This window comes from Nocardiopsis alba DSM 43377 (assembly GCF_000341225.1).
Classification (GTDB): Bacteria; Actinomycetota; Actinomycetes; order Streptosporangiales; family Streptosporangiaceae; genus Nocardiopsis; species Nocardiopsis alba.
In genome coordinates, this window is sequence record NZ_ANAC01000003.1 from 1 (window position 1) to 55,800 (window position 55,800).

Genomic DNA, 55,800 nt, shown 5'->3' on the forward strand with positions numbered 1-55,800 from the left:
GCCCATGACGGTCAGTGGTCGGCGGCCTTCTCCGCCCCCGCGCCGGTGAGGGCGCGGACCTGGAGCATCGCGAACTTCTCGTAGTCGCGCTCCTTGGACATGTAGGTGCCGACCACGGCGCAGAGCAGACCCAGCGGCACCGACACCAGGGCCGGGTTGGGCAGCGGGAACCACGCGAAGTCGACGTTGGGCATGAGCGCGCTCTCGGAGCCGGAGACCACCGGCGAGAAGAACACCAGACCGACCGCGCCGATCAGGCCGCCGTAGATACCGGCCAGGGCCCCGGTGGTGTTGAACCGCTTCCAGAACAGGCTGAGCAGCAGCGGAGGCAGGTTGGCGGACGCCGCGATGGCGAACGCCAGGGAGACCAGGAAGGCCACGTTGAGGTTCTGCGCGAACACCGCCAGCACGATCGCCACCAGGCCCACGAACCACGTGACGATCCGGGCGACCTTGACCTCCTCGGCGCCGGTGGCCTTGCCCCCGCGGATCACGGAGTTGTAGAAGTCGTGAGCCAGGGAGGAGGACGAGGCGATGGTCAGACCGGCCACCGTCGTGAGGATGGTCGCGAAGGCCACGGAGGCGATGACCGCCAGCATGATCGAGGCGAACAGCGAACCGCCGATGTTGGAGCCCACCGCCTCGGCGAGCATCGGCGCGGCCGTGTTGCCGGCCGGGTTCTGTTCGGAGATCGTCTCGTGTCCCACCAGGGCCGCGGCCCCGAAACCGAGGACGAGGGTCATCAGGTAGAAGACGCCGATGAGGCCGATACCCCAGTTGACGGACTTACGCGCGGTGGTCGAGTCCGGGACCGTGTAGAAGCGGATCAGGATGTGCGGCAGACCCGCGGTGCCCAGCACCAGGGCCATGCCGAGGCTGATCAGGTCCAGCTTGTTCCACATGGTCTGGAGGGCGTCGCCCGGGACCTCCTGGCCGTACACCTGGCCAGGCTGGAGGAACGCCTCGCCCTTGCCGCTGTTGGAGGCCGCGGCGTCCATGAGGGCGCCGAAGTTGAAGCCGTAGATCGACAGGGTCAGCATGACCAGGAAGGCGACCGCGACCATGAGGAAGGCGGCCTGGACGATCTGGACCCAGGTGGTGCCCTTCATACCGCCGAAGGTCACGTAGATGACCATGAGCAGGCCGACCACGACGATCCCCATGATCTTCGCGACGTCCCCGGACATGCCCAGGTAGGTCTGGTCTCCCTGGATCCCCAGCAGCAGGGCGATCAGGGCGCCCGCGCCGACCATCTGCGCGATCAGATAGAAGATCGACACGGTCAGGGTGGAGACCGCCGCCGCGGTACGGACGGGGCGCTGTCGCATCCGGTAGGACAGCACGTCGCCCATGGTGTAGCGGCCGGAGTTGCGCAGCAGTTCGGCGACCAGCAGGAGGGCGATCAGCCAGGCGACGAGGAAGCCGATGGAGTAGAGGAAGCCGTCGTAGCCGAAGAGGGCGATGGTGCCCGCGATACCGAGGAAGGACGCCGCCGACATGTAGTCGCCGGCGATGGCGAAGCCGTTCTGGGGGGCGCTGAACCCGCGGCCTCCGGAGTGGAAGTCCGTGGCGGTGTGGGTGCGCTTGTTGGCCCAGGCGGTGATGGCCAGGGTGCCGACGATGGTGATGAGGAACAGGACCATGGTGATGGTCCTGCTGGCCCCGGTCACCGCGCCCTCTTGGGCGAGGAGGAGTCCGCTGGAGAGGATCACCTGTTCTCCTCCGACTTCTTCTCGGCGAGCCCCATGAGCTCGTCACGCAGTTCGTAGGAGAGCGGGTCGAACCTCTTGCGGGCGTACCAGGAGTAGAGGATCGCGATCCCGAAGGTGGTGACGAACTGGAGCAGCCCGAGCAGGAGAGCCATGTTGACCCCGCCGGCCACCTCGATCGCCATGAAGTCGCGGGCGAACCCCGAGAGCACGACGTAGAGCGCGTACCAGAGCAGGAACGCCACGGTCATCGGGAAGACGAAGACGAAGAGGGTGCGACGGAGTCGGTGGAAACGCGGGTCGGCGTGCATCGCGACGAACGCCTCGGTCGGGATGGGCTCGGCCGAGTGGGCCTCGTCCTCCCGTGGTGTCGGTGTCGGATCCTTCGCCGACGATGACGATTGTGTGGCCATGCTGCTCGTTACCTCCGGGGGATGGGCAGGGGTCGTGTGCGCCGACGGGTGCCGGTTCCCGATATGTGACCTGGGTTACCCGGCACTGTAAGGAGGGGCACTCGCCCTGAGCAGGGGGCTCGCGCGGGCGAGCGCCGAACGCGGACGCGGAGCGTCGAGCGGTCGTCCACCGTGCGACCAACGGTCACCTGAAGCGCCGAACGGTCGCCGGGCGGTCGCGTCCGACGTCGGACACGACGCCCGACGATGGTGACCGACCCCTCCACCCACCCCGGAATCCCCCCGTGAAGGGGGCCGTTGTACCGTTCGAGCACCTGTGGACCCCGGACGAGGGCGCCGTACCCGGTCATGACAAGACGGCGCGCACCGATCCCTGCGTTCGTGGAGGTAACAGGTCATGGCCTGGCTCGTACTCGTGATCTCGGGTCTTCTCGAGACCGCCTGGGCGGCGGCGCTCAACGCCTCTCAGGGCTTCACCCGTCTGTGGCCGTCGGTGACCTTCGTGGTCACCCTGGCGCTGAGCATGGCCGGTCTGGCCTACGCGCTGCGCACCATCCCCCTGGGCACCGGCTACGCCGTGTGGGTGTCGATCGGTGTGGTCGGCACCGCTCTGATCGGCTCCTTCTTCCTCGGGGAGGGCTTCAGCCTTCCCAAGGCGCTGTGCCTGATCGCGATCGTGGCCGGTGTGATCGGCCTCAAGCTGCTCCACTGAACCCCGGGAAAGACCCCGCCCCGGAACGTCCGAGACGTTCCGGGGCGGTTCCATGTCCGGCCTCAGGCTCCGGCCAGGAGCTCCTCGACCACGCGGCCCACGCCGTCCTCGAAGCTGGACGGGGCCACCCGCAGTCCCAGCTCCGGGGCGAGCAGCCCCGGGTGTCCGCTCTCCATCGCGTAACCGGATCCGGCCCAGGTGAGGGCGGAGAGGTCGTTGGGCATGTCGCCGAAGGCCACCACCTCCTCGCGGGCCACCCCCCACTCCTCGCACAACAGGGCGAGGGTGCCGCCCTTGTTCACCCCGGCCGCGCTCACCTCCAACAGTCCGGCCCCACCGGAGTAGGTCACCTCGGCCAGAGGGCCGACGGCGCTCAGGGCCGCCTCGTACATCAGGTTCACCGGGGTGCCCGCCGAACGGACGAGGAGTTTGGCGACCGGGGAGGCCGCCTCCAGCAGGGCGTCGGTGTCGTCGAGCACCCCCGAGACCCCGTCGGGCGACATCCACCATTCGAGCGCGTAGTCGGCGTCGTGGTAGAAGCCCGTTCCGGTCTCCACCCCGAAACCGAGGTCGGCGTCGGGCAGGGAGGCGCGGATCTTGGTGACGAGGGTCTCGGAGAGGGAGGGGTCGATCGCTCGGAGCAGGGGGTCCCGGCCGGGGATCCGGGCGTGGGCGCCGTTGCCGCAGACCACCGCGGCGCAGTCGAACAGGGCGGCGATGTGCTCGGTGTCCCGAGGCGGTCGGGCGGTCACGATCACCACCCGGACGCCCGCCTCGATGGCGGAGTTCAGGGCCCGTCGGTTGCGTTCGGAGACCTCTCCCGTGCGTCCGAGGAGGGTTCCGTCGAGGTCGGTGGCGATGACACGAGGAAGGACCATGGACGCATTATGGCGGTCGAGAAGGACGGTTTCGAGGGGATACCGATGCTTCTGACGTCCGCCCGTCAGGAGGGCCACCGGGCGGGGATCCGCTCGATCACGCCTCCCCGGAACACCTCGTACAGGTCCAACGACTCCAGATGGACGTAGCCGATGTGGCAGTCACAGCTCGTGAGAGGGCAGGCCGAGGGCCCCAGGCGCGCGCGGAAGGAGCCGTCGTACAGGTTGCCCAGCGGCACGTCCACGAAGTGACACCGTCGTACGTTCCCCTCGCCGTCCACGGACAGCACGGTGTCACCCGTACGACAGGGAAGACCCCGGGCGGGGTGAGGGAGGCGACTGTAGTGGAAGTGCGGATCGATCGCCTGCCAGAGGGCCGCCTCGGCGTCGGTGTAAGAGCGCCCCTCGGCGGCGTTCACCCACAGGTACACCTCCTCGGGCAGATCGGCGCGCATCCGCCGGACCGCGTCCAGGTGTTCGGGCAGACCCACCGTTCCCACGCTGAAGCGCACGCCCATGGCGGTCAGTTCGCGGGCCTTGGCGAGGAAACGCTCGTGCGCCACCTCGCCGGGGTGGTAGGTGGCCCACAGCGCCGCCTTCGTCCGGTCGCAGTCGGCGAGCCAGCCCGTCCGTCCGCTCAGATTGGTCTGGATCGCCACCCGCTCCACGTGCGCCATACCGCTCAGCCGGGTGATGGCCCGCCGGTACCAGGAGCGGACCAGCCCCTCGCCCCACGGGGTGAAGAGCACCGAGATCCGGGATCCGGGGTCGGCCTCGGCCCGGGCCGCCACCCAGTCGGTGAAGCGTTCCAGGGCGGCCCGGTCCACGCGCAGGGTCTCGGGGGAGTCCCGACGCTTGGCGAAGGGACAGTAGGGGCAGTCGTAGTCGCAACTGGCCAACGGGCCCCGGTAGAGAAGGGTGAGGTGCTCCGGGAGAGGGGCGTGCGAACCCGGCCCCGCCCGGGGGGACGGGTCGGGCAGGTCGACGAGACGGTTCGAGGTCATCGGGTCACCCGGCCTCGTACTCGTCCATGAGCCGGTTCACCCGCGCGGAGAACAGGTCCGGTCCGATCGCGTCGGAGTGGGCCAGGCCCTCCTCGGTGAGACGGAGCGTTCCGGAGTCGACGGAGTCCTCCCCGGGGACCAGCCATCCCCGGGCGTTCAGGGCGGCGAACTCGGTGGGCAGGTCGGCGGCCGGGTGGGAGCCGAACCGCTCCGTGTAGGCGGCCACGTCCAACCCCTCCACCCGCAACAGCGACTGGAGCACGTGGCGGCGGCGACGTTCCTCCTCGTCCAGGTGGAACCCCACCTCGGCCCGGGTGAAGTCCTCGGTGTCCCGGCCGACGTAGTCCTCGATGATCGACCGCACCTTCCCGATCCCCACCGCGTAGTCGAAGGAGTAGTGGGTGCCGCGGGTGTAGGAGCGGGCACCACAGCCCAGACCCACCATGCCGTCGGTCTGACAGGAATGGTCGGGGAGGGCCGTCGTCGGTGCGTCCGCCCGACGGAACATCCGCATGGACACCTGCTCGTATCCGCGCTCGCGCAGATGGTCCCGGCCCTGGCGGTACAGGGACAGACGGTGGTCGTCCCAGGCGCGGGCGCGACGACCCAGACCGGTGAGCGGGCGCACGTAGAGCGGGTAGAGGTAGACCTCCTCCGGTCGCCACGACAGCGCCGTGTCCAGCGAGTACCTCCAGGTGTCCGGGGTCTGCCGCTCGATGCCGTAGATGAGGTCCACGTTGAGGTCGGCGCGGGTGTGCTCGCGGATGGCGGCCAGGGCGAGGTCCACCTCCGCGCGCTTCTGCGGACGGCCGGCGGCGTGCGCCTCGGGGTCGAGGAAGCTCTGCACCCCCATGCTGATCCGGGTGACGCCGAGCGACTCCAGGACCCGGAGCCGATCCGGGGTCGCGGTGGCCGGTGAGGTCTCCACGGACATCGGGATCCGCTTCAGGTCCACCCCGAAGGCCGATTCGATGATGGCGTAGGTCCGCGCCAGCTCGTCGGCGGTCAGGTAGGTGGGGGTGCCGCCGCCCAGGGCCGCGCGGGCGAAGGAGGCGCCCTCCGGCAGGCCTGAGGCGACGGCCTCGGCCTGCCGCTCCATGGCGTCGAGGTAGGCGGTGACCTGTTCGGCCGGCGGGGTGGAACGGGTGAACAGGTTGCAGAAGCCGCAGCGCATCTCGCAGAAGGGGATGTGCGCGTACAGCGACAGCGCGCCGACCTCCTCGTCCCGCCACAGGTCGGCCAGGCGCGGCCGTTCCTCGAACGGGCGATAGGCCGTCTTGTGCGGATAGGCGTACACGTACGAGCGGTACGGGGAGTCCGGGCGCACGGGCTCGGTCATCGGGACGACGCTCACGCGTTCTCCTCCTCGTGGACGTGGCCGTGCGGCAGGACGGCGTGCGTGTAGGGGACCGTCCACACGACCTCGTGGCCGATCCGGTGGCCCGTGTGCCCGTCCTCGCCGTAGGCGGTGCCGTGGTCCGAGCACACGATCGCGAAACAGGGGCGGCGGGCGGCCATCGCGGTGAGCAGCGGGGGCAGGTGGCGGTCCACGTACTCCAGGGCGGCGGCGTGGCTCTCCCTGGTGTCACCGGCCTCGCGGGTCGCCCCGGGCAGATGGAACCAGTTGGGCTGGTGCAGGGCGGACACGTTGAGCAGGAGGAAGAGGGGGCGCTCGGCGGGGATCGCCGTGGTGATCGAGACGGCCCGCTCCACCTGGTGCTCGAAGGAACGGGGGTCGGTGACCCCGAAGGACTCCTCCCAATGGCTCTCGGCGAACATGTCGGGCAGCACCGACCCCAGGGCCGAACGGCGGTTGAAGAAGCCGGTACCGCCCACACAGGCCGTGTGATAGCCCTCGGCGGCCAGGCCCGAGGCCAGGTCCGGGGTGTCGAACGTCCAGGTGCCCGGGGCGGTCGAGACGCTGCCGGGGAAGGCGGCGGCGAACAGGCGGGGGTGCGGGCCGGGCGAGGAGGGGGTGGGCAGGAACCCGGCGAGCATGGCCAGGTGGGAGGCGTAGGTGAAGCTCGCGGGGGAGTGCCGCTCCTCCCAACCGCCCTCGGGGAGCAGGCGGGCCAGGTTCGGGATACGGCCGGCGTCGGCGAGCTCGACCGCCACGTCGTACCTCAGGGTGTCCAGGGTGAGCAGCAGGATGTCGTGCGTGCCCACCACGGTGTTCATGTCCGGTGTGGCTCCGGGCCGGACGGCCCCGGTCGTGCTGGTGTTCAACGAGGTTCCAGTGTGGGTGAGGACGGATATCGGGATTCGGGGGACGGGGTTCGGCGGGGCGGTACGGGGAAACGACCGGTCGCCAGGGCGTGCAGCTGTTCCGCGTGGGTGCTCCGCCCCTCGTGCAGGACCCCGGGGAGAAGGTCGCCGAAGGCGTTGACCTCGCAGATCGTGAACCGACGACGGTCGGGTGAGATCAACAGGTCCACCCCGGCGTGCAGAGTGGAATCGAAGACCGCGGCGGCCCGTTCGGCGACGGACATCGCCTCGCCCCAGGAACCGGGGCCCATGCTCGAGCGCAGCGTCTCCAGGTCCCCTCGGGCGTTGCCCAGGTGCAGGTTGGTCAACGGAGAACGGGACGAGCGCACCACCACGTGGGTGGCACGACCCGCCACGACCAGGACCCGGAGGTCCACCACGCGACCATCGAGGGAGGCCTTGGGCGACCAGCGTTCCACGTGCGGGCCCTCGGCGACCAGCGCGTCCACCACCGCCGCGACCTCGGCCTCGTCGGTGTAGGTGCGCAGGCGCAGGGAGTTGTACAGCTCCGCCCGACCGTCCTCGGAACGGCGCAGAGCGGCGGAGGTGACGGCCCTGACCCGGCCCCCCGAGGCCGTCGACAACGCGATCACCCCGGACGCGGACGAGCCGTGCGCCGGTTTGACGAACACCCGGGGCATCCGGTGCTCGGCCATGAGGGAGCGCAGGTGCCCGTATCCGGTGATCGGTCCGGGCAGGGCCGGCGGCACCGGGATTCCCGCCGCCTCCAGCCGGGCGTGGCAGCGGCGCTTGTCGCACATGTCCACCAGGTCGGCCGGGTCCTGGAGCAGGTGGGCGTCGGGGGTGGACGCCACCACCGTGGACAGCCGTTCCAGGGCGCGCACGAACCCCCGGTGCTGCTCGGCCGCCCCCTCCACCCGGTAAAGGTCCGGATCGTGGGGGAGCCCGCGCAACAGTCGCGCGGTGGCGGAGTCCTCGCCGGCCGAGTCGACCCGCACCAGGGCGCCCTCGGGCAGGCGCACGGTCGCGGAGGGGTCGGCCAGCTCGTGCCAGGGGAGCACGGCCGGTTCCGGTAGACCGAGTCCCCGGGCCGCCTCGGCGAACAGGGCGCGCCGCCGATTGCCCGGCACGCACACCACCACCAGGGGACGGTCGATCGACGGTAGGGGCACGGTCACTCGCCCACGGACGGGTAGTAGGTGAAGAGGTCGTCCTCGTCGCCGCGGACCTCCCGCCGATCGGAGAGGTCGACCCGTACGCCCGTCTCGGCGAACGCGGCGCGCACCCGCTCGGTCTCCTCCTCCGACAGGTAGTGGTGGTGCAGATCCAGGCTCTCCAGATGGGCCAGGAGCGGGACCGAGGCGATCAGGTGCTCGACGTCCTTCCCGCGCAGGGAGCCCAGGGAGAGGTCCACGGAGGTGAGCCGGGCCAGGAGCGGCGACGCGGTCAGACGGCGCGCCCAGTCACCGGTGTCCTGCGCGTTGCGCAGGCCCAGGTGGCGCAGGCCGGGGAAGGCCTCTCCGGACAGGATCGGCGCCAGGTCCTCGGGAACGACGTCGTATCCGTAGTGCTCCACGCCCAGCCACAGCTCCAGCCGTTCCAACGGGAGCGGGGACGACGAGACGATCTCGCGCACGACCCGTCCGGGCAGACCACCGCTCTGCACGGTCAGGGAGCGCAGAGAGGGGTGCCCGGGGGCGTGCAACGCCAGTACGTCGGGGTCGACGTAGGTGTCGCCCACCCCGCGGACGGCCAGTTCCTCCAGAGCCGGATAGGCGACCAGGAGCGGGGCCAGATCGGACTGCTGGAGCCACGAGATCTCGCTCAACTCGAAGGTGATGTCGCCGAGGAACAGGGAACGCAGCGCCGGGAACGCGGCGGCGTGCTCGACGAGGGCGTCGCGCGCACCGACGGAGGAGAGATCCTTGCCGCCCTGAACCCCCCAGTCGCCGATCACCAGGGCGGTGACCTTCGATGTGTCCACCTCCTGGACGAACCGGTCCACCGTGCCGAGGAACCCCTCCTCGCCGTACATGGAATGCAGCCGCCAGACGACCGAGGACGGCGTGGGCCGGTCCTCCTCGTCCTCGAGGAAGTCGACCACGGGAAGTCCCGCGTACTCGGTGAGGCACTCGCCGATCATGGAGACTCCTTCGTCGGGGAGGGGAGAAGGGGACGGTCGGAACGCGGCGCGCTCACTCGCCCACGGCCGGGTAGTAGAGGTCCTCGCCGGAGAAATGGGAGGGCTCGCGCTCCTCGCTCAGATCGACCTCCACCCCGGAGGCGGTCAGCGCCTCGCGGAGCCGGTCGCGCGCCTCCTCCGAAAGGTAGTGGTGGTGCAGGTCGATCCGGCGCAGAGCGTGGAAGGCGGGCGTCTCCATCAGGATCCGCGCCCCCTCCTCCCGGAGGGTGCCCAAGGACAGATCCAGGGACTCCAGACGGGCCAGGATCGGGGCCGAGGCCAGGACCCTCACCCAGTCGTCGGTGTCCTCCGCGTTGCGCAGGCCCAGGTGGCGCAGGCCGGGGAAGGCCTCGCCGGACAGGAGCGGGGCCAGGTCCTCGGGGACGGCGTCGTAGCCGTAGGTGTCCACCCCCAACCACAACTCCAGGTGCTCCAGTCGAGGCAGGTCGGAGGAGCAGAGCTCCCGGCACGTCCGCCCGCGCAGGCCGCCCGACTCGACGATGAGACGTCGCAGTCCCTCGTGACGGGGGACGTGCAGCCGCAACACGGTGTCCTCGGTCGGCTCCTCGTCCGAAGCCCGGTACTGGGAATCGCCGGTACCGCGCGTGACCAGGGTGTCCAGTTCGGGATAGGCGGCCAGGAGCGGCGCCACGTCCGTGTGGTTCAGCCAGGACACCTCGCTCTCCTCGAAGGTCACGTCGCCGAGGAAGATCGAGCGCAGGTTCGGGAACGCGTCCCGGTGCCGGATCAGCAGGTCACGGGCCTCCAGGTAGCCGGGCTCGTCCTCCACCGAACCGGTCATGCCCACGACCAGGGCGGTGATGGGCGTGGTGTCCACCGCCTCGAGAAAACGCAGGAAACACGGACCGAACTCCTCCTCCGGTTCGTAGGACTCGACGCGCAGCCGCCAGGCCCACGCGGCCGGATCCTTCGCCGCCTCGATCCACCGATCCCGGTGCTCCTCGTGGGTCAGGCCGGAATCCCCTCGCGGCAGGGAGTACTCGTCGAGCCCTTCGGCGGGGAAGTCCACCACCGGCAGGCCGGCGAACTCGGTCAGGTTCTGGTTGATGGTCATGCGCTCTCCTGGGTGTGCCGCGGATGTTCCATGTCTAGCGCCTCGCGGGGACAAACCCGGCACACCGTGCCGTCGCGGCCACCACCTCCTTCTCCGAGGTCGTGGGAGTGGGAGAACCGCGCGGGGCCCCGGCGCTTCGACAGGACAACGCCGCCACCCGGTGTGAGAGTTATGTCATGGCTACACACAGTGAACTGCGCGACTTCTGGGAGCATCGCCTCGAAGGGGACTGGACCGAGAGCGGCGTGGGCTACCGCGCTCTGGGCAGGCCCTTCAACAGCTGGATGTACAAGGTGCGCGAGGAGGTCTTCCTCCGCGAGATCGGTCGTCTCGGGCTCGGCGGGTCCAGTGTCCTCGACGTGGGCAGCGGCACCGGCTTCTACGTGGGGCTGTGGGACCGACTCGGCGCCGGCGAGGTGACCGGCTGCGACATGACCGACGCCGCCGTGGAACGCCTACGGGGCCGCTTCCCCCGCCACCGTTTCGTCCGGCAGGACGCCTCGGAACTGGACGCCTTCGGCCGGGCCGACTTCGACGTCGCCTCCTGCATGGACGTGCTCTTCCACATCACCGACGACGACCGCTACGCCTCCGCCTTCGTCCAGCTCGGCCGGGTCGTGCGCCCGGGCGGCACCCTCATCATCTCGGAGAACTGCCTCCAACGCCCCGAACAGCGCGGCGAGCACCAGGTCAACCGGACCCTGGAGACGATCACCGCGGTGGCGGACAAGGCCGGGTTCGACATCGTCCATCGCGTACCGATGCTCATGTTGATGAACGCCCAAGTGGACGCCTCCCTGCCCTGGCGCAAGGTCTGGGGGGCCTTCCTGCGCGCGGTCACGCTCACCGGGCCGACCGGATGGCTGGCCGGAGCGGCGCTCTACCAGGTGGACCGCCGGCTGGTCCGCGGGCGTACGGAGAGCCCCACCACCGAGCTGCTCGTCCTCGAACGTCGCGAGGACGACTGACCTCGAAAGAGAGATCGGCGATACGGGCGATTCGCGGCCGGTGTCCTGCTGTGCGCAGGTATACGGTGGGACGGAACCTGTGTCGGGTCGCCGTCATGGGCGGTCCGCGGCGGACGTCCTGTTCCGGGAGGCGACCGTATGCTGAGACGCTCGACCGTCATGACCTGGGTCCGGCGAGGACTGCTGGGCCTGCTCGCCACCCAGGTCGCCGTGGTCGCCACCCTCATCGGGATCGATCACTGGCGCAAGAAGGTGCGCCCCCACCGGGCCGGTTTCCCCCGCACCGAACCCGCGTCGATACCGGTCGGCGACAACACCGCCACGGTCTACACCTACGGCACGGACCTCTTCGAGGACATGCTCGACGCCATTCGAGGGGCGAGGCGCCGCATCCTCTTCGAGTCCTACATCGTCAAGTCCGACGCCGTGGGCCAGGAGTTCAAGGCCGCCCTGATCGAGGCCGCCGAACGCGGTGTGGAGGTGTACGTCGTCTACGACGGCTTCGCCAACCTCGTGGTCCCCCGACGCTTCTTCGACTTCCCGCCCTCGGTGCGGGTCCTGCGCTACCCCGCCTTCCGCGTCGGCGTGCTGTTCCTGAACGTGCGCAAATCCGGCCGTGACCACCGCAAGATCCTCACCGTGGACGGTGAGGTGGGGTTCGTCGGAGGCTTCAACATCGGTTCCACCTACGCCATCGAATGGCGCGATACCCACCTCAAGGTGGCCGGGCCCGCGGTGTGGGAGTTGGAGAACGCCTTCATCGATTTCTGGAACACCAACAAGGGCGCCCGCGAACCCGAACTGGAGGGGCTCGGCCAGGCCGAGTGGGACTCCCGCATCCGGGTCCACCGCAACGTGCCCGAACTCCTCATCTATCCGATCCGGGCGATGTTCCTGGAGGCGGTGGATCGGGCCAAAACGCGGGTGATCTTCACCCAGGCCTACTTCATCCCCGATCGGGAGCTGGCCAAGGTCCTCATCGAGGCCGCCGAACGGGGGGTGGACGTCAACGTCCTCGTCCCGGAGAACTCCAACCACGTCGTCGCCGACTGGATGGCCCGGGGCCGCTACGCCGAGCTGCTCCGGGGCGGAGTGCGGCTGTGGCTCTACCAGAACGCCATGGTGCACGCCAAGACCGCCACCGTGGACGGCCGCTGGAGCACCATCGGCACCGCCAACGTCGACCGGCTCAGCCTGACCGGCAACTACGAGATCAACGTGGAACTCTTCGACGAGGACGTCGCCGCGCACCTGGAGCGGGTCTTCACCACCGACCTCACCAACGCCCGGGAGCTGACCGAGGAGGAATGGCGGAGCCGCCCCTTCATGGCCAAGTTCAGCGAGATCGTCCTCATGCCCTGGCGCAACCTCCTCTGACCCCCGAGAACCGGGGGAAGAGGGCTAGGGTGGGTCCCCCGCGCCCCCCGTCGTCCCTGATCACACGACCCGACACGGAGTGCCCTCATGGCGTTCGACCTCGACTTCGACGACCCTTCGCTCAAAGCGGCGCTCACCCTGCACGAGGGACAGGAACGTCAGGGGCCGGGCTCGCGGGCCACCACCGAACTGCTCCTCTCCCTGGCCGCGCCCCTGCCGGAGCGGCCCCGCGTACTGGACCTGGGCAGCGGCACCGGCGCGGCGACCCTGATCCTGGCCGGGATCGAAGGGGCGCACGTGACCGCCGTGGACGTCTATCCGCCCTTCCTCGAACAGCTGAGGACGGCCGCGGAGGCCGCCGGGGTCGCCGACCGCGTCCACGCGCGACACGGCTCGATGGATGCCCTGGACGACCTGCCCGACGGTTCCCTCGACCTGATCTGGAGTGAGGGCGCCGCCTACAACATCGGCTTCGGCTCTGCCCTGGCCTCCTGGCGTCGGCTGCTCTCACCCGAGGGCGTCCTGGTGGTCACCGAATGCGGGTGGCTCACCGACGCCCCCTCGAAGGAGGCCCGAGCGTACTGGGACGCCGCCTACCCGCTGCGCGGCACCGGGGAGAACGTCGAGCAGGCCACCGCGGCCGGCTACACGGTGACCGCCACCTACCTGCTCCCCGACAGCGACTGGGTGGAGGCCTACTACGCACCGTTGGACGCGCGGGCCGCCATGATCGACCCGGAGGACCCGCACGCGATCGCCGCCGCCGAGGACGTCCGCAGGGAGATCCGGCTGTACCGGGAGCACGGCCACGAATACGGCTACGTCGGCTACGTGCTCCGACCCCGCCGTTCCTAGCCCCTCTTCTTGGGCGGGGCCAGGTGGGGGAAGTCGCGCGGGAAGAACACGTCGGGCTTGGCGCGCCTGGGTCGGGGTCCGCCCCAGTGCTGGGGTCCCGGCTGGGGGTCCCTCGTGAGCGCCGACGCGATCGCCGAGGGCGACCCGCCCCTCTGCCGCCCCCGCGATCCGGGGGCCCGCCCCGTCTCCCGTTCGGTCCGGTCGTCCTCGCCCGCCATTCGCCCACTCCCCGTTCGACCATGGTCGCGACCCCTCCGACCTGGTCGGTCGGGTCTCCATGATCGACGTCCGAGGGCTCGAAGCGACGTTCCGACACGACGCGCCGGACGATCTCCTCCCCGAAGACCGCCCACCTTGTCCGCCCCGGTTCACCGGCAGCCGTTCTCCCGTGGGCGGAAAGGGACACGGGGAGAGGGGTGGGCGGGCGGGTTTGTGAGGAGTTGGCCGCCAGTAGGGTGAATTCTGGTGCGGGAAAACGACGAGGGCGCCACCTCCGAACGGAGATGACGCCCCACGGTTCTCACGGCGGCCCCGGCAGGATTCGAACCTGCGGCACCCGCTTTAGGAGAGCGGTGCTCTATCCCCTGAGCTACGGAGCCATGATGATCACCAGAGACGGAGGTTACCCCGTCTCGGGGTCAAGCCTAACCCAGGATGGGCGTGCATGGGGTGCCGATTGGTGTTCGGCGGGTGCCTTGGGGGCACGCTGTGTACGTGGCACAGTACGCTGACCTACGATCGGTTGTCCTGGTGACGGTGTGATGTTGTTCATGTCGCGTGTCGCGATTATGGCAGGTTGAGCGTTACGGTCACTGTGGGTTGATGGATGTGACAGGTGTTGTCGCTCTGACGACCAGGTCTTCCACGGAAGGCGGGCCGGGGTGCCGCCCATCGAGGCGGCCGACGGCCCCGAGAAGCCACCTTCAGCCAGATCTGTCCAGTGTGTCCGCATGTGGACATGTAGTACCTTGCCTTGCGGTCACGAGTAGGTGTTCGAGGAAAATGCAGCCGGAGGATCTTCGTGCCGTTCACTTCTGATTCGGCGCGGCGCAGGTCCCGCGCGCCGGGTACCGGGGCGTTGGGTGCCCTGGGGACGCTTCAGCGGGTCCGGATGACGCAGGCGCTCACACTCGTCCTGCTCACCGCTCTGCTGGTCGTCCCTCTGCCGGAGTCGGGCCTGGAGCCCGCATCCGCGCAGTCGAGCCTGGAGGAACTGCGTAACAACGCCGAGGAGGCGTCCAAGGAGCTGGAGAAGGCGACCGACGAGTACGTCGAGCGCCAGGAGGAGCTGGAGAAGGCCCAGGAGGAACTGGTCGACACCCTTCACGAGCTCCAGCGCATCGAGGTGGACCTCGGTGAGATGCGCGAACCGCTCGCTCAGTTGGCCAGCACCATGTACCAGCAGCCCGAGGCCGGGGTGCTCGGCATCCTCGCGGCGGGCGACCTCGACGAGGACCTTCAGACGCAGTCCTACGCGGCCAAGCTCTCCGAGGACAACCAGGCGCTCATCCAGGACGCCACCGACCTGCGCGAGGAGCAGATCGGCCTGGCCGGCGAAGCCCAGGACCTCCAGACCTTCACCCAGCTCGAACAGGCCGAGCTCGCCGCCAAGGTGGACGACCTGCGCGCCCAATCCGAGGAGAGCACGAACGCGCTCACCGACGAACTGGAGTCGCGAGGGCTGGACCCGGACACCTTCATGGCCGCGGCCGACTGCGACCCCTCGGCCGCATCCAAGGCGGACGGCTACCCCAACGGCCTGTTGCCGAAGGAGGCCCTGTGCGAGCTCTACGACGGGCATTCCCTTCGAGCGGACGCCGCCAAGGCCTTCCTCGAACTGAACATGGAGCACGTGGAGCAGTTCGGCGAGAACATCTGCATCACCAGCTCCTACCGTGACCTGCCCAACCAGCACCGTGTGTACGGCGAGGTGCCGCCCGGTTTCGCGGCGGTCCCGGGCACCAGTAACCACGGTCTGGGACAGGCGATCGACCTCGGGTGCGGCATCCAGAACTTCCGCTCCGACAAGTGGAACTGGATGGAGACCAACGGGGGCCGCTACGGCTGGATCCATCCGGCCTGGGCCAAGTCCAACCCGTTCGAACCCTGGCATTGGGAGTTCGAGGGTTAGCGTTACCGAGAACGCGTGAGGGCGGTCCCCGCGGGGACCGCCCTCACGCGTGTGCGGGGTACGTACATCTAGGCCGTGGTGGTGATCTCCGGGGTGACCTCGCCGGTGCAGGCGGGGCAGCGGCTGGCCTTCTTGTTGATCTCGGTGAAGCAGAGCGGGCACTCGCGGGTGCTGGCCTCCTCCGCCTTGATCAGCTTCTCCAACAGCTTGCTCGTGGGCAGGACCACGAAGAAGTACAGGATCGCCGCGGTGAGCAGGAAGGAGATCAGGGCATCGATGAAGGCGCCGTAGAGGAAGCGGCTGCCGTTGATCTCGAAGTACAGGTCGCCGAAGGTGGGGACACCCCCGAAGATGCCGAGCAGCGGGGTGATGAACCCTTCGGTGAACGCGGTGATGAGACCGGAGAAAACGGCGCCGATGACGACCGCGACCGCCAACTGCACCAGGTTGCCCTGGAGCAGGAACTTCTTGAAGCCTTCCATGGAAGCTGCCCTACGTGATCGGGATTGTTCTGAGGCGTCCCCTTGGACGCCTGGGACAGCTTTCACCACCTTTGGTCATCGGTCAACCGCGGATGGTGACGGACAGTCGTGAAGTGGTCGCGTGTCCGGCCAGGAGGCGGGCCTCGCCCGGGGTGGCGGCGATGAGGATGAGCGCCCCGCCCTCCCCACCGGAGCCCTCCTCGGGTATTGAGAGCACGGGGCGGTCCTCGACCACCTCGGTCGCCGGCCCCGGGCGCGAGGACGGGCTCGAGAGGTCGTCGCCCCCTCGGGCGGCCAGGACGTCCACCCGGCTGCCGGGGGAGAGCAGTGACACCGCCCCGGGGTCGGAGACCCGGACCGGGACGGCGACCAGGCCGGGACCGTAGGGGAGGGCCGGAGGGTCTCTCAGGCGGGCGTCGGTCAGTACCTCACCGGCCCGCACCGGGGCGTTGGGCGTCAGTCCGGCGGCCCGGCCTCCGGGCCGGAGCGAGCCCTCGGGGAGAAGATGGTCGGGCAGCTCCCGGGTGTCGAGGTCGGTCTCGGTCAGGGGAGCGGAGGCGTCCAGATCGTGGGCGGCGACCAGGACCTCGGTGACGGGCTCGGGAAGGGGACGGAGGACGAGCACGGCGCAGATCGCGGCGAGCGCGGTCAGCAGCGCCGCCACGAGGCGCCGATACCGCTCCAGGAGTCGGAGAAGGCCGCGACGGTGGCGGTAGGGGGTATCGGCCATACCTCCAACGCTAGAACGGCGAAGGGCGGTCGGGGCGGTTGTCCACAGGGTGGATCTCCGGCCGTCGGGTTCCCGGACACACGAAAGCGCCGCCGAGGGGTCTCGGCGGCGCGGCCACGGTCAACGGTGCGGTGGCTCAGCTACCGCTCGCGCCACCACTGCCGGCGGTGGCGGTGGTGGAACCGGTGCTCTTGGTGCTGTTCGAGGAGTCCTTGGCCGCCCCGGAGGCGCTTCCGGAATCGGTGGACCCGGTGGCGGCACCGGACTTGGCGGTGTCGCCGGAGCCGCTGTCCTTGCTCTCGGAGGAGCCGGTCAGCGCCGAGCTGTTCGTGGTGCTCTTGCCGCTGTCGGTGCGGTAGAAGCCCGAACCCTTGAAGACGATCCCCACGGCCGAGTACACCTTGCGCAGGCGCCCCTCGCACTCGGGGCAGACCGTCAGAGAGTCGTCGCTGAAGCTCTGTACGACCTCCATCTGGGCGTCACACTCGGTGCACGCGTACTGATACGTAGGCACTGTTCCAAGTCCTCCTTGCCGGCACTCACGCCCGTTGACTGCTAAATAGTACGCGTTCGCCGACCAGGGCCGCGACAGCCCCTCGTCGACGTCGCGGAACGGAGGAGGGGAGCCGCGTGCCCGACCCCGTCGGGACACGGACGAAGACGTCAACGTTCCAGGTGGTCGGCTTAATCCCCGGTCGCCGTGGCAAGGGCCGGAAGGAGAGGGGTGAAGCGGAGCAGCCCCGCGCCCGGGCTCACCACCGCGTCCATCGGGCGATCGTGCGGTTCGGTGGGCACGGACTCGACGAGGCCCTCGTCGTGGACCAGGGCGAGGGCCGGGGCGTCCGGTCTCTTGTACTCCAGGGCGCGGTCGTACCAGCCGGCGCCCCGTCCCAGACGCATGCCGCGGCGGTCCACCGCCAGGGCCGGACAGATCACCAGGTCGGCCAGGCCGAGCGCCTCGGTGCCGCGGCGGGGGCCGCCGGGTTCGAGCAGGCCGTGTCCGGCGGGGACGAGGCTCTCGGGCCCCTCGTAATCGGCCCAGTCCATCGGACCGTCCGGTCGGAAGATCGGGAGCAACACCCGTGATCCCTCCCTCCACAGATCCTCCACCAGGCCTCGGGTGTCGGGTTCGCCGCCCACGGAGTAGTAGCAGGCGATGGTGCCGCCGAGGGGCGGAGCGGGCAGCCTCAGCAGGACGGAGCGGATCGCGGCCCCCGTGCGAGCGCGCTCCTCGGGGCTCCGCGCCCGGCGTGCGGAGAGGAGACGTTCCCGCAGCGCGCGCTTGTCGGATCGGCTCCGAGCGTTCGACTCACCCATGGGGCCAGTGTGACATCGTGCCGTCGGGGAGGGCGTTCGTCACCCCTTCGGTGAACCCAGGGTGGCGTTTTCGACGCCTTCACCCGAAAGGGCGGGGACTTCTCTCCGCCACGACCGGTGAGCCGCCGCGTGGACCTCGATATCTGCCCTAAAGTGCCTGTCCATGAGCGCCGACATCGACCGAACGCGACCCCTGTCCTCCGAGACCGTCACCAAGGCGGTCGTCCCGGCGGCCGGGCTGGGCACCCGCTTCCTGCCCGCGACCAAGGCCACCCCCAAGGAGATGCTGCCGATCGTGGACAAACCCGCGATCCAGTACGTGGTGGAGGAGGCGGTCGAATCGGGTCTTCACGACGTCCTCATGATCACCGGACGCAGTAAGCGTTCCATCGAGGACCACTTCGATCGGGCCTATGAGCTGGAGGAGGCCCTCGCGGCCAAGGGCGAGGAGGGCAAACTCCGCTCCGTCCGCGAGTCCAGCGACCTGGCCCAGGTCCACTACGTCCGCCAGGGGGAGCCTCGCGGGCTCGGGCACGCGGTCCTGTGCGCGGAGGCGCATGTGGGCGACAACCCCTTCGCGGTGCTCCTCGGCGACGACCTGATCGAGTCGGCGGACCTGCTGCGCCGCATGATCGAGGTCCGCCAGGAGCACGGCGGGAGCGTCGTCGCGCTCATGGAGGTGGAGCCCGAACAGGTCTCCCTCTACGGGTGCGCGGCGGTGGAGCCGACGGAGGAGGACGACGTCGTCACCGTCACCGATCTGGTCGAGAAGCCCTCCCAGGAGGAGGCGCCCAGCCGCTGGGCGATCATCGGCCGTTACATCTGCGACCCCGAGGTCTTCTCCGTTCTGCACCGCACCCCGCCCGGCCGCGGCGGCGAGATCCAGCTGACCGACGCCCTGTTGGAGCTGGCCCGCACCAAGCCCGAGGACGGGGGCGGTGTGCGAGGTGTCCTGTTGCGCGGGCGCCGCTACGACACGGGGAACAAGGCCGACTACATCCGCACGGTGGTGGACTTCGCCTGCCGCCGTCCCGACCTGGCCGAGGAGCTCCTGCCCTGGCTGCGCGAGTTCGTGGACCGTCAGGGTGAAGGGCGCGTCTGACCCGACCGACCGGGTGGGGGAGGGCCGGGTCCGGGCCCTCCCCGGCATGGATGGCCACAATGGGAGGGGAGCGTGTCCCGTGTGACGGAACGCTCCCAGTGAGTCTCACGACCCGGAAGGACCCCATGAAGAGCGTCGAACGGCACGTCTCCGATCTGCTGGAGCTGGTCTCCGTCCCCGAGGCGACGGAGCTCGACCTGCTCCGGGCCCACGGGACGGTGCTGGCCGAACCGGTGGTCTCCACCGTCTCCCTCCCGGGTTTCGACAACTCCTCGATGGACGGCTACGCGGTCCACTCCGCGGACCTGGACGCCGCCACCCCCACCTCCCCGGTCCGACTTCCGGTGGTGGCCGACATCCCGGCCGGCGACCCCTCTCCCGGGGCCATTCGCTCCGGCCTGTGCGCCCGGATCATGACCGGCGCCCCGATGCCCGAGGGCGCCGACGCCGTCGTCCCGGTCGAGTGGACCGACGGCGGGGCGGTCGAGGTCCTGATCGAACGTCCGACCGAGCCCGGGGCGTTCGTACGTCGCAGGGGCGAGGACGTGGAGGAGGGCGCGACGGTCCTGAGCGAGGGCGCCCTGGTCGGAGCGGGTGAGATGGGGGTGCTGGCCGCGGTGGGGCGTCGAACGGTCCCGGTCCGTCCCCGTCCCCGGGTGGTGGTGCTCTCGACCGGGGAGGAGCTGGTCGAACCGGGACACCCCCTCGGCCCGGGCCAGATCTACGAGTCGAACAGCTACATGATCGCGGCCGCGGCCAAGGAGGCCGGCTGTGAGGTGTACCGCCACGGCTTCGTCGGCGACGACCCGGAGAGCGTCCGGGACACGCTGGAGGGGCTGCTCGTCCGAGCCGACCTGGTCGTGACCACCGGTGGGGTCAGCATGGGCGCCTACGACGTGGTCAAGGAGGTGCTGAGCCGGCAGGGGACCGTCGAGTTCACCTCCGTGGCCGTGCAGCCCGGAAAACCACAGGGGTTCGGCGTCATCGGCCCGGACCGGACACCGATCATCACGCTCCCGGGCAACCCGGTCAGCGCCTTCGTCTCCTTCCACCTGTTCGTCCGTCCGGTGATCCAGAGGCTGCGCGGGCTCACCCCCGGACCTCTGCCGAGTGTGAGCGCCCGTCTGACGACCGACGTCACCTCGCCCAAGGGGCGCCGCTCCCACCTCCGGGCCGTGCTCGGCCCGGAGGGCGAGGGCGGACACACGGTCTCTCCGGCGGTCCGGCAGGGGTCGCACCAGCTCTCGGCCCTGGCCGACGCCGACGGTCTGCTGGTCGTCCCCGAGGAGACGACCGAACTCGCCGCCGGGGAGCTCGTCGAGGTCCTGCTCCTGCCCGGGCGCTGAGCCGGGGGAGGTCACGGGCTCCTGCGGGAAGTGGCGTCGCGAAGGAGTACGGTCGTCGTGGGGCGCGTCACCACGCGCCCGCCGCGGCCCGCCGTCCGGTGGGTCGTGCGCTTTGTACGCGAAGACGACGGGTGACCCCGATGACCGACACCCCGCAGCCCGAGGCGCATCCCTCGGGCCTCACGCACATCGACGAGTCCGGCGCCGCGCGCATGGTCGACGTCTCCGGCAAGCAGGTCGGAGCGCGCTCCGCCACGGCCACCGGGCGGGTCCTGCTCGCGGCCGAGGCCGTGGCCGCGCTGCGTGAGGGGGAGGTGCCCAAGGGGGACGCCCTCGCGGTCGCCCGCATCGCCGGGATCCAGGGGGCCAAGCGCACGCCCGACCTCGTTCCCCTGTGCCACCCGATCGCCGTGCACGGGGTCGATGTGGACCTGACGGTCGTGGACGAGGGGGTGGACATCACCGCCACGGTGCGTACCGCCGACCGTACGGGCGTCGAGATGGAGGCGCTCACCTGTGTGATGACGGCGGCGCTCGGACTGGTCGACATGGTCAAGGCGATCGATCCCGAGGCCGAGATCACCCGGGTCCGGGTCGAGGAGAAGGTCGGCGGCAAGAAGGGGCACTGGAGGCGTGGTGCCTGAACCGGCCGGGAGGATACACCGTGTCGCGGTGATCACGGCATCGAATCGTGCGGCGGCCGGGGTCTACCCGGATCGCTCCGGACCGGTCGTCGCGGACCGATTGCGGGCCATGGGGTGTTCCGTGCTGGGTCCCTGGGTGGTGCCGGACGGCCCTCCGGTCGGCGAGGCGCTCGTGCGCGCGTCGGACGAACGAGTGGACGCCGTGCTCACCACCGGGGGCACCGGACTCACCCCGCAGGACCGTACTCCCGAGGAGACCAGAGCTCTGCTGAGCTTCGAGATCCCCGGTGTGGCCGAGGCTCTGCGCTCCGCGGGTCGGGAGAAGGGGGTGCCCACGGCGATCCTCTCGCGTGGGCTCGCCGGGGTCGTGGAACGCGACGGTCACCGCATGATCGTCGTCAATCTCCCCGGGTCCCGGGGCGGTGTGAGCGACGGTATGGACGTGTTGGAACAGGTGCTGGGACACGCCATCGACCAGCTCGGCGGCGGCGATCACCCTCGGGTGAATGAGACCGGAGAATGACCGGAATCACATCCCGGGCATTCCGGTAGTAGAGAATTCCTTGACCTGAGACCGTCTTTCGGTGCTGGAGTGAATGGAGTTTAGAATCAGCCGATTCCTGTGTGGAGGGGGCGACGCCCGCCACCGCACACCTTCGGAGTGGAATACTGGAAGGTGTCACCGACGACGGGAGCAGGGGTGCGCCCAGGTCCGGTGTCGCATCCGCGCAGGGCGGTGCAGAGGGCCTCGGAGGGATGACGTGAATCGCAGACAGAGGTGGCCGGTCACCCTGCGGGAGGGGCCGATCGCGCTTCGTCCGCTGCGACTTCGCGACGCCCCCGAGCTACGGGACACCCGGGCCCGCAACGCCGAGTGGCTGCGTCCTTGGGAGCCGACCTATCCGGAGATGCCGCTGCGCACCACCGGTCTGGCCCCCTATGTCGCGATGATCCAGGCGATCCGTCGCGAGGCCCGACAGGGGTTGTCCATGCCGTGGGCGGTCACCTACGAGGAGCGCTTCGTCGGTCAGCTGACGATCGGTGCCATCGTGTGGGGTTCGGCCAGGTCGGCGCAGGTCGGTTACTGGATCGACAGCGCCCACGCGGGGCGCGGTATCACCCCGACGGCGGTCGCGCTGGCCGTCGATCACTCCTTCTTCCACGTCGGACTCCATCGGATCGAGGCCAACATCCGTCCCGAGAACCGTGCCAGCAGGCGTGTGGTCACCAAACTGGGCTTCCGAGACGAGGGCGTGCGCCGTAGACAGTTGCACATCGACGGGGCCTGGAGAGATCACATCTGCTACGCGCTCACCGCGGAGGAGGTCCCCCAGGGGGTCCTGCGCCGTTGGTACGACGGAACCCCTTCCGGGCCGTCCACAGAGGGTGGTTCCGGCCCTGGTTCCGCTTTGGGGCCACAGGGCCCGAACGGCGGCGGGGAACCACGCGATCCGGCGAGTCCGTACCCGAGGCCGAACTGAACATGACAGCATCACGGGTGCATCCGGAGTTTAAACCTCTCTTTAAGCACAATGCTTCATTACTTTGCGTTGAAATGGTGCTGCTCTATGCAGTCATGCCCTGACCTGGGCTTTCACTCCGGGAGGTGGAACGACCGAAACTGAGGGTCCACAATCTTGCGACACTCCGGGTGGAATGTGGCGCATTTATGGACACGGGGTCGTACCGTGCGGAACATAGACGCATTGACGATGCGGGCAACGCGTGGATATGGCGCACGGGATTCGATCCCGCCCCGACCGGGGGCAGGAACGATGTTCCTCCGGGGAACGTCTCTACTCCCGGAAGCAGGTCCAGCCACACGCGGCGCGGTGTCGACGAAGTGTCGATCAACGTTCAGTGGCCGTCATCGTGAGGAGGGGTGATGAGCAGCTCTCCTCTGTACCTCGCCATCGTGGTGGTCTGGCTCATAGTCCTCGTTCCGATGCTGTTGCGGAAGGATCCCGTGGACCCGGTCCACGAGGACGGTCGCAGGGAGGACGAGGAACCCGAGGAGCGGGACGAGGTCTCCGATCTCGTCGAGGACGACGAGGACCCGGACCTCACCGAGACCCGGGTGATGAGGCGTTCGGAGATCGACGACGTCGAAGACGACGAGGTCGAGGAGACGGGCCGGGACGAGGTCCCCGTGCTCCCCTCGCCCGTCCCGCGGGCCAGGGTCATCGCCCGTCGTCGCCGTCGCACCAGCGCGCTCACCCTGCTCACCGTCGCCACGATGGTGGCCGTCGCCTTCGGGCTCGGCCCCTGGTGGGTGATGGCTCCGCCGGTCCTGCTGCTCTCAGGGCACCTGGTCCTGCTGCGCGAGGCGGCCAAGGCCGACGCGGAACGTCGCCGGGCCTACCTGGCGGCACGACGGCGGGCCGCCGCGCGAGAGCGGGTGCACCGGGAGCGCGAGGCCCGCGAGGCCGAACGCGAGGCCGAGGTCATCGCCCTCAAGGAGCGACGCAGTCAGGTCTACGACCAGTACGCCGACGCCCGTCTCAGGGCGGCCGGCGACTGAGCCGGTCCGGGCGGGCGAAGGCACGTTCGGACCACCCGGACTTTCCTGCTAATGTTGATCTCGTCTTCGGGGCTGTGGCGCAGTCCGGTAGCGCACCTCGTTCGCATCGAGGGGGTCAGGGGTTCGAATCCCCTCAGCTCCACCGAAGAGAAGAGACCCGCGTGGTCGACGGAGGATCTCCGTCGCGCGCGGGTCTCTTCGTTCTACCCGAAGTGAGGTGGGGCCCGGTCTCGCGAGACCGGGCCCCACCTCGTGGGCGGTCCGAACGGGGTGTCGCTGTTCCCTGAGGCGGGAGTGCGTCCGGACCTGAGCCCCGAGTGTCACCGGCGAAGCGTCTATCCCCTGTCGCGGGGGCCGGTTCGTGGTCACCCTACCCGCGAAGTCGCCCGAAGTACCCGTCCTTCGGGTGTTCCGAGACGAACGCCTAAATCTTTACAGTGGCAACTTACCGGCGTATAGTTCCATCCATGGCAGACGGATACCACCACGGGAACCTGCGGGCCGCCGTTCTGGAACGGGCCGCCCGGGTCATCGAGGAGAAGGGGCCCTACGGCTTCAGCCTGCGTTCTCTGGCCACCGACCTGGGGGTCAGTCACACGGCCCCCCGTCACCACTTCGGCGACCGCCAGGGCGTGCTCAACGCGCTGGCGACCGAAGGGTTCGCGGAATTGGCCGAACGGTTGAGGGCGAGTGCGGGGGACGGAGGCGGCTTCCTGGAGTCGGGTGTCGCCTACGTCGGTTTCGCCGAGGACCGGCCGGCGCACTTCACCGTGATGTTCGAACCCTCGCTCCTCGATCTGGACGACGCCGAACTCGTCGCGGCCCGCAGATCCGCCTTCGCCGAACTGCGCTCCGGGGTGCGTTCTCTGGGCGAGGAGGTGACGGACGAGCCGGCCGCGATGGTGGCGGGCTGGTCGATCGTGCACGGGATCGCGACCCTGGCCCTCACCGGGAACCTGGACCGTTCCGGTGCGCGAGACCTGTTCGAGGGGGCCGATCTGTCGACCATCACCCGACGCAGTGCCGGGCTCCTGTTCGGTCCGTCGGGGCCCCCTGAATCGGAAGGATGACCGTCATGTCCGCCCCAGTGCTTCTCGTAGCGGGGATCGTCCTGCTCACCGTGGTCGGGATCGCTTATGGAGGTTCCTTCCTCCTGCGTGTGGTCGACGGGGGTTTCCCCGCCAACGATCTCCAGCGGTCCTATTTCCGTGCCGGGCACGCCCACGCCGGTGTACTGGTCATCCTGGGTCTCGTGGTGGCGATCCTGACGGATCAGCCCACCGTCCCCGGATGGGGCGCCACTCTGGGGCTTCTGGTGCTCCTGGCCGCCGTCCTGATGCCCGCCGGCTTCTTCCTCTCGGTGGTGGGCCGCGATCCCGCGAAGCCGAACGGGTTTCGCCTGTTGATCGGGGCGGGAGCCGCCTCCCTGGTCGTCGGGCTGGTCGGCGCGGGTATCGCGCTGATCCTCGCGGGGGCGGGCCTGGGCTGACGGGCCCGTCGGCCGACCCGTGGCTCGGAGGGGGCTGTTCGGGGTGCTCGTCGCGCCCTGGGCGGCCCCTCTTGTTTCATGGTGCTATGTGTCAAAAGTGACAGATCATACAAGGTTTAGTGTTTGTCCGTAATGAGTAACTATGAGAAGTAAGGGCGTGTCGCACCTCTGTGGCGAGTTCGTCGATTCGCTACGTAGCGTGATGACCATCTTCGGGTGAACAGTCTGAACAGTGGTGTTATATGACTGTTTTTCCGTATCGTCCCCCCGGGTATGCCGCCTGTTGACGTCGGAGCACGCGAGACGGCGCGAGGAAACCCGGACGTAGGGGACGAATCGCTGACTCCGAGCGACAATAGCGGGCTCGTTACTCATTGTTATGTCCGGATCCTTGGACTTTGCTCTTCGTGGGTCTTGTTTTTGCAGGTCACCGGGGATGGTGTCTTCTGGTTGATTCAATCAACTCCCGGTTGAACTGCGAAAACGTCGTGTTCTGTGACTATTCAGAACCCGGTGGTGCGACCATTGGTGTCCGCTGGGCCTTAGAATGATGAATATTCTTCTTCGGGTCTTGTGAAGCCCGCCGAGATAGGACATCTTGGTTCCGGGATGGGCTGGAAACACCGAGAAAGGTAGATGCCATGACCGCGTACGCGAAGAGCAGCAGCAAGAACAACGGCGGCTGGAGCTGGTGGTAACCGGCGCCGCCTGACGGTTCCGTAGGGGGAGCGCCTCCTTGTGGGGCCGTCGAGCACCGGGGCCCGATCGACCTGTGTCGGCGGGCCCTTTCGTATGCGATGAACCGGTGGGGCCGTTCTCGGCCGAAGGGATTTGACCGTTCGCCCCGGCGGGTAGGAGACCTTTACGTCCGACGGGCCGTGCACGGGTCCCGCCGATCCGAACCGAAGGGGCGATCAATACCAGTGTCCGATTCCCCCCGACAGCAGCCAGACGGATACAGGTCACCCGAGGAGACACACGGCGAGGGCGGATACGTGCCACCGGTGGAGCCACGGCCCGGCCCCGAGGAGAGGCCGCCCCCGCAAGGCTCCGAGAGCCGGGTGGAGCCCGTCCCGGGGCGCCCGGCGTCGACGATGGCGGGAGAGGGCTTCCGGCGCACGACCAGAGCCCGGAACAAGGTCATACGAGCCGAACGCGGCCGCGGTTTCTGGCACCTGGCCATCGGAACCGTGTTCTACGTGATGGTGGTCGGCGGCATGGCCGACTACGTCGAGCCGGGGACGCGGATCGGCGCCCACCTGGTTTTCTGGCTGCTCATCGGGCTCGGATTCTGGATCGCGGTGGCCCGTGAACGTCGTCACGACTGGGGGCCGCGCCCTCGATGGCCCTGGGCGGCGGCGGCCCTGGGCGGGGCGGTGGCGGTCGAGCTGCTCATCCTGACCATGGGTTCGCCCATGATCATCGTGGGCTCGGTGATCCTGCTGGCCCTGGGGTCGTTCTTCCTGATGCTGGTGGGCTGAGCGGGGGAGGGGCTCAGGTGGCCTCGTCGTCGAAGGGCGGACGCTTGCCGTTCAGGCGGGAGGCCGGCTTGGGCTCGTTCTCCTCCTCTTCCTCCCAGAAGTGCTTCTGGATGAAGCGCTTGGGGTTGAGGTCCTGGACGTCGAAGTCCTTGTACTCGGGGCCGAGCCCCGCCTTGATGTCGTTGGAGGCGGAGTTGGCCATGGTGCGGAGCTGGCGGAGGACGCGGCCCACCTGCTGGGCGGCCTTCGGGAGCTGGTCCGGGCCGAAGATCAACAGCCCGAGGAGCAGGAGGAGGACGAACTCCCCTCCACTGATGCCGAACATGTGATGTCCTCGCCTTCGGTGCTGACCGGCTTCAAGCAGGTTAACCGGTATCGCCACGCTTGGGTAACCGTGTCCCCCTCCAAGGCTCGAACGCCCCTGGTAACGGGGTCCGGCCCCCCGCTCGGGGGAGCGGAGGGCCGGGAAAACGCACGTGTGACGGTCAGACCGTTCGAACGTCCGCCGCCTGCGGGCCCTTCGGGCCCTGGATGATGTCGAACTCGACCTGCTGGTCCTCTTCCAGGTTCCGGAAGCCGGTGCCCGCGATCGCCGAGTAGTGCACGAACACGTCGGGCTGACCACCCTCGACGGCGATGAACCCGAAACCCTTCTCAGAGTTGAACCACTTCACGGTGCCCTGAGCCATGTGCTCTCCCTTGGGGACTACGACGGGGCCGCACCCTGCTGGCCCCGGGTCGCCGGGCGCCGCACCGAAGAAGGGACATCCCGAATCGATAAGCGCCCACGTGAAGTTCCGCGAGGCGCCTTGGGCATCCATGGAAACTACAACAGCAACCGGTTGCCGACAGTACCAGGGAGACCCGGGCCCTGCCGAGGCTTTTCCGCTGTGAATCCGCGATACCGAAGTGTCCTGTTTCGGCTACTCGAAACTGTTGATTTCCCGCCCTTGTGCCACTAATGGAGTTCGGTTCCGGGGAACGGTTTACGCCGTTCCCCGGAACGGATCATGAGGCGTCGCGTCCGTAGATCCATACGTCGAACCACAGCCGGTCTCCCCAGGTCTCCTCGGGAAGCGGATAGGCCGACAGAACCGGATAGAGGTAGGCGAAGTGGGCGATGATCAGGAGCACCACCACACCGAAGACCACGCCCCCCAACGCACGCGTATAGGGCGCGAAGCGTGGACTGTCGTCTCCGGCCCCCATCAACAGCCCCAGCGCCAGCACGATGCCCAGCACGAGGAAGGGCAGGATCGGCAGCGCGTAGAACAGGAACATCGGACGTTCGGGGTAGGCGAACCACGGTAGCCAGCCCGCGGCGACCGCGAGCAGTACCGCTCCGGCCCGCCAGTCGCGGAAGGTGATCCACCAGCCGAGCATCACGACCAGGGCGATGATGCTCACCCACCACACGATCGGGGTGCCGATGGAGACCACCGAGGTCACGCACTGTCCCTCGCCGCACCCGACGGCCTGGCCGTCGTAGTGGAACATCACCGGGGTGCGCATGATCAGCCATTCCCACGGCGCGGAGATGTAGGTGTGATCGCTGGTCAGGTTCTCGTGGAAGTTCATCATCCGGCCGTGGTAGTCGACCAGACTCCACAGGGCCTCGATCGGCTTCACCAGGAAACCGGGGATCCAGTCGGGGGCCATGCCGGCGGCGTACTGCCGGTTGTAGCCACCGCCGGTGATCAGCCAGCCGGTCCAGGAGACCAGGTAGACGATCCCGGCGACCACCACGGTCTGGAGGAAGGCGGGGATCGCGTCGTAGCCCAGCCAACGGCCGAAGGGGCGTCGCTGACCGACGCTGCGCCGCGCCCCGTAGTCCCAGGCGACGGTGAGCAGACCGAAGGCCGCCACGAAGAACAGGGCCGACCACTTGGTGCCGATCGCCAGACCGAAGCACAGACCGGCGGCCAAACGCCACCAGCGCATGCCGAGGGCGCCCACCATCGTCGTATCGACCCCGGCCTCCGCCAGGCGGACCAGCCGTTCCCTGGTCTTGTCCCGGTCGATGACCAGACAGGCGAACCCGGCCAGGATCCACAGCGTGAGGAAGATGTCCACCATGGCGATACGGCTCAGGGTGAAGTGCAGGCCGTCCAGGGCCAGGATCAGACCGGCGGTGCACCCCAGCAGGATCGAGCGGGTCATCCGTGTGGCCAACCGGACCAGGATGAGCACGGAGAACACCCCGGCGAGAGCGGAGGCCACCCGCCAACCCTCGGGGCTGACGGCCGTGCCGAAGGGCATCAGGCCCCACAGCTGGTCACCGAGGGCGATCATCCACTTGCCGACCGGCGGATGGACGATGAAGTCGCCGCCGCCGGTGAAGATGTTCGGATCGCCTTGGGCGAGCAGGGAGTCGGAGTTCTCCACCGTCTCGTGCTCGTAGCCGTGCGCCCAGAGCGCGAAGGCGTCCGTGGCGTAGTAGGTCTCGTCGAAGTAGATCCGGTCGGGCCGTCCGAGGTTGAAGAACCTCAGGGCTCCGGCGAAGAGCGCGACGATGACCGCCCCCGCCCACCCCACCCACCAGGGGCCGGGCATACGGGGGACGAAGCGGGAGCGGAGGTCGGAGGGCCGGGCCGCGGCCGGTGGGGTCGAGGGCTCGGCCTCGCTGGAAAGTGCGGTGGTGGTCATCTCGGCTCGTAGGTTGGGGTCAGAGATGGGGGTCCGTTGCGGACGGGCCGCGAAACCGGGTTTCGGTTGGGTCGCTCACGGCCAACCGTAGCGCGACAGGACGGGGATCACAGTGGTTGAGGGTGTTGACGGGACATGGCGCGTCGGGAGGCTCGTCCTGGCCGGGTTGCCCATCGGGAACCTGGAGGACGCGCCGCCCCGGCTTCTGCGCGCCTTGGAGGAGGCGCGCGTGATCGCGGCGGAGGACACCCGGCGGTTGAGGCAGTTCGCCTCCCGCGCCGGGATCCGCCTGGGCGGGGAGGCCGGTGCCCGCGTCGTGTCCTACTACGACGCGAACGAGAGCCGCCGGGGCGAGGAACTCCTCGCCGACATCCGCCGGGGCGAGGAGGTCCTGGTCGTCACCGACGCGGGGATGCCCGGGGTGTCCGACCCCGGCTACCGGTTGGCCGCGGCCTGCGCTGCGGAGGGTGTCCCCGTCACCGCGATCCCGGGCCCCTCGGCGGTGACCACCGCCCTGGTGGTCTCCGGACTGCCCACCGACCGATTCTGCTTCGAGGGCTTCCCCCCGCGCAAGGGCCTGAAGACGTACCTGGACGAGTTGGCGGGTGAGCGTCGCACGATGGTCTTCTTCGAGAGCCCGCACAGGATCGCCGCCACCTTGGAGGCGATGGCCGCGTCGTTCGGGGCCGAACGCAGGGCGGCGGTGTGCCGTGAGCTCACCAAGACCTACGAGGAGGTGCGCCGAGGCGGGTTGGGCGAGCTGGCCGAGTGGGCCGCGGACGGGGTCCGCGGTGAGATCTCGGTGGTGGTGGAGGGGGCCCGCCCCACCGCGGAGACGACGAGCGACGCCGACCTGGTCGCCGCCGTGTCCGCCCTGGAGGACGAGGGCATGCGTCGTAAGGAGGCGATCGCCCGGGTCGCCAAGGAGACAGGGGTCCCCAAGCGTCGGGTCTACGACCTCGCCCATGGGGTGGTGGAGGCCGAGTGAGCAGGGTGAGAACCGGGTAAAGCCTCGCGGGCGCCGGGAACCCCGAGACCTCCGGAGCGTCATATCCATCAGGCGATATAAGACGAGAAGAGGACGTCGTCATGCGTAGTGAGCTCTTTCAAGAGGCCCAGGAGATCCAGCAGCCCGGGATGAGGTTGCAGAACCGCAAGATGCTGAGGGTGGGCCTGGGCGCGGACGCGCACCGAGAGTTCTACGCCCGTCAGGGCTCGATGGTCGCCTACCAGGGCGCGATCGACTTCGCCTACCAGGGCGCCGGCAGCGTCGGTCGGTTCATGAAGAAGGCCTTCACCGGTGAGGGCCTGCCCCTGATGAAGGTCTCGGGACAGGGCGACGTGTTCCTGGCCCACGAGGCCTGGGACGTGCACCTCATCGACCTGGAGGAGGAGTCCCTCACGGTCAACGGGGCCAACGTCCTGGCCTTCGAACCCACGCTGGGCTGGGACATCAAGAGAATCCAGGGCTTCGGGGGGATGGTCTCCGGCGGTCTGTTCAACACGGTCTTCACCGGGCGCGGACGGGTGGCCGTGGCCTGCCATGGAGCGCCGGTGCTGCTCCGGGTCGACCAGCCGACCTTCGTCGACACCCAGGCCGCGGTCGCCTGGAGCAGCTCCCTCGAAGCCGGTATCCGCAGCACCGTCAAGGCCGGCGCGTTCATCGGCAGGGGCAGCGGCGAGGCCTTCCAGTTGGCGTTGGAGGGCCGGGGCTTCGTTCTCGTCCAGGCCTCCGAGGGAGCCCCGGCCCCCACCGGCGGCTGACCGGGACACCACGGACACGCAGGGGCCCCGATCCGAGTCCTCGGATCGGGGCCCCTGCGTGTCCTGCGGGCCGGAGCCTTCCGCCCCGGGCCGTCGAGGGCCCGGGGCGGACGACGTTCCCTAGACGACGGCGCCGTCGTCGGCGTCGCGGGCGGCCTTGGCCGCCACCTTCTGCTTCGCCTTGCGCTCCTTGAGCACGTGCGGCGGCGGGGTCTTGTCCCACTTCTGTAGGAAGATGGCGATCGGCACCGCGACGAACACGGTGGAGACCACACCGGTGGTCAGACCGACCAGCATCGCGATGGAGAAGTCCTGGAGCGAGGACCCACCGAGGAAGGTGAGGAAGCCCAGGATGATCCACGCGCCGACGGTCGTGTTCACCGTACGCGGCAGGGTGTTGATCACCGCGCGGTTGGCGATCTCGACGAACGAGGACTTCTCGTCCCTCGCCCATTCGTCTCGCACCCTGTCGAACACCACCACCGTGTCGTTGACCGTGAAGCCGATGACACTCAGGATCGCGGCGAGGAAGACCCCGTCGATGGGCTTGCCCAACCAGACGAACAGGCCGATGACGAGCACGATGTTGAACGCCAGCGACAGCATCGTGGACACACCGAAGGACCAGCGGAAACGCCAGGCCAGATAGATCATCTGGAGGGCCAGGGCCGCGCCGAGCGCGATCAACGCCCGGTTGCGCAGCTCGTCGCCCATGCTCGGGCCGATCAGCTCGTCGCTGACCAGTTCCACACCACCGGTCGCCTCGTCCAGGGCGTCGGCGATACCCGCCGCCTCGGGGTCGGAGATGTCACCGGTACGGACCGAGATGTCGCCGTCTCCGGCCTCCTGGACCACCGCGTTGTCGGCACCGGGGAAGTCCAGCCCGGAGATGACGTCGCGGGCCTCGTCCACCGAGATGTGATCGTCACCGGTGACCTCGTACTCCATGACACGACCACCGGTGAACTCCACGCCGAGGTTGGTGTCCCGCACCAGCGGGGCGGCGATCGCGGTGACCGTGATCAGGGCCGCGACGATCAGGCCGACGCGGCGGTAGTTCATGATCTGCGGGTTCTTCTCGACCATCCAGGAGCGGACCGCGCCGATCCGGCTGAGGCCGCTGACGGCGGGGTGCTTCTTGATGACCGCGCGACGCACGGCCCACTCCACGAACACGCGCGCGATGATCAGCGCGGAGATCATGGAGGCGATGGTGCCGATGCTCAGCGTCACACCGAAGCCCTGAATGGTTCCGGAGGCGAAGAAGAACAGCAGACCGGCGGCCAGGAACGTGGTGACGTTGGTGTCCAGAACGGCGCTCCAGGCCTTCTGGCCACCCTGGACGAACGCCTTCTCCAGGCTCGGCGGCACCGCGCGACGGCGACGTCGGGCCAGGGCCCCGGTCTCCTTACCCTCCTCGTCGGGGTCCTTGAGCCCGGCGGACTTGTTGGCCTCGTACGTCCGCTGTTGGCGTTGGTACTCCTCGCGCGCGCGTTCGAAGATCAGAACGTTCGCGTCGATGGCCATACCGATCGCCAACACGAAACCGGCCAGACCCGGAAGGGTCAACGTGGCCCCGATGGCGACCAGCGCTCCGTAGGCGATCAGGGTGTAGAAGGCCAGGGCGATCGAGGCCAGGAAGCCGACGAGCCGGTAGACCAGGGTGATGTACAGGGCGGTGAAGGCGATGCCCAGCACGGCCGCGATGGCGCTGGCCTGGATGGCGGCGGCGCCCAGGGTCGGGCCGACGGTCTGGCGCTGCACCTCGGTGACCGGCAGCGGCAGCGAACCGCCCTCGATCAGCACGGCCAGCTCGTTGGCGGTCTCGCTGGTGAAGTCACCGCTGATGGTGGTCTGGCCGCCGGCCATACCCACGTCACAGGCGGTCTCCGGGGTCACCTGGGGCGAGGAGATGATCTGGTCGTCCAGGACGATCGCCACACGCCGGCGCGGGTCGCCCTCCTGGAAACAGGCGGCCTGACCGGTGAGCTCCTGCCACTGATCGCGTCCCTCGCCGCGGAAACCGACGTTGACGACCCACTGGGCGCGGTTGACGCTGTCGAGCGCGGCGTCGGCGCTGGAGACCCGGTCGCCCTGGATGGCGGCGGCGCCCAACTGGAGCGCGGTGCCGTCCTGGTCGGGCAGGACCATCGCGACGTCCTCGGGGTTCTCCGCGGAGGGACCCGCGGGCGCCTGGGGCATGCCCCCGCCACCGCCCAGAAGGTCCTGGAGCTCATCGGGGGACATCTCCGCGGGGTCGCCGCCCTCGGCCGGAGCCTCTTCTCCGCCGTTCTCGGAGTCGGAGGGGGCACGCGCCTCGTCGGAGGGCGGGTTGGCGAAGTCGCCGCCGCCCTGGGGCGCCTGCACGCCCTGGCCGCCGGCCTCGCCCACGCCCAGGACGGGGTGGAAGGAGAGCTGGGCGGTCTGGCCGACGATCTGCGCCGCCTCGGCCGGGTCCTGCACGCCGGGAAGCTCGACGATGATGCGGTTCTCACCCGACCGGGACATGTTCGCCTCGGCGACACCGAGACGGTCGATGCGCTGACGCAGCACCTCGACGACCTTGTCGGTGTTCGCGGAGTCGGCCTTGGTGCCGTCGGGGCCGTCCTGGGTCTCCAGGACGATCTGGGTGCCGCCGCTCAGGTCGAGACCCAGACGGGGTGGGATGAACCACGCCGCGCCGAACGCGACGAGGATGACGAGAAGGGAGATGAGCGCGCGCAGCCAGCGCGCCCCCGCTCCCGTTTGACTGGACAAGGGGTGAACCTCTCACTGCGGATGGTGGGTACCGGTCGCGTGCCCGGCGGCGCCGGGTCCACCCGAGACGTTACGGGCGACCCTGGGCCGGAACGAGGACGCGAAGGTCCGACGTCGACGCGCTCGGGGCGGTCGACGGGACCGACCGGGGTGGTCGGAGGGTGGCGTGCGCGGTGAGAGGGGGCGCTCGGGTGGGCGGCAGACCCTCCGCCTCGACCTGTGGTGGTACGCGATCTTGGGAGGGAAGGGGCAACGGCCACCAGGGCTGGTCCCACACCGCCAGGCGCAGGGCGCACGGGGGGACGACATCGGGCAGGTCCCGCAGCATCGGCCGCTGGTCGCAGCCGGAGGCGACGGGGCCGAGGGCGACCGTCTGTGAGCCGAGGTAGGGCCCCACCTCCTGATCGGTGGAGGAGGAACCGGTGTCGGCGGTCTCCGCCGCGGAGTCGATCCGACCGATCTGCGGCGGAAGGCTCGCTTCGGCGCCCCCTGGCGGGTTCGAGGCCAGGGGGAGAGCCAGAACGACCAACAGCACCACGCCGGCGATCAACGAGGCGGTGCTTCGGGCAGGGCGGGGTAGGGCACGGGCAACCGTGGTGACCACCGCCTCGGACCGGGTTGGAGGGTCGTACTGGTTCCGCCGGTACTCCGGTGGCACACGGCGGCGTTGAGCAGAGCATACGGGTAGGGGACCTCCCCGGGGAATCGCCGGTTCCGTCCCTGTGGACGAAGGCCCGTGAACACGCTGGACGAAGGGGAAACCGGTACGCGGACACCCCGCTCCGCCTTTAGTCTTGAGTCATGTCGTCGAAACGCCACATCCTGACCGCGGTCGCCTGGCCCTACGCCAACGGCCCGCGCCACATCGGCCACGTCTCCGGCTTCGGGGTCCCCTCCGACGTCTTCTCGCGCTTCCAGCGAATGTCGGGTCACGACGTGCTGATGGTCAGCGGCACCGACGAGCACGGCACCCCGATCCAGGTACTGGCCGACCAGGAGGGCGTGAGCGCCCGGGAACTGGCCGACCGCTACAACCGGATCATCGCCGAGGACCTGGTCGCCCTGGGCCTGTCCTACGACCTGTTCACCCGGACCACCACCGGCAACCACTACGCCGTCGCCCAAGAGCTGTTCACCACGCTCTACGACAACGGCTACGTCTTCACGCGCACCACCAAGGGCGCGATCTCCCCGTCCACCGGACGCACCCTGCCGGACCGCTACATCGAGGGCACCTGTCCCATCTGCGGCTACGACGGTGCCCGCGGTGACCAGTGCGACAACTGCGGCAACCAGCTCGACCCGATCGATCTGCTCTCCCCCCGGTCCCGGATCAACGGGGAGACCCCCGAGTTCGTGGACACCGAGCACTTCATGCTCGACCTGCCGGCCTTCGCCGACGTGCTCACCGAGTGGCTCAAGGGCAAGGAGGGCGAATGGCGTCCCAACGTCCTCAAGTTCTCCCTGAACCTGCTCGACGACCTCCAGCCCAGGGCCGTCACCCGTGACCTCAACTGGGGCGTGCCGATCCCGCTGGAGGGGTGGAGCGAGAACGCGAACAAGCGTCTCTACGTCTGGTTCGACGCGGTCATCGGCTACCTGTCCGCCTCCATCGAGTGGGCGCGTCGCGTGGGTGAGCCCGACGCCTGGAAGCGCTGGTGGCAGTCGCCGGACAGCGAGTCCTTCTACTTCATGGGCAAGGACAACATCGTCTTCCACTCGGTCATCTGGCCGTCCATCCTGCTCGGCGCGAGCGGCGGGGGCGACCGGGGCGGCGACGCCGGACCGCTGGGCGAGCTGAACGTCCCCACCGAGGTGGTCTCCAGCGAGTTCCTCACCATGGAGGGACAGAAGTTCTCCTCCTCGCGCCGCGTGGTGATCTACGTGCGCGACTTCCTGGAGCGCTACTCCGCCGACGCGCTGCGGTACTACATCATGGCCGCGGGCCCGGAGAACCAGGACACCGACTTCACCTGGGCCGAGTTCGTGCGGCGCAACAACGACGAGCTGGTGGCGGCCTGGGGCAACCTGGTCAACCGTTCCATCTCGATGGCGGCCAAGAACCTCGGCGAGATCCCCGCGGCGGGTGAGCTCACCGACGAGGACCGCGCGGTCCTGGCCGCCTCCGAGGAGGCCTTCGCCACGGTCGGGGCCCGCCTGGAGCGCTCGCAGTTCAAGGCCGGTCTCCAGGAGGCCATGCGCACCGTCGCCGAGGCCAACAAGTACATCTCCGACCAGGCTCCGTGGGCGCTCAAGAAGACCGACCCCGAGCGGATGGCCACCGTCCTGCACGTGGCCCTCCAGCTGGTCCAGGACGCCAACACCCTGCTCACCCCGTTCCTGCCGGCCGCGGCCAACAAGGTGTACGCGATGCTGGGCGGGACCGGCACCTGGACGGGCATGCCCCGTCTGGAGACCGGCCACGACACCATCGGCGGTTCCGAGGAGAAGGTGGACTATCCGGTGATCACCGGTGACTACGCCGACAACGTGGCGCGCTGGGGGTCGACGCCGATCGTCCCGGGCACCCCGCTGAACCGCCCCGAGCCGCTGTTCGCCAAGCTCGACCCCTCCGTGGTCGACGAGGAGCTGGCCCGCCTGGCCGGCCCCACCGAGTAGGGGCCTCGACGCTCAGGGCCCGGCCCCCCCGGGGTTTCTCCGGGGGCCGGGCCCTTTTCACGCCTCCGGCCCCCGTTCCCAATTCCGACGTACGGCGTCGAGGGCCTCGTCCAGAGTGCGGCCGAGCCGGAGGGCGTGCCCGATGTACTCCCGGGCGGCGGGGTCCAGGCTCGGTGAGGCCGGGGGCAGGGCCGTCGGGGCCCTCCCGAGGAGGGCGAGCGCCCGTTCCCGGGCATCGGCGGTGACCGAGGTCCCGTGCCGTCTCCGACTGGAGAGCACCCCTACGCCCTCCAGCTCCCGATAGGCGCGCGCGGCGGTATTGGGCGCCACACCGAGGTCGCCGGCGAGTTGTCGGATGGCGGGCAGGCGGGTCCCGGGGGGCAGCTCACCGGAGGCCACCAGGGCCAGGACCTGGCGACGGATCTGTTCGTAGGGCGGGAGCGGATCCCGTGAGTCCACCTCGACGATCATCGGGACGCCTCCGAAGACGTGATCGCCGGCGGTCGCCGGGACGAACGCAGAGGGGCGAGGGACCGACGCGCGGTCCGCAGGGTCACGGCCGCCCACACGAGGACACCGGCGACGGACAGGACGGTGCCGGCCAGGACCAGGAGCCCTCCCGGCTCGTAGGGGCCGGGAAGCCAGGCCCACGAATCGGGGCTCGTGTCCATGGGGTCGCACAGGGCCGGATCGACGGGCAGCACGGCGTGAGCGGCGCCGGGGACGAGGTCTCCGGCGAGGACGAGTTGCGCGCCGAGGACCGCGCCCACGGTGCGTCCGGCGGACAGCAGGCGCAGGGCCCGGTCCGCGTCGGGCTCCAAGGAGGCGATCGCGGGCCGTGCCGCGGCGACCAGGACTCCGATCACGCCCACGAGGGCGATCGCCGGGGCGATGACGCCGATCATGCCCAGAGCCACGGTGTCCTCGGCCTCGGAGATCCCGAGGGTGATGGAGGGGTGGCAGTCGGCGGCCCCGCCGGCCAGGTACTCGCCGCGGGCCACGACGAACCCGCCCACGGTCACGGCGGCGGTGGCCAGGAGGACCGTGACCGCGACACCGGGGGAGAGGAGCGCGCCCGGTCCACGCGGCCGCAGTTCGGCCCGCCGGACGCGGGACCTCAGCCTGAGCAGCAGGTTCGCGGAGAGGTCGCCGATCACGATCGAGGACAGGACGACGGCGATCAGGATGGAGGACATCGTCATGAACCCGTCGCCGCCACTGACGAGCAGGAGCGTGACCCCGGCCACCACGGTGGCCAGGAAGCCCAAGAGGGAGGCGGTGCACCAGCTTCGCGCGGTCGCCCCTTGATCGAGCGGTTTCCCGTGGGCCTCTTCAAGGAGGGAGGCCTCGCGTCGGGACCGTACGAGCAGGACGAGGCCGATGACCAGGATCACCACCAGCAGGGTGATGGTCGCCCACCCCCGGATTCCGGTGAGGTACTCGGCCGCGAGGACCGCGACGACGGCTCCGACCAGGAGGGGCACGGGTCCGGAACGGTTCCGGCCTTGGGGGGAACCGGCCCGGACGGTCCGTATGGGCAACGCGATGGCGAGCAGCGCGCCGACGAGGGCGATCCAGGGCAGAGCGGATCCGAGTGACGGGGCCAGGTGGTCGACGACCAGGGCGGGGGTGGGCTCCGGCATGGACGGGGTCCCTTCGTGGGGCGGGCCGGTGTTCATTGACTCAATGTATTAAATCATTGAGTCAATGAAGTGTCGATCCCCGGCGGATCCGCACCGCCGGCGCGCCTAGAATCACCACGACGACCGGCGAGAAGAAGGTGGGACACGTGGGCAAGCGCAGTGGCAAGGCGGTCGAGAAGCGCAACGCGCAGACGCCGCCACCGGCGCCCGAGGCACTGCGGGTGCGGGTGGCCGACAGCCACACCCACATGGACATGCAGACCCCCGAGGTGGAGGAGATCATCGCCGCGGCCGAGGCCGTGGGGGTGACCCCGCTGATCCAGGTCGGGGTGGACCTGCCCTCCTCGCGCTGGGCGGCCGAGATCGCCGCCGTCCACCCCGGAAAGGTCTGGGCCGCGGTCGCGCTGCACCCCAACGAGGCCCCCCGCGTCGTCCACGGGGACGGCGCCGAGGGTGTGGAGGCCGACGACACCGACTGGACGGGCAAGGCCCGCCCCGCCGGAGGGATCGAGGCCCTGGAGAAGGAACTCGCCGAGATCGACGCGCTGGCGGGTCTGGACCAGGTCGTCGCGATCGGCGAGACCGGGATGGACACCTTCCGGACCGGTCCCGAGGGCGCCCGGGCCCAGGAGGACTCCTTCCGCCGCCACATCGCCATCGCCAAGAGACACGGCAAGGCGCTGATGATCCACGATCGCGAGGCGCACGAGGACGTCCTGCGGATCCTGGAGGAGGAGGGCGCCCCCGAACGGGTGGTCTTCCACTGCTTCTCCGGAGACGCCGACATGGCCCGCGTCTGCGCCGAACGGGGCTACTTCATGAGCTTCGCCGGCAACGTCACCTTCGCCAGCGCCGAATCCCTGCGCGAGGCGGCCGCGGCGGCCCCGGCCGAGCTGATCCTGGTGGAGACCGACGCGCCCTTCCTCACACCCAAGCCCTACCGGGGACGCCCCAACGCCCCCTACCTGATCCCGATCACACTGCGCACGATCGCCGAGGTCAAGGGGATGGACGAGGACGGACTCGCGACGATCGTCGCCGAGAACGCCCGCCGGGCCTTCGGCCTCTGAGGCGAGGCCCGGACAGGCGCGCTCTACAGGCCGCCGCGCTTGTGCCGGGCGCTCTCACGGCCCTGACGGGTGAGCTTCTTCCACTCCCGCTTGCGCTCGGCGCGCAGGCGGACGTCGTTGCGGGTCCGGTTCCACTCGGCCTCGCGCCGGAGCCTGAACCAGCGCTCCAGCCGGGACGCGTCGAGTTCTCCCTCGTCGACGGCCCTGTTCACCGCGCAGCCGGGCTCGTTCCGATGCGAACAGTCCCGGAAGCGGCACAGGTCCACCAGGGCGTTGATGTCGGAGAAGGTGCGATCCACCCCCTCCTCGCCCCCGGGCACGTCGATCCGGCGGACGCCGGGGATGTCCAGGAACAGGGAGCCGCCGGGCATCGGGACGAGCCGACGGTGGGTGGTGGTGTGCCGTCCCCGACGGTCGTGGCGGATCGCTCCGGTGTCCATCACCTCGTGACCGGCCAGGGCGTTGAGCAGGCTGGACTTCCCGGCGCCCGAGGTGCCCAACAGCACCCAGGTACGACCGGGGAGCAGCCGTTCGGCCAACTCCGCCAGCCCGTCGCCGGTGTGCGCGCTCACCGCGTACACGTCGGGTCCCATGGTGACGGCCTCGACCAGCTCGACGACCTCGGGCAGTCGTTCCCCGGCGAGTTCGGACTTGGTGACGGCCACGACCGGGGCGGCGCCACTGGCCCAGGCGAGGCTGAGGAAGCGTTCCAGGCGGCCCACGTTGGGGCCCTGATCGGCGGCCTCGCAGATGAGGACCCCGTCGATGTTGGCGGCCAGGACCTGGTCGTGGGAGTCCTTGGCCACGCCCTGGCGGACCAGGGTTCCGGAACGTTCCAGGACGGCCTCGACCGTCCAAGAGTCGCCGGAGCGTCGAAGGGCGACCCAGTCGCCGCTGGTGGGAGAGGTGGATCGGTCGGTCTCGGCGGCCTTGCGGACCCGCGGTGACAGGTCGGCGGTGGCGGCCTCGGGCATGGCGACGCCCACCGAACCGCGTCGGGCCTCGGTGACCCGGGCCGGGCGGAGTTCGTGCGCGTCGGCCAGGGCGTCGAAGGCCTCGGCCGTTCGGGTGTTCCAGCCCAGAGGGGCCAGAGGGTGAAGGGTCCGGTTCTCGGGCAGGGTGGAACCGTATTCGTGGTGACTCACGTCGTCGCTTTTCTGTGCGTCGCGAGTCGTGGCCGCCGGATCCTCGAAGGAACGGGGCGGCGGCTCAGGACTCGCCGGTGGCGAAGGAAGGACTCTGGTGGGGGGTGGACACGAGAACGGGCATCGTGTGCTCCTCTCCGGTCGTTCGTTCGCCCGGCGATCCCGGGCTCGGTTCGGTCGACACTAGATGGGACGGGGCCGGGCGCGCCACCGGTTTTTCTCCGGACCCGACCCCGCCGGTCAACGGGTCCGCGACCACACGTCGTCGGTGGCGGGAGGCGTGGTCGTGTTCACGGCGCTGTGCCTGGGCGCGTACTCGCCCCGAGACGCGGCCGCGGTGGTGGGTTCGGGCTCGCGCGAACCTCGGCGCGCGGGATCGCGGGACTCGTCCTCGGAGTCGCTCAACAGGAGGAGCAGGCTACAGATCAGCAGGAGGACGAACAGCCCGATGATCATCGGGAGCAACAGGTCGAGCGCCTTCAACCCGTCGGGCGGGCCGACCGTTTCCACGTGCGGTTCGGTGACGTACACCCCGCTCATCCCGGTGTAGTGCACGGCGGTGATGGTCAGCGCCAACAACAGGGACGCGAGCGCGATCGCGCCGTAGTGGCTCAGCCGACGCGCCCCCCACAGTACGGCGGTGGCCGCGAACACGGCGATCACGGCGGAGACGGCCACGGGAACGGGGTCGTGGTGCAGGTCCCCGTGCAGATTCATCGACGCCATGCCGGTGTAGTGCATGGAGACGATCCCGAGTCCCAGCAGGACCCCGCCGGAGAGCAGCCGGACGGCGCCCCGGAACCGGATCACCAGGTACAGGGCCGCGCCCATGACGAGAATCGGGACCAGACCGCTGATCACGGTCAGCAGGGCGTCGTACCGGATGACCGTCCCGGGGACGCTGTAGCCGAGCATGGCGATGAAGTGCATGGACCACACGCCCATGCCGCCGAGGGCCAACGAGGCCAGGGCCAGCCACTGGAGGCGGAAGAGACCGCTCGCCCGGCGTGCCCGTGAGGCGAAGGACAGCCCGAGGAAGGAACCGATCGCCGAGACGGTGTAGGCGATCGCGGGGGTCAGCCAGTCCTGGGGGAGAAGATCGGCCACGTTCTCTACTCTCTATGTCACAGGTCACAAAAGTGACCTCCGTCCATGGATCGTAGAGACGAAAGTGGTCCTTCACCAGGGGGAACGCCCGTTTTCACATGACCTTTTGTGGCCATCGGCCTTTTATGGTCCCGTTCCGGCCGAAAAGGGTCTTCCTTGCTCGCGGTGGGCGAGGAGACGGTCACGGGCCGGGGTGGTCTCCGGCCTCGTTCCGCGTCCGGGACGAGCGCATGCCCTCGAAGGCGATGCGGGTCAGGGTGTCGGCGATCTCCTCACAGCCCAGTCCCCGGTCGGGCTTGTACCACTCGACGATCGAGTTGACCATGCCGAACAGAAGCCTGGAGGCGACCGCGGGGTCCACGTCGTCGCGGATATCGCCGTCGACCACGCCCTCGCGGACCAGGTCGGCGATCAGGTGGTCGAACCGGCGGCGGCGCTCCAGGGCCCGCTTCTCCACCTCGGTGTTGCCCCGTACGCGCAGGAGCAGGGTCACGTGCGGAAGCTCCTCCACCAGGACCCGGACGCTGCCGCGCATCACGTGTTCGAGCCGGTCGATCGCCGGACCGGTGGTCGACCCCTCCTCCCGAGTGACGGCGAAGAGGGCGTCCATGGCCAGTTCGAGGGACTGGCGCAGGAGCTCGGTCTTGCCGGAGACATGGTGGTAGATCGCGGACTTGGTCACGCCGAGGGCGCGGGCCAGGTCCTCCATGCTCGTGCCGTCGTACCCGCGCTCGTTGAAGACGCGGGCGGCCACGCGCAGTACGGAGTCGGCGTCGTGTCCCGGCCGGCCTGACCGGCGCCTTCCCGTGGAGCGGGCCGTGGACTGTTCTGGTGCGGAAGTTCGGGCCACGGTTGTCGAACCTACCTTGCGGCGGGAGCGGGACGTGCGGGGACGCGTTCCTCCCGGATGTGTCATGTGTCCGGATCCGTTCACTGAACGAACGGTCGGTAGGTAATACAGCATAGACCCGAGGGTCCACAAGGGGAAGTTCGGCGGGTCGGCGGGTCTCCTCGGGGTGGAGACGGGGCGGCGGGGCGCTGTTTTTTGTCTCTTTTATATCGATATATCCATGATCGCGAAGTTCGCCTGTGCCGCAATCGGCCGTCGCGCGTTAGGGGACCGTTAATCCCCCTTGTTGGCACACAGGACACAGGAGTAGCTTTTTCGGGCTTTGCCGCTGAAAGCCATTGATTTTCGTGAAACGGAAAAAGAGATCCTCATGGCCATGAGTCGTAGGGGTGCTCTCAAGGCATCCCTTCTCGGCGGCGTCGGCGCCGCCGCCGTGACCGCTTTCCCCACCTCGGCCTGGGCCGACCCCATCCCCGGCGCGCCCTCCGTACGAACCCCGGCGGAAGCGTTGCGCCTGCTCAAGGAGGGCAACCGGCGCTGGAGACGTCACGCCTCCTCCCACCCGAACGAGGGGAGAGGTCGCCGGGAGGAGATGGTCGGCGGCCAGAACCCCTTCGCCGTCGTTCTCGGCTGCGCCGACTCACGGGTGCCCCCGGAACTGGTCTTCGACCGCGGACTCGGTGACCTGTTCACCATCCGCTCCGCGGGACAGGTCCTCGACGGATCCGTCCTCGGCAGCATCGCCTACGCCGTCGAACACCTGAGCACGCCCCTGATCGTCGTCATGGGCCACCAGAGCTGTGGCGCGGTCGACGCCGCGGTCGAGGCGCACCGGACCGGCGAACTCCCGCATGGACACGTCGGAGGACTGGTCGCCGAGATCCTGGAGGTCGTGGAGTCCACCCCCGACGACGGTGAGGACTTCCTCGACGACTGTGTGAGGGCCAACGCTCAGCACATCGCCGACCTCCTCCGGGAGGACGACGAGATCGGAGGATCCGTGGCGGAGGGGCGCGTACAGATCGTCGCCGCCCGGTACGGCCTGGAGGACTCCCGGGTCTCCTGGCTCTGAGGCACGGCACCGTACACGCAGGAGAAGAGGGCGGACCGAAAATCGACTTACTACCCTTTCCAGGAATGGGCAGGTCAAACCGCTGGTGAGCGATGAATACGGGAAAAGTCTGCGGAAGGGTGCGAGTGCGCCTATTCTCGTGGTGTCCTCAGGGATGTCGTCCGATCCGCCCGTGCGCCGACGGGGGCGGTCCCGTCTTCGCGAAGGAACCCCGTGTACGCCATCGATCACCAGATGCGACAGATGTTCCGGACCCCGGGTGTGAGCGGTGTCTGCCTCCTCGACTGGCGGAGCGGCCGTGTCCTGGAGCACCTCGGCGAATCCGAGGGGGCGACGGGCACGGCCGCGATGCTTCGGGCCATCGACCGAGGCCCTCTGTGCGTCGCCCAGGCCGTCGAGGACGTGATGATCACCGAAGGCGACCACCATCTCCTGTTCGCCGTCATGCGCGGCTCCCGCTACTGCGTACAGGTCCGCGTCGAACGTGAAGAAGGGGACGTCGCCCTCGCCCTTCGGCGCCTGAGACACTTGGCCGACAACACCGAGCTGCCCACCCGGGACCACGGGAGGCCGCCCCGCAGAGGCCGGGGCGGGCACCCCCGCGTCAGGGCCAAGAGCCGTGTGGACCGACCCGTCCTGGAACGGGTCCTCACCGGCCTGCGATCCCTGGCCGTGGCCGGAGTGCGCCCGGCGATGACGGTCACGTGAGACGCTCCCTCGCCCCCCGGGCCCCGATCACGAGGCCACCGCGCCGATCGGCCTCGGGCATCGGTCCGACCGAGGAGAGAAGAGGGACATGCCCAATATCGAGATCGGGCTCCGCGAGATGATGCGGATCGAGGGGGCCATGGGGGCGGCGGTGGTCGACCACGACAGCGGTCTGCCCCTGGGAACGCTCACCTCCAACGACTCCTTCGACCTCACGGCCGCCCTGGCCGCGAACACCGAGGTCATCCGGGCCAAGGCCGGAGCCCTGGACGAATCAGAGGCCGCCCACCGGATCGAGGACATGCTCATCACCCTGTCCGGGCAGTACCACGTCATCCGGCCCGTCACCGCGCCCACCAAGCGCGACCTCTTCCTCTACCTGGTCCTGGAGCGTTCCGGAGGCGACCTGGCCTCGGCCCGTGAACGGCTGGGAGAGATCGAGCGGACCCTGGAGGTCTAAGGGCCCGCAGGGCCCACCCGCGGTAAGGGTGGAAGGGACCATCGGCCTTTCCACCCCGGCGGGTATGGGGGAGAATGCGGGTGACCACCCCCCAGCCATCCCAGGGAGACCGGCATGTTCCGGATCGCCATCAGTCGACTCACCGACGACGGCCGCCGCATCACCCCCGAACACCGCGGCACGGCCCTGTCCGTCGACGAGGCGGTCCACGCCCTCCGCGAGGTCCTGCCCACCGTGGACACCACCGCCTTCCAGAGCGACGCCGTGCAGCGCTCGGTCAACCGGGTCAACGACTTCCGCCACGACGTGGCCACCGCCGACGGCTCCCACTACCGCGTCGTCATCGCCCCCATGATGTGACCCGCCGACCTCACCTCCGCCGCGAGGGCGCGGGCCTCAGATGCTCGACCAGGGCCTGGAACCGGTGCCAAGCGTCCGGCTCCACCCCGTCCCCGATCCGATACCAGACCGTCGGGGTCATCGGCGGACCGAACGGCACGCCCTTCACCGGCCCGGTCAAGGCGCGCTCCCGCCCCGCCGCGAGCACCCCCTCGGTTCCCACGGCCGACCCGATGGGGACCGGGACCCCCGCCCACTTCGGCGGGTAGAGCAGATCGGCGCGGCCCAGAGCACGCCGCACCGTCATGGACGACAGCCCGTCACGGTCGACCAACTCCCGGACCAGGGGTTCCAGGACGTCCAGGTCGGGTTCCTCCGTGTGCCCCACGGTGAGAGCGACGTGCTCGCGCACCCCCGACGCCGTACGCGAGAACCGCAACCGTCCCGCGAACGGCCGCCCGCTCCCCGGGATCCCGCCGAACCCCACCGTGCTCTCCTGTGGCATCCGATCACGGGCCAGGGCGGTCACCGAAGCCGTGTCCCACTCGTAGGCGAACGGCTCCGCCAGACCCCACACCGCCGGCGCGGCCCCGGCCAGACGCTCGGTCAACAGCTCGGTGGCCTCACCGACCACCAGCGCGTCATGGACCGGATGGTCCACGCGTAGATCCACGTGCAACAGAACACCGCCGAGATGCTCCTCCGCGGCCCGGAAATCCGGATGCGGCCCCTCCTCCGCCCGCGTCGACGGATCCGGGACGTACCCCTCCTCGTCCCGCCACACCAGAGGCAGACCGTTGAACCCGTCGTAGTGGTGGCCGTCCGCCGCGCGCACCACCCAGGTGGCGTTCGGGTCGCTCAGGATCCCGCGCAGGGCGTGCGTCAGGGCGCTCGTGGACGGGGTCACCAATTGCAGACCGAGCCCCTCCCGACCGAAGCGGGCCAGCGCGTCCACCGTCCAACCGGAGAACGACACCACCGGACGGTCCTGCACCAGGACCACGTTCTTCCCGGTCACCGTGCTCACCGCGGGATGGTCGGTGCCCCCGAGCAGCCAGGGATCCCTGGACAGACGCGACTCGGGCTCCCACACCCTCCCGCCGTGCGCCCCGACCAGATGGTGGGCGAACCGGCGGACCAGGGCGAGCGTGTCGACGTCCTCCAACTCACCGCCACGAGCCTCCACCCACCACGGCTGGGCGGGCAGATCGTCGGTGAACCCCTCGCCCAACAAGCGATCGATCTCGGTGGCGACGGCGTTCCGCTGCGCGGCCTGCACCGCCATGACCAGCCGACCGGAATCGTCCCGCAACTGCACCACGGTGCCCTCCGCGATCAACCGGACCCGCAGAGCGGGGTCGGCCGCCGCGAGGGCCTCCAAAAGCGAACGGCGGCCGGGGCTCTCCGCCAACACGGCGATCACGTCACGGCTCAAAAGATGCCTCCGAAAAGGGGGAAGGGGCGGGTCAAGTGGGGAATTCTCCGTACCAGGAGTTCTCGAGCAGATGCTTGGGGAGGTAGCCGGATTCGACATCGAAGTGGAAGTCGGGGTCTTGTTCTGCGGTGTCGTATCCCAGGCAGGCCAGAGCGAGCAGGGGGAGAGAGAACATCCCTTTGATGTCGTTGATCCGGTCTCCGGTGGTCCAGTAGTCGCCGTGCAGGGCGAGCCCTTGGGCCAAGGCCTGGTTGTATCGGTCGCTGTCGCGTTGGACGAGGCGGAGGAAGGTGTTCATCGGGGGGAAGGTGATCTTGTTCAGGTACTCGGGGTCACTGATCTCGGCCCGCTCCGGGGTGGACAGTTCCATTGCCGCGGTGAGGTTCTCGGCCAGGCCGGGCCGGTTGAGGACGAAGTCCTGGAGAGCGGCGGCCCAGTGGTAGGAGGAGGGGTTGTAGCGCGTTCCCTCCGACTCTCCCGCTTCGCGTAGGAGGTCGACGGGGATCTCGCAGAGGTCGCGGTAGCGCTGTTGTTCGCGGCAGACGACGGCGAGGAAGAACGCTTGCAGCCAGTTACCGACATTGGTGCAGTACCAGGGGCCGATGGCGGTGGTGTGGCGGAGCTTCCGGTTGATCATCAGCTCCAGAGGGGTGCCCTCGGGGTTGGTGGTGATCTTGAACATCGCGTACTGCATCTGCATTTCCGTGACCCAGGCCTCCCAAGTGGAGACCAGGTCCACTTCGGGGTCGGCCACGGTGCTGTAGATGGTGTCGGAGCCGAACGCACTCACCATCAGATCGACACTCTGTGGTTTCGTTTCAAGAAGATCGGAATAGAATTCTCGGTCTTCCCTTGAATCCTCTTCGTGGTCGGGTTCTGCTCGATGAGAGAGATCATGGCTCGGTACTAGGATAGAGAGCGCCTTTCCCAGGTTCGGGAGAGAATGTTCTCGGGGAGGTAGTCGGAGTTGAACCCGGGGTTGAAGTCGGGAACCCGGGCGCTTATGTCGAAAGCCAGGCATGAGATCCTGAGAAGCCCTAGGGGTATCACTCCGTTGAGGTCCTTTTTCGCTCCTCTGTTGCTGTCTGGTAAGAGTGAAATTTTTGGAAACCTTGAGCGAGGGCTCTGTTGAAGTCTTCGGTGTTATGTTCGATTATCCTGTAGAATGCATTGATCTGAGGGAAGGCGATGCTATCAAGAAATTCTCGCCCCTGAGGTCCGCTTCCGCTTGGGGAGGATAGTTGAAATGAGCCAATAAGATTTTCGGTGAGCTGAGGGCGATCAAGAATGTAGTCTTGAAGGGCTGAGATCCAAGGGTAGATGAATTCATGGTACCTGGCTCCGCCTGCGTCGGCCGCTTCGCGCATGCTTGCCACCGGAACTTTGCAAAGAAAAGAGGCTCGGTCTTGATCGCGGCAGGTAAGCGCGAGGAAGAACGCATCAAGCCAGTTTTTGGCGTTCGCCGAGTATGAAGGGCCAGTTCCCTCCAAGATCCTCTCTTTTCCATTGATCACCCTCTTTATTTTCTTTCCTTCTGGGGTCTGGCTTATTGCGAATACTGCCTCCGCGACTTCCGAGAATGTTGTCCAGGATTCCCATGTTTCAGCCTTGTGGGATGCAGGATCCATGGCCAGGTTCATGTATGCATCGAGACGTACTGAAGCCAGAACAAGGTGAGTTACGGAGGAGTTGAGTTCGAGGAGGTCTACCTGCTCACTCCTTGTTTCGTTGCTCTCCTTGATCTTTGATCGGTATGCGGAGAGGCTCGCATCGTGGCGAGAGATGAATTCAGGCATCCGGGACTCTGCTCAGGTGGTAGAGGCGGGGTGCCAGGTGGTTCTCATGGGTGCTCTGGGGGTGGAGTGACCTTACTTCCAAATTCATCCATCTTTTTATATTCATCGCAGAGCCGCATGATCTCCCTCAGCGCCTCTCGCCAGTCTTCAAGATCTTCTGCCTCGGGCTCATATCCCGCATCTCAGTGCCCGAAAATTAGATCGTCTAGTTGGCGATTGGTGAGGCTTGAGTCGATTAGTTTCTGTGCTCCATCTCTTGCCCCGTCTCGCACCCCTCCAGTCTATAGTTATTCTCGAAGACCTCTTCGAGGGTGCTCCCTTCGATTGTCCAGTCCTGGTGGAAGAATGTCTCGAACGCGCGTTTGATGTCGGCGAGGTGTTCGCCCTCGCTCGGGTTCATCTCGCTGGAGAAGTGGCCAGATTCCACCACCAGTGACCTTCCGGGATTTTTCTGGGCGCCACTTCAGGGAACCCATGAGCGTGGGGGAGTACCTCGCGCAGTGCTTCGTCCAGGGCTTCGATGTCCTCGACGTCCACCAGAGAGAAAGTCAGGCCCCCTAGATAAATTTCAAACAGATTTTCCAGAGCCGACCGATACAGGCAGGCCGAGTACCACCAGTGTTCCATGGGGGCGGAGGTGTAAGTCTGGGTACGTGAGAGGTAAACCCTGATCTCATCTGCCCGGGCTACGGCGTACTCCGCCAAGCGGATCCTCAGCTGGTCGCTTATATTTGATTCGCTCTCCTGAAGTCTGGCGCCCCACAGTAGAAGTAGCGGTCGATCTATCGGTACGCCATCATCGCTCAGGTCGGAAAGGGCCTGATCTGACAGTTCATCAGCCGTTCCCCCAAAGAGGTGAACTGGTTCACGAAGAAAGATGGGCCAGCCGTAGGATTCGAAGTAGGATCGGCCATCGGTCTCTACTTTTACTTCTACCGCCAGGTTTACAGAGACGGTCGATGTTTCGCTTGGATGGCGCTGGAAAAGCAAGATTCGAGTGCCGTCCGACCTCAGTTGGTCATCTATCAGAGATCCTTCACGGACAGTAACCGAAGCCGAATTCAGGTAGGCCCTCACGGAGATATCGGCTACGCGTTCTTCCACAGGTAGTTCGTGTAGCCTACGCTTGCTCTGTGTGGCAGCGACGATGGGGGAGTCGAACTGTAGCTGCTGAGAGCTCGAGCGCAGAGCCCGAACCAGGTCGAACTGATCCATGGCGGGATCAACTGTGACACCCGGACGATCGAGTTCTGATACCTGGGACAGGTCGCGATCCAAGTGGCGCTGTACCAACCCAGGGTCGGAGAGCAGCTTCTCCATCGCGCGTTCTTCAGGTGTTCTTCTATTCTCCATCGGATCTACAGACCGTCCCAATGAACGTATTCAAGGCGTTGCCTTATTTCTTCCTCGCTCATGTCCTGTTGTACGGGAGAGCGCCACCACCAGTGACTTTCCGGAACCCAAGCAGGGATTTCTTTTTCCCTGATGGGTGGCGCCTCATCGGAGACGTCTTTCAGGATTTCATCGATGTCTTCGATCTCCTCGATGTAGAGGTCGTGAAAATCTTCCCTCTGTGATTCACTCCAGATCATGAATTCTTCAGTGAATACTTCTAGTGTGGATCTCATTTCGCAGGCGACCTTGAAGCCACCGAGTCTTCCAAGCTCTGCATAGTTAGAGCACCTGGCGAGGTAGAGGTAAAGGCCGACTCTGTTGGGGTCGGTGGAGATAAGCTTGGAAAGCTCCCTTTTGAATGCTTCCGTGTGCTCATCTTTGATGCTGTTTCTCTTGATCTCTCGGCTTAATGGGACTAGGGCATCTAGTATTCTCCCTATTTTAGCCCCCTTGTCTATGCTCTCCTTGTTTAATGCGCTTATTATCTTGCCCATGTTGTCTTTGATGGCTTGGTGTTTGCGCATCGTTCCTCTTTTGCTGGATGCTACATCCTACCAAATGTGGGCACCAGGACTCGGCCGTCCGGTGCAACGATCAAGCGCGCTTTGATGGTGTACTGTTTGTCATTGGGATCTTTGAGAATGTCTCCATTTTTATCTGTCGAGCGCTCAAATACCATCCTTCGGGATCCATCTTCAGATATGCTCTCTTCGATCAATTTTCCACTTTGTAGTGTCGCTTCCAGGCTGTCTAGATAGTCTTTGACTGATCTCTGCGAAAATTCTGCCGCGATCCCTCTTCCTGTGGGTGGTATTGTTATTTCGGATTCTGGGAGTTCTTTGTAGTGTTTTCTGGCGTGATAGGCGGTCGAGTTTGGATCCCCCATGCTGATATTGCCCGCTTCTTCTCGTACTTCCTGTACAAGGTTTTTGAGAGGCTGGTTGGGATCGACTCTCGTGGTCGTTGTTCCACGCTCATTCAGGACGACTTCCCGATCTGCGGCCATGCGTGTTTCCAGTAGATCATGATTCTCGATCATCATGTCCTTGACGGGCTGCCTTGCCTGTTTCTTGGTGATCTTCTGGCTCTCCATGGCGTTTTCAACTGTTTCGTTGAATGTCGCCTTGTAGTACTCGTACCTATATGCAAATTGTCGGGGGTTGGATGATCCTTCGAGGGCGAATTCGACAGCCTTCGGATGGAGGATCTTGTCGACTTTCGACCCGCCGATCAGGTCGGCGTTCACGGTGGTGGCCAGGCGTTGCCACTGGTCCCCATCGCGCGGGTTTTCTCCACGTAGCTTGAGGATCGCCTCGTCCGACATCGCATCTCGAAGGCGGTTCTCAAGTTTGTCGGCTTTCTCGAGCTTTTTCCCCAGATCCGGGTCCAGAGGGTTGGATATATCTGGAGAGTGGGGAGCATCGCCGTTCCCGCTTCCGGGTGAATCTCCCGAGGTGCGGGTGCTTGGAGGGGTGCTCCCGTTCGCTCTGTCGGCTGACTCCGGGCTGGTGGGTGGTCCGATTTTTTCTTCGCCGTGACTCGAAGCTCGATGGCCGGTGCCGTCCTGGTTGTGGGCGGTGGGGGAGCGGTCGCTCATGTTCGCGCCGTGGTCGCCGCCGCGGTTGTTGTCGGAGGCCTCGTTGCCCGGGCCCCGACCGCTGCCGGTGCCGTCGATGCCGTCGGCGCGGGCGTGGAGTGGGGAGGACGGTGGCTTGTTCGCCGCGGAGGCGTCGAAGGTGTCGTTGTGGCCGCCGCCCGCTGGAGTGAGGACACGGGAGCGGTCGCCTTCGGGGCCGTCGATGATCTCGCGGGCGGTCCAGGTGCCCTCGTCAGAGGCCGGGGTGTCGTTCGACCGGGTCTTGTTGTCCCGGTCGACCTCGTCGAGCTCCATCTGGTTCTCGGATCGGAGCCGGTCTCCCAGGGCGGCGTTGTCCGGGTGGTTGACGATGTCCTCGAAGGTGAGCATGTCGTCGACCCGAGGGTCCTCCGCGGGGCGACGTTCCGGTCCCGATGTCTCGGAACGATCCTGTCCGATGGGTCTGGAGGGGGACGGGCGTCCACCGCCCGCCGTCTCACCGGAGCCGGTCCCGCTGCTCTGTTGGCTGTTGTACAGCCGCTCCAGGGAAGCGCCGATCTCGGAGACCTGCCGGGGGTCGAATCCGCTGAGGTCGGAGGAGTCGAAGTTCAGGTTCGCGACCGGGGAGCCGTTGCCGCCGAAGTTCGGCAGGTTCATCGATGGCGAGGAGATGTTCGTTTCCACACCGTCGCCGCTGCCGCCCCGGCTGCCGGAGCCTCCCATCCCGTCCACGATGGACATGCCGCGCCAGGCCATCAGGGGCACGCCCACCACAGCGCCCACACCGGTGGCGGTGAGCGCGGCTCCGCCGACCAGGCCGACGACGTTCAACGCGGCGGTGCCGATCACGTATCCGGGACGGTCGCCCCACTCCTCCCAGGGCACCACCGAGTGCGCCAGGTCCCGCCAGGCCCCATGGATGGTGTCGGTGCCGGACCAGCCCAGGGAGTCGGTTTCGGCGTCGTACATCCCGATGAGGGAGGCGGCCGACGTGAGGTTGTCCCAGTGGTACTCCTTGAGGGCGTCCCCCCAGGACATCTCGAACCAGCCCTCGGAGGAGTGCATGCCCAGCATGGCTCCGGTGCCCTGGACCGCGTCCACGCCGAAGTCCCACACCGCGTCGAGCGCGTCCTGATGCCAGTACTGGTCCGCGGTGCCCGGCTCGCCCCACACGGAGGGGATGTCGGCGTCGGTGTCGATCGTGTCGAAGACGAAGGCGTCGGGGTTCGTCGTGGCCTGACTGGAGGAGCCGCGGACGAACACGGTCCTCCCGACGATCCCCCGGCTGATCGTGTTGGCGCAGATACGTTGGGCTCTCTCGTACCACTTGATCAGAGCCAGGGCCTCGTCCCGGTAGGCGTTGCTCTTCTCGACGTTGGAGCTCGTACTGGTGAACCAGTGGTCGGACTTCTTCCAGTCCTCCTCACTCAGCATGCGCTCTCGGAAGGCGGCGGCCCGATTCCTCAGGTCGTTCCATTCCATCTTGATCTCGCGGACCTCGTCGGCGAAGTCCTCCAAGGCCCCCGCCGCCCGGTCGGTCCCGCTCTCGACATCGCTCCCGTTGGCGGAGACCGGGGCCAGCGCGCCCAGGAGATCCTCTGATTCGGGTGCGGTGTAGCAGGCGGAGAGACCGCCCCAGGTGGAGACGATGTCCTCTCCGGTCTCCGCCACGCCCTTCCCCGCCTTGCGCAGGGCGGAGGCCTGGTTGCGGAGTTCGACGTGGTCGGTGGTGGGGATGGGGAACGCTGAGGGGTCGATGAGGCCGTCGCAGTCCTGGAGGGGCGCGGGCACATCGAGGATGCCGGTCATGCGGGGGGCTCCTGGCGGGGGTGGGGGACGAGGTCAGGAGGGGTCAGATGTTGGGCGGCGGGGGAGGCGGGGAATCGGGGGGAGGGACGACCCCCGCGTTGCTCTGGGCCTCGGCCGCCATCTCGAGGTTGCCGTTGACGTAGGCGGTGGTGGCGTCTCCGGCGCCCTCGACCCCGCTCAACGTCTTGGCGGCCATCTCGCCCATCACCTCGAAGTAGTGGCCGCAGAACTCGCTCAGGGCGATGCTGATGGGGACGCTGTCCGCCATCTCGCTCACGGTCTCGGCGGTGGTGGCGATGGTGTCCATGTCGCCGACCAGTCCGTCGGTGCCGCCCTCCTCGCCGATGAGGCCGAGGGTCTCGGTGAGGATCGCGCTCACCTGTGGGGGATCGATGGACCAACTACTCAAGACCCGTCCTCCTGGGGGCGAGGGCCGAAGGCCGAGGGGCGGAACGTCGCCGGCTCCGGCTCGGGGCTGGTGCTCTCGAAAGTGGATTCCGTCCAGGACGGGGACGCCTGAACGGCGTACTGCATCCGGTTCAGCGAGGCGCGGGCCCGGTGGACGTCGGTGAAGGTCCTGCTGAGAAGGCGCTCCGAGGCCGCCGCGATGAGAGCGGAGGGAGAGAGCGGCATGGGCTGTTCGTCTTCGGTCTCCTGCGCTCCCTCATGGCCGGTGGCCGTGTGCCGGTGCTCTGAACTCTCGTCCTCGATGAACTCGAACTTCACCGCTCTGCCTTTTCAACGTTCGGATGGCCTCGTGTGTTCAGTCGCGCCATCGGCGTGCTCGGTTCTGATTCTGTGTGGTCTTCTCTGGCCGTGGAGCTCCGGTTCCGTGTGAGTATTCGGACTCCGACGAGTGAAGTCCCTTGTTATTCCAGGTCATCGGTGTGGTGGAGGTGAATGGTGGCCGGATGCGGCCATCGATGCGGAATGAAGGTGTCGGGACGTTGGGGCTCGTGTTCGTTCCGGGGGAAGGCTCTCAGAGGGGTATGACGGAACGGTCGGGTGCGTGAAGTCGGCTCGCCGGCGATGACTCTCGCCACCGGGTCGTCATCGCGCCCGGCCTCATCGCCTCCGCGAAGGTAGGGGTCTCGCTGATATCCGACCTGGTCGTTCACGGTCGGTCGTAGGCATCACAGAGCCGCACGATCTCCTTCAAGATCCCCCGCCAGGTCCCGAGATCCTCGTCCTCTGGTTCGTATCCGGCGCTCCAGTGGCGGACGAGGAGTATTCCCGGTCGGTGCTCGGTGAGGTCCGAGTCGATCAGTATCCGAGCACCGGCTCCGATCCCCTCGCGTATGCCTTCGAGTCCGTGGTTGTTCTCGAAGACCTCTTCAAGGGTGTTTCCGTCGATCGTCCAGTCCTGGTGCAGGTATGCCTGAAAGAAGTGTTTGATGTCGGAGAGGTCTTCGCTCTTGTCCAGAGACGCCGGCTCCATCTTCAAATCGGGGTTCTCCGTTCCAGAGCGACCTGTTCTGGTGCTGGGTCGGTCTTTCAAAGTCCGTCCCAGTGGACGTATTCGAGGTGCTGTCCGATCTCCTTCTCACCCATGCCCTGTTGTGCGGGTGGGCGCCACCACCAGTGGCTTTTCGGAACCCCGGCGGAGACGTCTTGCAGGATCCCATCGATGTCTTCGACCTCCTCGATGTAGAGGCCGGGGTAGTCCTTTCTCCGCCTCCTTTCGGTGGTGTCGAACGCTGTCCCATATGGGGATCGCGGTGGCTTCGCGCGTGGCGTCGGGGCACTTCGTTCTGATTCTGTGCGGTCTTCTCGGGCCTTGGCGTCCTGGTCAGGGGGGACGCGGGGCCCGGCGAGGGTGGGGCCGCTCGCCGGGTCAGGTCAGTGGTGGTGGCGGTCGATGGTGGCCGGATGCGGACATCGCGCCGGGGGAGGGGCGGAACACGAAAGGGGGGCGGGCCCATGACGGGCCCGCCCCCTTTTTTCCTCCTCACCTACGGCCGGTCACCGTGAGGAGAAGGCCGAGTCGAAGGAGGCCGAGGGCGGGTCGAAGGCGTTGGCCCGTACGAACCGGACCGCCTCGGCGGCCCCGGTGAGCCGGTCCATGCCGGCGTCCTCCCATTCGATGGAGATCGGTCCCGCGTAGCCGATCGAGTTCAGGGTCCGGAAGCAGGACTCCCAGGGCACATCGCCCCGTCCGACGGAGACGAAGTCCCAGCCCCGGCGTGGGTCCCCCCAGGGGAGGTGGGAGCCCAGGCGTCCGCTGCGGCCGTCGCCCACGCGTTTACGGGCGTCCTTGCAGTCCACGTGGTAGATCCGGTCGCGGAAGTCCCACAGGAAGCCGGCCGGGTCGATGTCCTGCCACACCATGTGGCTGGGGTCCCAGTTCAGCCCGAAGGCCTCCCGGTGCCCGATCGCCTCCAGGGTCGCCGCGGTCGACCAGTAGTCGTAGGCGATCTCCGAGGGGTGCACCTCATGGGCGAAGCGGACGCCGACCTCGTCGAACACGTCCAGGATCGGGTTCCATCGGTCGGCGAAGTCGCGGTAGCCGGCCCGGACGATGTCCTCGTCCACCGGAGGGAACATCGCCACGTACTTCCAGTTGGCCGAGCCCGTGAAGCCCACCACCGTGGACACGCCCATCCGGGCGGCCGCGCGCGCCGTCGTCCTCATCTCCTCGGCGGCGCGCCGCCGCACGCCCTCCGGCTCTCCGTCGCCCCAGACCCGGGCGGGCAGGATGTCCCGGTGCCGGTGGTCGATCGGGTCGTCGCACACGGCCTGGCCGAGCAGGTGGTTCGAGATCGCCCACACGCCCAGGCCGTGCCGTTCGAGGATCTCTCGGCGTTCTCGCACGTAGGCGTCGTCCACGGCGGCCCGGGTCACGTCGAGGTGGTCGCCCCAGCAGGCGATCTCCAGGCCGTCGTAGCCCCAGGAGGAGGCGAGTTCGCACACCTTCTCGAAGGGCAGGTCGGCCCACTGGCCGGTGAAGAGGGTGACCGGTCGGGTCAT

At 68.0% G+C, this 55,800-nt stretch carries 56 protein-coding genes, 2 tRNA genes and 1 riboswitch; of the genes, 23 read left to right on the forward strand and 35 right to left on the reverse strand.

The genetic code is table 11. The features are described from left to right. Positions 1–11 precede the first annotated feature (11 nt). Complete coding sequence (locus D451_RS0102355; protein WP_017533282.1) at positions 12–1,712, reverse strand: solute symporter family protein; 1,701 nt, start codon at positions 1,710–1,712, stop codon at positions 12–14. After that, positions 1,709–2,122, reverse strand: a complete 414-nt coding sequence (locus tag D451_RS0102360; RefSeq protein ID WP_014909354.1) for a DUF485 domain-containing protein — start codon at positions 2,120–2,122, stop codon at positions 1,709–1,711. The genes D451_RS0102355 and D451_RS0102360 overlap by 4 nt, the downstream gene beginning before the upstream one ends. Before the next feature lie 299 nt (positions 2,123–2,421). Next, positions 2,422–2,488, forward strand: a riboswitch (guanidine-III (ykkC-III) riboswitch). A 31-nt stretch (positions 2,489–2,519) separates the two neighbouring features. Between D451_RS0102360 and D451_RS0102365 the strand changes: the two genes are divergently transcribed. Then, positions 2,520–2,834 (forward strand): DMT family transporter, encoded by a 315-nt coding sequence (locus tag D451_RS0102365; protein WP_017533283.1) that lies wholly within the window; start codon positions 2,520–2,522, stop codon positions 2,832–2,834. Positions 2,835–2,896: 62 nt separating this feature from the next. On the opposite strand, the gene D451_RS0102370 is transcribed toward D451_RS0102365, so the two are convergent. The 7 genes from D451_RS0102370 to D451_RS0102400 all read right to left on the reverse strand — a co-directional run bounded on the left by D451_RS0102370 (position 2,897) and on the right by D451_RS0102400 (position 10,199). After that, entirely contained in the window at positions 2,897–3,712 is an 816-nt protein-coding gene (locus D451_RS0102370; RefSeq protein ID WP_017533284.1) for an HAD family hydrolase, read from the reverse strand. A gap of 65 nt (positions 3,713–3,777) precedes the next feature. Further along, entirely contained in the window at positions 3,778–4,716 is a 939-nt protein-coding gene (locus D451_RS0102375; protein WP_017533285.1) for an STM4011 family radical SAM protein, read from the reverse strand. A gap of 4 nt (positions 4,717–4,720) precedes the next feature. Then, positions 4,721–6,055 (reverse strand): STM4012 family radical SAM protein, encoded by a 1,335-nt coding sequence (locus D451_RS0102380; RefSeq protein WP_036567696.1) that lies wholly within the window; start codon positions 6,053–6,055, stop codon positions 4,721–4,723. A gap of 11 nt (positions 6,056–6,066) precedes the next feature. Continuing rightward, positions 6,067–6,894: an STM4013/SEN3800 family hydrolase gene (locus D451_RS0102385; RefSeq protein ID WP_017533287.1), complete on the reverse strand. Its 828-nt coding sequence runs from the start codon at positions 6,892–6,894 to the stop codon at positions 6,067–6,069. A 44-nt stretch (positions 6,895–6,938) separates the two neighbouring features. Beyond that, complete coding sequence (locus tag D451_RS0102390; protein ID WP_017533288.1) at positions 6,939–8,120, reverse strand: STM4014 family protein; 1,182 nt, start codon at positions 8,118–8,120, stop codon at positions 6,939–6,941. After that, on the reverse strand, positions 8,117–9,085 hold the full coding sequence (locus D451_RS0102395; protein ID WP_017533289.1) for an STM4015 family protein: 969 nt from the start codon (positions 9,083–9,085) through the stop codon (positions 8,117–8,119). The genes D451_RS0102390 and D451_RS0102395 overlap by 4 nt, the downstream gene beginning before the upstream one ends. Before the next feature lie 52 nt (positions 9,086–9,137). After that, on the reverse strand, positions 9,138–10,199 hold the full coding sequence (locus tag D451_RS0102400) for an STM4015 family protein (RefSeq protein ID WP_017533290.1): 1,062 nt from the start codon (positions 10,197–10,199) through the stop codon (positions 9,138–9,140). A gap of 176 nt (positions 10,200–10,375) precedes the next feature. Here D451_RS0102400 and D451_RS0102405 point away from each other — a divergent pair, with 176 nt between their 5' ends. The 3 genes from D451_RS0102405 (at position 10,376) to D451_RS0102415 (ending at position 13,399) form a co-directional block, all read left to right on the forward strand. Then, the gene (locus tag D451_RS0102405) at positions 10,376–11,167 is read left to right on the forward strand and encodes a class I SAM-dependent methyltransferase (RefSeq protein ID WP_017533291.1); all 792 of its coding nucleotides are present in this window, start codon (positions 10,376–10,378) and stop codon (positions 11,165–11,167) included. A 138-nt stretch (positions 11,168–11,305) separates the two neighbouring features. Continuing rightward, a complete protein-coding gene (locus tag D451_RS0102410; RefSeq protein WP_014911394.1) occupies positions 11,306–12,544 on the forward strand; it encodes a phospholipase D-like domain-containing protein in 1,239 nt (412 codons plus the stop codon). 87 nt (positions 12,545–12,631) lie between these two features. Further along, positions 12,632–13,399, forward strand: coding sequence for a class I SAM-dependent methyltransferase (locus tag D451_RS0102415; RefSeq protein WP_017533292.1), 768 nt, complete (start codon positions 12,632–12,634; stop codon positions 13,397–13,399). Here D451_RS0102415 and D451_RS0102420 read toward each other — a convergent pair. Together D451_RS0102420 and D451_RS0102425 are read right to left on the reverse strand one after the other, a co-directional pair. After that, the gene (locus D451_RS0102420) at positions 13,396–13,617 is read right to left on the reverse strand and encodes a hypothetical protein (RefSeq protein WP_017533293.1); all 222 of its coding nucleotides are present in this window, start codon (positions 13,615–13,617) and stop codon (positions 13,396–13,398) included. The genes D451_RS0102415 and D451_RS0102420 overlap by 4 nt on opposite strands. A gap of 308 nt (positions 13,618–13,925) precedes the next feature. Further along, a tRNA-Arg gene (locus D451_RS0102425) sits at positions 13,926–13,998 on the reverse strand. Between the two features lie 422 nt (positions 13,999–14,420). Here D451_RS0102425 and D451_RS0102430 point away from each other — a divergent pair. Continuing rightward, the gene (locus D451_RS0102430) at positions 14,421–15,530 is read left to right on the forward strand and encodes a M15 family metallopeptidase (protein ID WP_014908247.1); all 1,110 of its coding nucleotides are present in this window, start codon (positions 14,421–14,423) and stop codon (positions 15,528–15,530) included. Positions 15,531–15,598: 68 nt separating this feature from the next. On the opposite strand, the gene D451_RS0102435 is transcribed toward D451_RS0102430, so the two are convergent. The 4 genes from D451_RS0102435 to D451_RS0102450 all read right to left on the reverse strand — a co-directional run bounded on the left by D451_RS0102435 (position 15,599) and on the right by D451_RS0102450 (position 18,059). Beyond that, positions 15,599–16,012 carry an MscL family protein gene (locus tag D451_RS0102435; RefSeq protein ID WP_014911884.1) on the reverse strand — a complete coding sequence of 138 codons (414 nt, stop codon included), beginning with the start codon at positions 16,010–16,012 and terminating at the stop codon, positions 15,599–15,601. A gap of 82 nt (positions 16,013–16,094) precedes the next feature. Next, positions 16,095–16,742 (reverse strand): SAF domain-containing protein, encoded by a 648-nt coding sequence (locus D451_RS0102440; protein WP_017533294.1) that lies wholly within the window; start codon positions 16,740–16,742, stop codon positions 16,095–16,097. A 136-nt stretch (positions 16,743–16,878) separates the two neighbouring features. Continuing rightward, positions 16,879–17,256, reverse strand: a complete 378-nt coding sequence (locus tag D451_RS0102445) for an FmdB family zinc ribbon protein (RefSeq protein ID WP_014910673.1) — start codon at positions 17,254–17,256, stop codon at positions 16,879–16,881. Between the two features lie 170 nt (positions 17,257–17,426). After that, positions 17,427–18,059, reverse strand: coding sequence for a 5-formyltetrahydrofolate cyclo-ligase (locus D451_RS0102450; protein ID WP_017533295.1), 633 nt, complete (start codon positions 18,057–18,059; stop codon positions 17,427–17,429). Between the two features lie 163 nt (positions 18,060–18,222). Between D451_RS0102450 and galU the strand changes: the two genes are divergently transcribed. The 10 genes from galU (at position 18,223) to D451_RS0102500 (ending at position 26,642) form a co-directional block, all read left to right on the forward strand. Then, the gene (galU, locus tag D451_RS0102455; protein ID WP_017533296.1) at positions 18,223–19,161 is read left to right on the forward strand and encodes a UTP--glucose-1-phosphate uridylyltransferase GalU; all 939 of its coding nucleotides are present in this window, start codon (positions 18,223–18,225) and stop codon (positions 19,159–19,161) included. Positions 19,162–19,286: 125 nt separating this feature from the next. Continuing rightward, positions 19,287–20,507, forward strand: coding sequence for a molybdotransferase-like divisome protein Glp (glp, locus tag D451_RS0102460; RefSeq protein ID WP_017533297.1), 1,221 nt, complete (start codon positions 19,287–19,289; stop codon positions 20,505–20,507). Between the two features lie 140 nt (positions 20,508–20,647). After that, positions 20,648–21,151: a cyclic pyranopterin monophosphate synthase MoaC gene (gene moaC / locus D451_RS0102465; RefSeq protein WP_026124763.1), complete on the forward strand. Its 504-nt coding sequence runs from the start codon at positions 20,648–20,650 to the stop codon at positions 21,149–21,151. Positions 21,152–21,179: 28 nt separating this feature from the next. Further along, on the forward strand, positions 21,180–21,674 hold the full coding sequence (locus D451_RS0102470; RefSeq protein WP_014909347.1) for a MogA/MoaB family molybdenum cofactor biosynthesis protein: 495 nt from the start codon (positions 21,180–21,182) through the stop codon (positions 21,672–21,674). Between the two features lie 238 nt (positions 21,675–21,912). Beyond that, positions 21,913–22,632, forward strand: a complete 720-nt coding sequence (locus D451_RS0102475) for a GNAT family N-acetyltransferase (protein ID WP_014908406.1) — start codon at positions 21,913–21,915, stop codon at positions 22,630–22,632. 404 nt (positions 22,633–23,036) lie between these two features. Beyond that, complete coding sequence (gene sepX / locus D451_RS0102480; protein ID WP_017533299.1) at positions 23,037–23,672, forward strand: divisome protein SepX/GlpR; 636 nt, start codon at positions 23,037–23,039, stop codon at positions 23,670–23,672. A 68-nt stretch (positions 23,673–23,740) separates the two neighbouring features. Then, positions 23,741–23,814 (forward strand) — tRNA-Ala (locus D451_RS0102485). A gap of 325 nt (positions 23,815–24,139) precedes the next feature. Then, a complete protein-coding gene (locus tag D451_RS0102490) occupies positions 24,140–24,742 on the forward strand; it encodes a TetR/AcrR family transcriptional regulator (protein ID WP_017533300.1) in 603 nt (200 codons plus the stop codon). 5 nt (positions 24,743–24,747) lie between these two features. Then, positions 24,748–25,161, forward strand: coding sequence for a hypothetical protein (locus D451_RS0102495; RefSeq protein WP_026124765.1), 414 nt, complete (start codon positions 24,748–24,750; stop codon positions 25,159–25,161). A 995-nt stretch (positions 25,162–26,156) separates the two neighbouring features. Next, positions 26,157–26,642, forward strand: a complete 486-nt coding sequence (locus tag D451_RS0102500; RefSeq protein WP_152472774.1) for a hypothetical protein — start codon at positions 26,157–26,159, stop codon at positions 26,640–26,642. Between the two features lie 13 nt (positions 26,643–26,655). On the opposite strand, the gene D451_RS0102505 is transcribed toward D451_RS0102500, so the two are convergent. The 3 genes from D451_RS0102505 to D451_RS0102515 form a co-directional block, all read right to left on the reverse strand. After that, entirely contained in the window at positions 26,656–26,967 is a 312-nt protein-coding gene (locus tag D451_RS0102505; RefSeq protein ID WP_014909879.1) for a sec-independent translocase, read from the reverse strand. Positions 26,968–27,127: 160 nt separating this feature from the next. After that, complete coding sequence (locus D451_RS0102510) at positions 27,128–27,331, reverse strand: cold-shock protein (protein ID WP_014911107.1); 204 nt, start codon at positions 27,329–27,331, stop codon at positions 27,128–27,130. A 319-nt stretch (positions 27,332–27,650) separates the two neighbouring features. Continuing rightward, entirely contained in the window at positions 27,651–29,288 is a 1,638-nt protein-coding gene (locus tag D451_RS0102515) for a dolichyl-phosphate-mannose--protein mannosyltransferase (RefSeq protein ID WP_014908351.1), read from the reverse strand. Between the two features lie 112 nt (positions 29,289–29,400). Between D451_RS0102515 and rsmI the strand changes: the two genes are divergently transcribed. Both rsmI and D451_RS0102525 read left to right on the forward strand, forming a co-directional pair. Beyond that, positions 29,401–30,276 carry a 16S rRNA (cytidine(1402)-2'-O)-methyltransferase gene (rsmI, locus tag D451_RS0102520; protein WP_017533303.1) on the forward strand — a complete coding sequence of 292 codons (876 nt, stop codon included), beginning with the start codon at positions 29,401–29,403 and terminating at the stop codon, positions 30,274–30,276. Between the two features lie 101 nt (positions 30,277–30,377). After that, complete coding sequence (locus D451_RS0102525; RefSeq protein ID WP_017533304.1) at positions 30,378–31,052, forward strand: AIM24 family protein; 675 nt, start codon at positions 30,378–30,380, stop codon at positions 31,050–31,052. Between the two features lie 120 nt (positions 31,053–31,172). Here D451_RS0102525 and secD read toward each other — a convergent pair whose 3' ends face one another. Both secD and D451_RS0102535 read right to left on the reverse strand, forming a co-directional pair. Further along, positions 31,173–33,809 carry a protein translocase subunit SecD gene (gene secD / locus D451_RS0102530; protein WP_017533305.1) on the reverse strand — a complete coding sequence of 879 codons (2,637 nt, stop codon included), beginning with the start codon at positions 33,807–33,809 and terminating at the stop codon, positions 31,173–31,175. Between the two features lie 70 nt (positions 33,810–33,879). Further along, a complete protein-coding gene (locus D451_RS0102535) occupies positions 33,880–34,359 on the reverse strand; it encodes a hypothetical protein (RefSeq protein WP_017533306.1) in 480 nt (159 codons plus the stop codon). 251 nt (positions 34,360–34,610) lie between these two features. On the opposite strand from D451_RS0102535, the gene metG reads away from it, so the two are divergent. Beyond that, positions 34,611–36,428 (forward strand): methionine--tRNA ligase, encoded by a 1,818-nt coding sequence (gene metG, locus D451_RS0102540; protein WP_014912906.1) that lies wholly within the window; start codon positions 34,611–34,613, stop codon positions 36,426–36,428. Between the two features lie 57 nt (positions 36,429–36,485). On the opposite strand, the gene D451_RS0102545 is transcribed toward metG, so the two are convergent. Beyond that, positions 36,486–36,899: a GntR family transcriptional regulator gene (locus tag D451_RS0102545; RefSeq protein WP_017533307.1), complete on the reverse strand. Its 414-nt coding sequence runs from the start codon at positions 36,897–36,899 to the stop codon at positions 36,486–36,488. After that, complete coding sequence (locus tag D451_RS0102550) at positions 36,896–38,071, reverse strand: hypothetical protein (protein ID WP_017533308.1); 1,176 nt, start codon at positions 38,069–38,071, stop codon at positions 36,896–36,898. The genes D451_RS0102545 and D451_RS0102550 overlap by 4 nt, the downstream gene beginning before the upstream one ends. 146 nt (positions 38,072–38,217) lie before the next feature. Here D451_RS0102550 and D451_RS0102555 point away from each other — a divergent pair, with 146 nt between their 5' ends. Then, on the forward strand, positions 38,218–39,141 hold the full coding sequence (locus tag D451_RS0102555) for a TatD family hydrolase (RefSeq protein WP_017533309.1): 924 nt from the start codon (positions 38,218–38,220) through the stop codon (positions 39,139–39,141). Between the two features lie 23 nt (positions 39,142–39,164). Here the strand turns inward: D451_RS0102555 and rsgA are convergent, their stop codons facing one another. The 3 genes from rsgA to D451_RS0102575 form a co-directional block, all read right to left on the reverse strand. Further along, on the reverse strand, positions 39,165–40,286 hold the full coding sequence (rsgA, locus tag D451_RS0102560) for a ribosome small subunit-dependent GTPase A (protein WP_017533310.1): 1,122 nt from the start codon (positions 40,284–40,286) through the stop codon (positions 39,165–39,167). A 240-nt stretch (positions 40,287–40,526) separates the two neighbouring features. Further along, positions 40,527–41,393: an MHYT domain-containing protein gene (locus D451_RS0102570; RefSeq protein ID WP_017533312.1), complete on the reverse strand. Its 867-nt coding sequence runs from the start codon at positions 41,391–41,393 to the stop codon at positions 40,527–40,529. Positions 41,394–41,574: 181 nt separating this feature from the next. Beyond that, positions 41,575–42,147, reverse strand: coding sequence for a TetR/AcrR family transcriptional regulator (locus D451_RS0102575; protein ID WP_017533313.1), 573 nt, complete (start codon positions 42,145–42,147; stop codon positions 41,575–41,577). Between the two features lie 466 nt (positions 42,148–42,613). On the opposite strand from D451_RS0102575, the gene D451_RS0102580 reads away from it, so the two are divergent. The 4 genes from D451_RS0102580 (at position 42,614) to D451_RS0102595 (ending at position 44,843) form a co-directional block, all read left to right on the forward strand. Then, positions 42,614–43,315, forward strand: coding sequence for a carbonic anhydrase (locus D451_RS0102580; RefSeq protein WP_026124767.1), 702 nt, complete (start codon positions 42,614–42,616; stop codon positions 43,313–43,315). 213 nt (positions 43,316–43,528) lie between these two features. Next, the gene (locus D451_RS0102585) at positions 43,529–44,023 is read left to right on the forward strand and encodes a hypothetical protein (protein WP_014912905.1); all 495 of its coding nucleotides are present in this window, start codon (positions 43,529–43,531) and stop codon (positions 44,021–44,023) included. A gap of 88 nt (positions 44,024–44,111) precedes the next feature. Then, entirely contained in the window at positions 44,112–44,483 is a 372-nt protein-coding gene (locus D451_RS0102590) for a hypothetical protein (RefSeq protein WP_014913133.1), read from the forward strand. Positions 44,484–44,597: 114 nt separating this feature from the next. Beyond that, positions 44,598–44,843: a hypothetical protein gene (locus tag D451_RS0102595; protein WP_014912897.1), complete on the forward strand. Its 246-nt coding sequence runs from the start codon at positions 44,598–44,600 to the stop codon at positions 44,841–44,843. 10 nt (positions 44,844–44,853) lie between these two features. Here the strand turns inward: D451_RS0102595 and D451_RS0102600 are convergent, their stop codons facing one another. The 10 genes from D451_RS0102600 to D451_RS0102650 form a co-directional block, all read right to left on the reverse strand. Beyond that, positions 44,854–46,257 (reverse strand): DUF6177 family protein, encoded by a 1,404-nt coding sequence (locus tag D451_RS0102600; RefSeq protein WP_017533315.1) that lies wholly within the window; start codon positions 46,255–46,257, stop codon positions 44,854–44,856. A gap of 31 nt (positions 46,258–46,288) precedes the next feature. Continuing rightward, on the reverse strand, positions 46,289–47,050 hold the full coding sequence (locus D451_RS0102605; protein ID WP_017533316.1) for an immunity 49 family protein: 762 nt from the start codon (positions 47,048–47,050) through the stop codon (positions 46,289–46,291). A gap of 253 nt (positions 47,051–47,303) precedes the next feature. After that, positions 47,304–48,053 carry an immunity 49 family protein gene (locus tag D451_RS27175; RefSeq protein WP_081616044.1) on the reverse strand — a complete coding sequence of 250 codons (750 nt, stop codon included), beginning with the start codon at positions 48,051–48,053 and terminating at the stop codon, positions 47,304–47,306. 396 nt (positions 48,054–48,449) lie between these two features. Further along, the gene (locus D451_RS27780; protein ID WP_152472776.1) at positions 48,450–49,373 is read right to left on the reverse strand and encodes a hypothetical protein; all 924 of its coding nucleotides are present in this window, start codon (positions 49,371–49,373) and stop codon (positions 48,450–48,452) included. 38 nt (positions 49,374–49,411) lie between these two features. Further along, positions 49,412–49,972: a hypothetical protein gene (locus D451_RS27785; protein WP_152472778.1), complete on the reverse strand. Its 561-nt coding sequence runs from the start codon at positions 49,970–49,972 to the stop codon at positions 49,412–49,414. Between the two features lie 20 nt (positions 49,973–49,992). After that, positions 49,993–52,833, reverse strand: a complete 2,841-nt coding sequence (locus tag D451_RS27005; protein WP_017533320.1) for a hypothetical protein — start codon at positions 52,831–52,833, stop codon at positions 49,993–49,995. 43 nt (positions 52,834–52,876) lie between these two features. Next, positions 52,877–53,242 (reverse strand): DUF6507 family protein, encoded by a 366-nt coding sequence (locus D451_RS0102630; RefSeq protein ID WP_014912911.1) that lies wholly within the window; start codon positions 53,240–53,242, stop codon positions 52,877–52,879. After that, on the reverse strand, positions 53,239–53,559 hold the full coding sequence (locus D451_RS0102635) for a hypothetical protein (RefSeq protein WP_017533321.1): 321 nt from the start codon (positions 53,557–53,559) through the stop codon (positions 53,239–53,241). Before D451_RS0102635 ends, D451_RS0102630 begins: the two co-directional genes overlap by 4 nt. A gap of 388 nt (positions 53,560–53,947) precedes the next feature. Further along, positions 53,948–54,271: a contact-dependent growth inhibition system immunity protein gene (locus D451_RS0102645; protein ID WP_394296794.1), complete on the reverse strand. Its 324-nt coding sequence runs from the start codon at positions 54,269–54,271 to the stop codon at positions 53,948–53,950. A gap of 524 nt (positions 54,272–54,795) precedes the next feature. Beyond that, a complete protein-coding gene (locus tag D451_RS0102650; RefSeq protein WP_017533324.1) occupies positions 54,796–55,800 on the reverse strand; it encodes a sugar phosphate isomerase/epimerase family protein in 1,005 nt (334 codons plus the stop codon).

What these genes read in the sequence shown, in the direction of transcription:
- D451_RS0102550 (WP_017533308.1), bottom strand. Translation starts at nt 38,071, where the DNA reads ATGCCGGAGCCCACCCCCGCCCTGGTCGTCGACCACCTGGCCCCGTCA.
- D451_RS0102505 (WP_014909879.1), bottom strand. Translation starts at nt 26,967, where the DNA reads ATGTTCGGCATCAGTGGAGGGGAGTTCGTCCTCCTCCTGCTCCTCGGG.
- D451_RS27005 (WP_017533320.1), bottom strand. Translation starts at nt 52,833, where the DNA reads ATGACCGGCATCCTCGATGTGCCCGCGCCCCTCCAGGACTGCGACGGC.
- glp (WP_017533297.1), top strand. Translation starts at nt 19,287, where the DNA reads ATGAAGAGCGTCGAACGGCACGTCTCCGATCTGCTGGAGCTGGTCTCC.
- D451_RS0102595 (WP_014912897.1), top strand. Translation starts at nt 44,598, where the DNA reads ATGTTCCGGATCGCCATCAGTCGACTCACCGACGACGGCCGCCGCATC.
- D451_RS0102435 (WP_014911884.1), bottom strand. Translation starts at nt 16,012, where the DNA reads ATGGAAGGCTTCAAGAAGTTCCTGCTCCAGGGCAACCTGGTGCAGTTG.
- D451_RS0102490 (WP_017533300.1), top strand. Translation starts at nt 24,140, where the DNA reads ATGGCAGACGGATACCACCACGGGAACCTGCGGGCCGCCGTTCTGGAA.
- D451_RS0102410 (WP_014911394.1), top strand. Translation starts at nt 11,306, where the DNA reads ATGCTGAGACGCTCGACCGTCATGACCTGGGTCCGGCGAGGACTGCTG.
- galU (WP_017533296.1), top strand. Translation starts at nt 18,223, where the DNA reads ATGAGCGCCGACATCGACCGAACGCGACCCCTGTCCTCCGAGACCGTC.
- D451_RS0102385 (WP_017533287.1), bottom strand. Translation starts at nt 6,894, where the DNA reads ATGAACACCGTGGTGGGCACGCACGACATCCTGCTGCTCACCCTGGAC.
- D451_RS0102420 (WP_017533293.1), bottom strand. Translation starts at nt 13,617, where the DNA reads ATGGCGGGCGAGGACGACCGGACCGAACGGGAGACGGGGCGGGCCCCC.
- D451_RS0102360 (WP_014909354.1), bottom strand. Translation starts at nt 2,122, where the DNA reads ATGGCCACACAATCGTCATCGTCGGCGAAGGATCCGACACCGACACCA.
- sepX (WP_017533299.1), top strand. Translation starts at nt 23,037, where the DNA reads ATGAGCAGCTCTCCTCTGTACCTCGCCATCGTGGTGGTCTGGCTCATA.
- D451_RS0102395 (WP_017533289.1), bottom strand. Translation starts at nt 9,085, where the DNA reads ATGATCGGCGAGTGCCTCACCGAGTACGCGGGACTTCCCGTGGTCGAC.
- D451_RS0102515 (WP_014908351.1), bottom strand. Translation starts at nt 29,288, where the DNA reads ATGACCACCACCGCACTTTCCAGCGAGGCCGAGCCCTCGACCCCACCG.
- D451_RS0102450 (WP_017533295.1), bottom strand. Translation starts at nt 18,059, where the DNA reads ATGGGTGAGTCGAACGCTCGGAGCCGATCCGACAAGCGCGCGCTGCGG.
- D451_RS0102495 (WP_026124765.1), top strand. Translation starts at nt 24,748, where the DNA reads ATGTCCGCCCCAGTGCTTCTCGTAGCGGGGATCGTCCTGCTCACCGTG.
- D451_RS0102440 (WP_017533294.1), bottom strand. Translation starts at nt 16,742, where the DNA reads ATGGCCGATACCCCCTACCGCCACCGTCGCGGCCTTCTCCGACTCCTG.
- D451_RS27780 (WP_152472776.1), bottom strand. Translation starts at nt 49,373, where the DNA reads ATGGAGAAGCTGCTCTCCGACCCTGGGTTGGTACAGCGCCACTTGGAT.
- D451_RS0102400 (WP_017533290.1), bottom strand. Translation starts at nt 10,199, where the DNA reads ATGACCATCAACCAGAACCTGACCGAGTTCGCCGGCCTGCCGGTGGTG.
- D451_RS27175 (WP_081616044.1), bottom strand. Translation starts at nt 48,053, where the DNA reads ATGCCTGAATTCATCTCTCGCCACGATGCGAGCCTCTCCGCATACCGA.
- D451_RS0102645 (WP_394296794.1), bottom strand. Translation starts at nt 54,271, where the DNA reads ATGGAGCCGGCGTCTCTGGACAAGAGCGAAGACCTCTCCGACATCAAA.
- D451_RS0102370 (WP_017533284.1), bottom strand. Translation starts at nt 3,712, where the DNA reads ATGGTCCTTCCTCGTGTCATCGCCACCGACCTCGACGGAACCCTCCTC.
- D451_RS0102380 (WP_036567696.1), bottom strand. Translation starts at nt 6,055, where the DNA reads ATGACCGAGCCCGTGCGCCCGGACTCCCCGTACCGCTCGTACGTGTAC.
- D451_RS0102650 (WP_017533324.1), bottom strand. Translation starts at nt 55,800, where the DNA reads ATGACCCGACCGGTCACCCTCTTCACCGGCCAGTGGGCCGACCTGCCC.
- D451_RS0102545 (WP_017533307.1), bottom strand. Translation starts at nt 36,899, where the DNA reads ATGATCGTCGAGGTGGACTCACGGGATCCGCTCCCGCCCTACGAACAG.
- D451_RS0102405 (WP_017533291.1), top strand. Translation starts at nt 10,376, where the DNA reads ATGGCTACACACAGTGAACTGCGCGACTTCTGGGAGCATCGCCTCGAA.
- metG (WP_014912906.1), top strand. Translation starts at nt 34,611, where the DNA reads ATGTCGTCGAAACGCCACATCCTGACCGCGGTCGCCTGGCCCTACGCC.
- moaC (WP_026124763.1), top strand. Translation starts at nt 20,648, where the DNA reads ATGACCGACACCCCGCAGCCCGAGGCGCATCCCTCGGGCCTCACGCAC.
- D451_RS0102590 (WP_014913133.1), top strand. Translation starts at nt 44,112, where the DNA reads ATGCCCAATATCGAGATCGGGCTCCGCGAGATGATGCGGATCGAGGGG.
- D451_RS0102365 (WP_017533283.1), top strand. Translation starts at nt 2,520, where the DNA reads ATGGCCTGGCTCGTACTCGTGATCTCGGGTCTTCTCGAGACCGCCTGG.
- D451_RS0102510 (WP_014911107.1), bottom strand. Translation starts at nt 27,331, where the DNA reads ATGGCTCAGGGCACCGTGAAGTGGTTCAACTCTGAGAAGGGTTTCGGG.
- D451_RS0102580 (WP_026124767.1), top strand. Translation starts at nt 42,614, where the DNA reads ATGGCCATGAGTCGTAGGGGTGCTCTCAAGGCATCCCTTCTCGGCGGC.
- D451_RS0102415 (WP_017533292.1), top strand. Translation starts at nt 12,632, where the DNA reads ATGGCGTTCGACCTCGACTTCGACGACCCTTCGCTCAAAGCGGCGCTC.
- D451_RS0102605 (WP_017533316.1), bottom strand. Translation starts at nt 47,050, where the DNA reads ATGGTGAGTGCGTTCGGCTCCGACACCATCTACAGCACCGTGGCCGAC.
- D451_RS0102375 (WP_017533285.1), bottom strand. Translation starts at nt 4,716, where the DNA reads ATGACCTCGAACCGTCTCGTCGACCTGCCCGACCCGTCCCCCCGGGCG.
- D451_RS0102525 (WP_017533304.1), top strand. Translation starts at nt 30,378, where the DNA reads ATGCGTAGTGAGCTCTTTCAAGAGGCCCAGGAGATCCAGCAGCCCGGG.
- D451_RS27785 (WP_152472778.1), bottom strand. Translation starts at nt 49,972, where the DNA reads ATGCGCAAACACCAAGCCATCAAAGACAACATGGGCAAGATAATAAGC.